The sequence below is a fragment of the Actinomyces sp. SKVG-SVH-4(1) genome (genome assembly GCF_048514265.1).
Classification (GTDB): domain Bacteria; phylum Actinomycetota; class Actinomycetes; order Actinomycetales; family Actinomycetaceae; genus Actinomyces; species Actinomyces oris.
This window is the reverse complement of the sequence record NZ_JBGEVE010000009.1, coordinates 1-57,671: the sequence shown is the minus strand read 5'-3', so window position 1 is coordinate 57,671 and position 57,671 is coordinate 1. Positions and strand designations below refer to the sequence as shown.

43 protein-coding genes, 1 tRNA gene and 1 pseudogene (1 of these 45 running past the window's edge) are annotated in these 57,671 nt (G+C 70.3%); 33 read left to right on the top strand and 12 right to left on the bottom strand.

Annotation, left to right across the window (positions count from 1 at the left end):
- The 3 genes from AB7V09_RS08740 to AB7V09_RS08730 all read right to left on the bottom strand — a co-directional run.
- Positions 1-643: the 5' portion of an AzlC family ABC transporter permease gene (locus AB7V09_RS08740; protein WP_075379061.1), read on the bottom strand. The gene continues 80 nt to the left of window position 1, outside the view; 643 of the gene's 723 nt are visible here — the first part of the coding sequence; the start codon lies at positions 641-643; its stop codon lies beyond the left edge, outside the window.
- Between the two features lie 61 nt (positions 644-704).
- Positions 705-3,506 (bottom strand): hypothetical protein, encoded by a 2,802-nt coding sequence (locus AB7V09_RS08735; protein ID WP_419143523.1) that lies wholly within the window; start codon positions 3,504-3,506, stop codon positions 705-707.
- 89 nt (positions 3,507-3,595) lie between these two features.
- Positions 3,596-4,534 carry a hypothetical protein gene (locus AB7V09_RS08730; RefSeq protein WP_419143522.1) on the bottom strand — a complete coding sequence of 313 codons (939 nt, stop codon included), beginning with the start codon at positions 4,532-4,534 and terminating at the stop codon, positions 3,596-3,598.
- Positions 4,535-4,730: 196 nt separating this feature from the next.
- Here AB7V09_RS08730 and AB7V09_RS08725 point away from each other — a divergent pair, with 196 nt between their 5' ends.
- Positions 4,731-5,708 carry a Fic family protein gene (locus AB7V09_RS08725; protein ID WP_419143521.1) on the top strand — a complete coding sequence of 326 codons (978 nt, stop codon included), beginning with the start codon at positions 4,731-4,733 and terminating at the stop codon, positions 5,706-5,708.
- Between the two features lie 45 nt (positions 5,709-5,753).
- On the opposite strand, the gene AB7V09_RS08720 is transcribed toward AB7V09_RS08725, so the two are convergent.
- Positions 5,754-6,683, bottom strand: a complete 930-nt coding sequence (locus AB7V09_RS08720; protein ID WP_419143520.1) for an HAD family hydrolase — start codon at positions 6,681-6,683, stop codon at positions 5,754-5,756.
- Between the two features lie 367 nt (positions 6,684-7,050).
- Between AB7V09_RS08720 and AB7V09_RS08715 the strand changes: the two genes are divergently transcribed.
- The 4 genes from AB7V09_RS08715 to AB7V09_RS08700 all read left to right on the top strand — a co-directional run bounded on the left by AB7V09_RS08715 (position 7,051) and on the right by AB7V09_RS08700 (position 11,424).
- Positions 7,051-8,265, top strand: coding sequence for a cellulose synthase operon protein YhjQ/BcsQ (locus tag AB7V09_RS08715; RefSeq protein ID WP_419143560.1), 1,215 nt, complete (start codon positions 7,051-7,053; stop codon positions 8,263-8,265).
- Entirely contained in the window at positions 8,253-9,509 is a 1,257-nt protein-coding gene (locus tag AB7V09_RS08710; protein ID WP_419143519.1) for a TadA family conjugal transfer-associated ATPase, read from the top strand. Before AB7V09_RS08715 ends, AB7V09_RS08710 begins: the two co-directional genes overlap by 13 nt.
- A complete protein-coding gene (locus tag AB7V09_RS08705; protein WP_419143518.1) occupies positions 9,506-10,828 on the top strand; it encodes a type II secretion system F family protein in 1,323 nt (440 codons plus the stop codon). Before AB7V09_RS08710 ends, AB7V09_RS08705 begins: the two co-directional genes overlap by 4 nt.
- Before the next feature lie 83 nt (positions 10,829-10,911).
- Positions 10,912-11,424 carry a PH domain-containing protein gene (locus AB7V09_RS08700; protein ID WP_009747236.1) on the top strand — a complete coding sequence of 171 codons (513 nt, stop codon included), beginning with the start codon at positions 10,912-10,914 and terminating at the stop codon, positions 11,422-11,424.
- A 107-nt stretch (positions 11,425-11,531) separates the two neighbouring features.
- Here the strand turns inward: AB7V09_RS08700 and AB7V09_RS08695 are convergent, their stop codons facing one another.
- Together AB7V09_RS08695 and AB7V09_RS08690 are read right to left on the bottom strand one after the other, a co-directional pair.
- The gene (locus tag AB7V09_RS08695; RefSeq protein WP_003787906.1) at positions 11,532-12,062 is read right to left on the bottom strand and encodes a carboxymuconolactone decarboxylase family protein; all 531 of its coding nucleotides are present in this window, start codon (positions 12,060-12,062) and stop codon (positions 11,532-11,534) included.
- A 54-nt stretch (positions 12,063-12,116) separates the two neighbouring features.
- A complete protein-coding gene (locus AB7V09_RS08690; protein ID WP_003787904.1) occupies positions 12,117-12,695 on the bottom strand; it encodes a peroxiredoxin in 579 nt (192 codons plus the stop codon).
- Positions 12,696-13,000: 305 nt separating this feature from the next.
- Between AB7V09_RS08690 and AB7V09_RS08685 the strand changes: the two genes are divergently transcribed.
- The 6 genes from AB7V09_RS08685 to AB7V09_RS08660 all read left to right on the top strand — a co-directional run bounded on the left by AB7V09_RS08685 (position 13,001) and on the right by AB7V09_RS08660 (position 24,669).
- On the top strand, positions 13,001-14,011 hold the full coding sequence (locus tag AB7V09_RS08685) for an MsnO8 family LLM class oxidoreductase (protein WP_314157364.1): 1,011 nt from the start codon (positions 13,001-13,003) through the stop codon (positions 14,009-14,011).
- An 86-nt stretch (positions 14,012-14,097) separates the two neighbouring features.
- The gene (locus tag AB7V09_RS08680) at positions 14,098-15,789 is read left to right on the top strand and encodes a DUF7059 domain-containing protein (protein ID WP_419143517.1); all 1,692 of its coding nucleotides are present in this window, start codon (positions 14,098-14,100) and stop codon (positions 15,787-15,789) included.
- A 385-nt stretch (positions 15,790-16,174) separates the two neighbouring features.
- Entirely contained in the window at positions 16,175-20,356 is a 4,182-nt protein-coding gene (locus tag AB7V09_RS08675) for a SpaA isopeptide-forming pilin-related protein (protein WP_419143516.1), read from the top strand.
- 89 nt (positions 20,357-20,445) lie between these two features.
- Entirely contained in the window at positions 20,446-22,047 is a 1,602-nt protein-coding gene (locus AB7V09_RS08670) for a SpaH/EbpB family LPXTG-anchored major pilin (RefSeq protein ID WP_009747618.1), read from the top strand.
- 205 nt (positions 22,048-22,252) lie between these two features.
- On the top strand, positions 22,253-23,617 hold the full coding sequence (locus AB7V09_RS08665) for a class C sortase (protein ID WP_419143515.1): 1,365 nt from the start codon (positions 22,253-22,255) through the stop codon (positions 23,615-23,617).
- Between the two features lie 68 nt (positions 23,618-23,685).
- Positions 23,686-24,669, top strand: a complete 984-nt coding sequence (locus tag AB7V09_RS08660) for a phosphatase PAP2 family protein (protein WP_075375309.1) — start codon at positions 23,686-23,688, stop codon at positions 24,667-24,669.
- A gap of 9 nt (positions 24,670-24,678) precedes the next feature.
- Here the strand turns inward: AB7V09_RS08660 and AB7V09_RS08655 are convergent, their stop codons facing one another.
- Entirely contained in the window at positions 24,679-26,370 is a 1,692-nt protein-coding gene (locus tag AB7V09_RS08655; protein ID WP_419143514.1) for a sensor histidine kinase, read from the bottom strand.
- 10 nt (positions 26,371-26,380) lie between these two features.
- Positions 26,381-27,127, bottom strand: coding sequence for a response regulator transcription factor (locus tag AB7V09_RS08650; protein WP_419143513.1), 747 nt, complete (start codon positions 27,125-27,127; stop codon positions 26,381-26,383).
- Positions 27,128-27,429: 302 nt separating this feature from the next.
- Here AB7V09_RS08650 and AB7V09_RS08645 point away from each other — a divergent pair, with 302 nt between their 5' ends.
- The 6 genes from AB7V09_RS08645 (at position 27,430) to AB7V09_RS08620 (ending at position 36,482) form a co-directional block, all read left to right on the top strand.
- Complete coding sequence (locus tag AB7V09_RS08645) at positions 27,430-28,782, top strand: PAS domain S-box protein (protein ID WP_009405879.1); 1,353 nt, start codon at positions 27,430-27,432, stop codon at positions 28,780-28,782.
- Positions 28,783-28,951: 169 nt separating this feature from the next.
- Complete coding sequence (locus AB7V09_RS08640; protein WP_070511332.1) at positions 28,952-30,286, top strand: diguanylate cyclase; 1,335 nt, start codon at positions 28,952-28,954, stop codon at positions 30,284-30,286.
- Between the two features lie 223 nt (positions 30,287-30,509).
- On the top strand, positions 30,510-33,434 hold the full coding sequence (topA, locus tag AB7V09_RS08635) for a type I DNA topoisomerase (RefSeq protein WP_419143512.1): 2,925 nt from the start codon (positions 30,510-30,512) through the stop codon (positions 33,432-33,434).
- A 441-nt stretch (positions 33,435-33,875) separates the two neighbouring features.
- Complete coding sequence (locus AB7V09_RS08630; protein ID WP_419143511.1) at positions 33,876-34,493, top strand: DUF3060 domain-containing protein; 618 nt, start codon at positions 33,876-33,878, stop codon at positions 34,491-34,493.
- A gap of 7 nt (positions 34,494-34,500) precedes the next feature.
- A complete protein-coding gene (locus AB7V09_RS08625; RefSeq protein WP_070511338.1) occupies positions 34,501-35,229 on the top strand; it encodes a response regulator transcription factor in 729 nt (242 codons plus the stop codon).
- Positions 35,226-36,482: a sensor histidine kinase gene (locus AB7V09_RS08620; protein ID WP_419143510.1), complete on the top strand. Its 1,257-nt coding sequence runs from the start codon at positions 35,226-35,228 to the stop codon at positions 36,480-36,482. The genes AB7V09_RS08625 and AB7V09_RS08620 overlap by 4 nt, the downstream gene beginning before the upstream one ends.
- A gap of 56 nt (positions 36,483-36,538) precedes the next feature.
- Here the strand turns inward: AB7V09_RS08620 and AB7V09_RS08615 are convergent, their stop codons facing one another.
- Both AB7V09_RS08615 and AB7V09_RS08610 read right to left on the bottom strand, forming a co-directional pair.
- A complete protein-coding gene (locus AB7V09_RS08615) occupies positions 36,539-37,585 on the bottom strand; it encodes a hypothetical protein (protein WP_419143509.1) in 1,047 nt (348 codons plus the stop codon).
- Positions 37,586-37,596: 11 nt separating this feature from the next.
- The gene (locus AB7V09_RS08610) at positions 37,597-38,262 is read right to left on the bottom strand and encodes a hypothetical protein (RefSeq protein WP_256699642.1); all 666 of its coding nucleotides are present in this window, start codon (positions 38,260-38,262) and stop codon (positions 37,597-37,599) included.
- 226 nt (positions 38,263-38,488) lie between these two features.
- Here AB7V09_RS08610 and AB7V09_RS08605 point away from each other — a divergent pair, with 226 nt between their 5' ends.
- The 13 genes from AB7V09_RS08605 (at position 38,489) to AB7V09_RS08545 (ending at position 52,486) form a co-directional block, all read left to right on the top strand.
- Positions 38,489-39,742, top strand: coding sequence for an OmpA family protein (locus AB7V09_RS08605; protein ID WP_419143508.1), 1,254 nt, complete (start codon positions 38,489-38,491; stop codon positions 39,740-39,742).
- An 80-nt stretch (positions 39,743-39,822) separates the two neighbouring features.
- Positions 39,823-40,488 carry a DUF3060 domain-containing protein gene (locus AB7V09_RS08600; RefSeq protein WP_419143507.1) on the top strand — a complete coding sequence of 222 codons (666 nt, stop codon included), beginning with the start codon at positions 39,823-39,825 and terminating at the stop codon, positions 40,486-40,488.
- A 257-nt stretch (positions 40,489-40,745) separates the two neighbouring features.
- Positions 40,746-41,156 carry a GntR family transcriptional regulator gene (locus AB7V09_RS08595; protein ID WP_003787881.1) on the top strand — a complete coding sequence of 137 codons (411 nt, stop codon included), beginning with the start codon at positions 40,746-40,748 and terminating at the stop codon, positions 41,154-41,156.
- Complete coding sequence (locus AB7V09_RS08590; RefSeq protein ID WP_419143506.1) at positions 41,153-41,980, top strand: ABC transporter ATP-binding protein; 828 nt, start codon at positions 41,153-41,155, stop codon at positions 41,978-41,980. The genes AB7V09_RS08595 and AB7V09_RS08590 overlap by 4 nt, the downstream gene beginning before the upstream one ends.
- Entirely contained in the window at positions 41,973-42,686 is a 714-nt protein-coding gene (locus AB7V09_RS08585) for an ABC-2 transporter permease (protein WP_419143505.1), read from the top strand. Before AB7V09_RS08590 ends, AB7V09_RS08585 begins: the two co-directional genes overlap by 8 nt.
- 104 nt (positions 42,687-42,790) lie before the next feature.
- Positions 42,791-43,408 carry an ABC-2 transporter permease gene (locus tag AB7V09_RS08580; RefSeq protein WP_419143504.1) on the top strand — a complete coding sequence of 206 codons (618 nt, stop codon included), beginning with the start codon at positions 42,791-42,793 and terminating at the stop codon, positions 43,406-43,408.
- A gap of 43 nt (positions 43,409-43,451) precedes the next feature.
- Complete coding sequence (locus AB7V09_RS08575) at positions 43,452-44,261, top strand: ABC-2 transporter permease (RefSeq protein ID WP_419143503.1); 810 nt, start codon at positions 43,452-43,454, stop codon at positions 44,259-44,261.
- Between the two features lie 138 nt (positions 44,262-44,399).
- Positions 44,400-45,188: a dTMP kinase gene (gene tmk / locus AB7V09_RS08570; RefSeq protein WP_419143502.1), complete on the top strand. Its 789-nt coding sequence runs from the start codon at positions 44,400-44,402 to the stop codon at positions 45,186-45,188.
- Positions 45,185-46,438 (top strand): DNA polymerase III subunit delta', encoded by a 1,254-nt coding sequence (locus tag AB7V09_RS08565; RefSeq protein WP_419143501.1) that lies wholly within the window; start codon positions 45,185-45,187, stop codon positions 46,436-46,438. Before tmk ends, AB7V09_RS08565 begins: the two co-directional genes overlap by 4 nt.
- A 118-nt stretch (positions 46,439-46,556) precedes the next feature.
- A complete protein-coding gene (locus tag AB7V09_RS08560) occupies positions 46,557-47,141 on the top strand; it encodes a hypothetical protein (protein ID WP_419143500.1) in 585 nt (194 codons plus the stop codon).
- A gap of 81 nt (positions 47,142-47,222) precedes the next feature.
- On the top strand, positions 47,223-48,860 hold the full coding sequence (locus AB7V09_RS08555) for an alpha/beta hydrolase (protein WP_419143499.1): 1,638 nt from the start codon (positions 47,223-47,225) through the stop codon (positions 48,858-48,860).
- A 188-nt stretch (positions 48,861-49,048) separates the two neighbouring features.
- Positions 49,049-50,791, top strand: a complete 1,743-nt coding sequence (locus AB7V09_RS08550; RefSeq protein WP_419143498.1) for an alpha/beta hydrolase — start codon at positions 49,049-49,051, stop codon at positions 50,789-50,791.
- Positions 50,792-50,878: 87 nt separating this feature from the next.
- Complete coding sequence (locus tag AB7V09_RS08545; protein ID WP_419143497.1) at positions 50,879-52,486, top strand: alpha/beta hydrolase; 1,608 nt, start codon at positions 50,879-50,881, stop codon at positions 52,484-52,486.
- 145 nt (positions 52,487-52,631) lie between these two features.
- Here the strand turns inward: AB7V09_RS08545 and AB7V09_RS08540 are convergent, their stop codons facing one another.
- Both AB7V09_RS08540 and AB7V09_RS08535 read right to left on the bottom strand, forming a co-directional pair.
- On the bottom strand, positions 52,632-53,630 hold the full coding sequence (locus tag AB7V09_RS08540) for an asparaginase (RefSeq protein ID WP_419143496.1): 999 nt from the start codon (positions 53,628-53,630) through the stop codon (positions 52,632-52,634).
- Positions 53,631-53,649: 19 nt separating this feature from the next.
- Positions 53,650-55,202 (bottom strand): annotated as a pseudogene (locus tag AB7V09_RS08535) (amino acid permease).
- A 316-nt stretch (positions 55,203-55,518) separates the two neighbouring features.
- Here AB7V09_RS08535 and AB7V09_RS08530 point away from each other — a divergent pair.
- The 3 genes from AB7V09_RS08530 to AB7V09_RS08520 all read left to right on the top strand — a co-directional run bounded on the left by AB7V09_RS08530 (position 55,519) and on the right by AB7V09_RS08520 (position 57,538).
- Positions 55,519-55,591: transfer RNA gene (locus AB7V09_RS08530), tRNA-Thr, on the top strand.
- 614 nt (positions 55,592-56,205) lie between these two features.
- Complete coding sequence (locus AB7V09_RS08525) at positions 56,206-56,535, top strand: histone-like nucleoid-structuring protein Lsr2 (protein WP_009406140.1); 330 nt, start codon at positions 56,206-56,208, stop codon at positions 56,533-56,535.
- Between the two features lie 265 nt (positions 56,536-56,800).
- Complete coding sequence (locus tag AB7V09_RS08520) at positions 56,801-57,538, top strand: phosphoglyceromutase (protein WP_009406077.1); 738 nt, start codon at positions 56,801-56,803, stop codon at positions 57,536-57,538.
- The last annotated feature ends 133 nt before the right edge of the window (positions 57,539-57,671 follow it).

Sequence of the window (57,671 nt, the reverse complement as noted above, 5' to 3'; positions counted from 1 at the left end):
CGGCGAGGATCACCAGCGCGGTCAGCAGTGCCGCCGATCCACCGATGGCCAGGCCGACCCCGCCGGCCACCAGCCCCACGCACAGCACCCCGATATCGGGGTGATTGCGCCAGTTCTCAATGGCCAGGACCACGAACAGGGACGTGAGCACGAAACCGAGCAGCTCGATGCGCTCACCCACCACGGAGGCCAGCGCCGTGCCGGCCAGTGCCCCGACGGTCGTGCCCGAGACCCAGGAGGCGTGGCTGATCGCCTCCACGCCCACCAGGTAGCGCCCACTCATGGCCCGCCGGTCGCGCGCCGCCAGCAGCGCGTAGACCTCGTCGGTGATCGCGTGGACGGCGTAGAGGCGCGTGAGCGCCCTGCCACGCACCCGCTCCAGGGGGAAGCCCAGCCCGTAGAAGACGTGCCTGCCTGAGACGAAACCGGTGGACAGGGCAATGGCCGCCAGCGGCTCGCCGCCACCGGCCAGCGGCACCAGCAGCATCTGCATGGTCCCGGAGTAGATGACCAGGCTCCACACCGGCGCCCACCACCAGGCCAGGCCCTCGGCGACCAGCAGCATCCCGGCCGCCAGCCCCAGCGTCACGTATCCGACGACGATGGGCACTGCGTCCCGGGCCGCATCGGCGAGGGTCTGCATCCGCCGAGCCGACGGCGCTCCTGCCTCTTCGGCCCCGGAAGGCGTCGGGGTGGTGTCGGGATCAGTCACGCGGGCCGCGGCCCTCGTCCTGCGTGCGCTGCCCGGACCGGCGAGCCACGTGGCCGACGACGGCGACCATGATCGTGAGCACGCCCATCAGGATGAAGCGGCCCGAGAGGCCGTCGTCCATGACGTAGGTGGACAGGGCCTTGCCCAGGTCGGAGTGGGCCTGAAGCCGATTGACCGTGGGCCCCAGGATCGACTTGGTGACCCCCGGCATGAGGATGAAGGGCAGGCCGATGACTGTGCTGAGGGCGCCGACGACGAAGGCCCCCAGCGAGGAGCGAGAGATCATGAACAGGGCGGCGGCGCAGGCCGCGGTCCCGCCCAGGATCTCCAGCGCGCCCATCGGGGAGGCGGCCGAGGGCCAGGCCGAGGGGTTGCCGCCGGTCAGGGTGGCGGCGCCGTCGTGCACGAGGAACCAGGCCAGAGGGAACAGGACGATGGCGATGAGCACCCCGGCCCAGTGGGTCTCGACTCGCGAGCTCGGGGCGCTCAGTGCGCTGGCGCCCTTGAGGAGGATCGCGTCGTCCTCCTCCTCGGCGCCGGTCATGGCCATGGCGGCCTGCCGGGCCCGCGAACGGCCGCGCTCCTCCGGGTCGTCGCTCTGACCGGCGTCGGCGCTCGCGGACAGGCCCCGGGCGGTGGGGGCGGCTGCGAACCAGTCGGGCGTCTGCTGCGGGGAGGGGGCCGACGGCGAGGCTGCCGGGGTCGGGCGGTAGTCCCGGGCGCTCGTGGCGGCGGGGGCCGGTGTGCTGGCAGGCACCTCGGGGCGGTCACTGGAGTGCTCGATGTACGGGGAGGCGGCGGCCCGGGGGGCTGCTCCCAGCCCTGCGCCCATCCCTTCCGTTGAGGCGGTGGGGGACGGGGTACCGGAGGAGAAGGCGGGGTGGGCGGAGGGCGCCGCCCCGGTGGAACGCGCCGAGGGGGCGCTGGCGGCGGAGCCCGTCCGGGCCAGCTGAGCCGCGGGGGTCGCCGGCCAGGACGGGGCCGAGGGGCGGTTGTCCGCCGCGGCGTTCACCGGCGCTGCCGCCTCCGGCTCGGCCGGTGACGTCGATGCGGGCACCGATGGCGCCGAGGTCGCTGACGGCGCTGACGCCGGCTCCTGCGGCTCGGCCCCGGGCCGGCTCGATGAGGCGGGCTCCGGCGAGTCCGCTGACGGGGCGGCCGGTGTCGTCACGGTCGCCGACGGCGCGGCGGGAGCCGCGAAGGCCGCCGAGACGGCGGGGGCCTCGATGGGCGCGAAGCCGTCATCGGTGTTGTCGACGTCCTCAACGTCCTCGATGGCGGCTGCGTCGGCTGCTGCGGTCGTGTCGGTGGGCGTCTGGGAGGCGGAGGCCGGCGGGACCGGCCTCCAGGGCTGTGCGGTGGGGGCTGTCGGGAAGGGAGCCGAGGCGGGCTCCGAGGTGGCGGCCGGCTGCGCAGCCTCCTTGGCAACGTTCTCAGTAGGCTTCTCGGCACTGTCCTTGGAGTCCTCGTCGGCATCGGATGCCTGCTCGGTCTCGCCGGCCTCGCCGGTTTCCGCGTTGTGCTCGCCGTCGAAGCCATCGATGTCGTCGACGTCGGTGTTGTCAGTGTCGTCCAGGCTGACGGCGGCATCCGCGGTGCTGGTTGCGGCGGAGGGGGTCGGCGGGGTGGCGTCCGTGATCCCATTCGAGGCTCGGGCCGCACCGGTGGCCACCGAGACGGGTACGGCCCTCACGGCCGGGGAGCCGGTCACGGGGGTGGGGATCGCCGGGGTCTCGGGGGTGCGGTCGTCGTCCACGTCCGGGCCTTCGAGGTCATCGCCCTCGGCTGAGTCCTCGATGTCGTCGACGTCCTCAAGGTCCTCGACGTCGTCGAACGCCTCGAAGTCCTCAACCTCGATGCGGCCCTCCGACACTGAGGCGGTCTCGGCGATCTCGGCGGTGTCGGTCACGGAGGCGGGTCCCTGCGCGACCGCGGCCTCTGTGGTTGCAGGCGCGGTGGCGGCTGCCGTGGTCGGTCGGTCGGCCGGCCGGCTGAGGGGCTCGGCGCTGACCGTCGGGGCCGGCGCCTCGGTCTCGTCATCCACATCGTCCATCGGGGCGGGCGACGACGTCTCCGGGGCGGTGACGGCCGAGCCGGCGGAGACCGTGGAACCGGTGAGGACTGCGGCGGGTTCAGGAGCCGTGGTCGTTGTGGCCTCGACGGCGACCGGTGTCTGTTCATCGTCCACCTCGTCGCCCACCTCGCCGGGCTCCGACGGCGGCGGAATCGACGGCGGCATCCCGGCGGCCTCAGCGGTCCTGACCGTCGGCGCGACGGCCTCGTCGCTGCGCGTCACGGTCTCGGACGGCGTTGGAGCTGCCTGAGCGCCCGCGGCAGTGGTCTTGGTGGTCTCAACGGACTCAGCGCCCGCAGCGGCCTGGTCCCCGGCCGCGGGGAAGGATGCTTGCTCGCGGAGGTTGAGGGTGTCGCCCCCGTCGTCAGTGGCCTCGGCCTCCTTCTCTCCGGCCCCGTCGTGGGCTGCGTCATCGACCGTATCGACCGCCTCGACGGTATCGGCCTCGTCGGTGCCGGCACCGGCCGCAGCGGCCTTGCCGGCCGGTGCCTGAGGCGCGGGGGAGGAGGACTGGGAGACCCGGTTGGCCTTGCCGATGAAGCTCGCGAGGGAGGGCGAGGCGGCGGGCTGATCGGTCGGGTTGGCCGTCACCTCTTCTGAACGCTGGTCCGTGGCCTGTGTCCGCGCGGTGGGCGTCGACGTCGTTGGGGAGGACGGGGCGGCGTCGTCGGAGGCGAGGGGCGCCTGCGGCGCGGTGCGGTCTGTGTTGTCGGTGCTCACGAGGTCTCCTTACGCATGCACACGGTAGTAGGAGGGGGATGCCGGATGGGGCCGGTCATCTCCAGGACACGAATTCGGGCGTGGGCCCCTCAGACGCCGGAACGCAGCCTGGCCAGCGCGTTGGCGCGGCCCTGCCGGCGAGCCACATGTGCTCCCCAGCCGATCGCCATGAGCTCGATGCCGATGGCGGCGAGCACGACGGCGTTCGGGCCGTGCGGCAGGAGCCTGGAGACCAGGTGGCCGCCAGGGATCATACCGTTACTGAGCGTGGGCACCGCCGCAAGCACGAGAACCGGGCCGATGACGCGCGCACCGAGGGTTGAGCGGGCCGTCGAGGCGCCGGCCGCGGCCAGGGCCAGGAGGGAGACGAGGACGGCTGCGATCAGCAGCGGCCCAGTCTGGACACCGGGGGCGACTGCCCGCAGGTAGGCACGGGGCAGCAGAAAGGCCGCCAGCGCCAGCCCGGCGATGACCCAGGGCAGGGACAGGAGGTGGTCGCGGCGGCGCGAGGGCGGCGGCGTCGGAGTGGAGCCCACGGTCCGGTCGGCCTCGGTGAGGCGGAAGGCGGCGTGCCCCTGGGCCTGGCCGGCGCGGCGGGCCTGGCGCATCCCCCAGGAGCCACCCAGCCACAGGCCCGCCAGGGTGAGCATGAAACCGGTGCTGACGAGCTGCTGCAGCCAGGGCTCAGTCAAGGAGGCCGCGTGAATGGGGGCCAGGAAGACCATCGACTGGGCGGTCAGTGCGGTCAGTCCGGTGACGAGTGCGCCCAGCGAGGAGCGGCTGGCGAACAGCACGGCGGCGGCGGCGGACAGCAGGAGGAGGGCGCCGAGCAGCAGGCCGGTGCGCAGGATCGAGGTCTGGTCGGCGGCCAGGCCCAGCAGGGCGGAGGCGCCCAGGGAGAAGAGGACTCCGACGACGGCGGTGAGCACGTAGTCGGGGCGGCGACTGCGCGGTGGCCGACCCGATGCGCCAGGGGTCGCGGGCGGCGGGCCGGAGCCCGGTGCGTCATGGGAGGGGGAGTCACTCACCTGATCGAGTCTAGGGGGTGCGCTCGCCTCGTGCTGGTTTCCTCGGGATACGGGGCCAGGGGGGGGCGCCTGAGGGCGTCTGTGGCCGGCGATGACCGTGGTGTGCCACAGTGGGGGCGTGGTGCGAATGTCTGTGGGGATCGGTTCGTCGGAGCCCAGGGGACCCAGGGGGCCCGGGAGGCCCGTGGCGCGGGGCGTGACGGGCCGCCCCGGAACGCCGACCGACGGGTTGATTATCGGTGGGGTCGGCGGAGGTGCGCGGGCCGGGTCCTCCGCCGACGGCGCCCCCTCGCCCGAGGATCCGGCGCTGGAGGCGCTCAGGGTCGTGGCCGCCGATGAGCGAGTGCGCGCCGCCGAGGCTGCGGTGCGTGAGGCCTGCTCCGAGCTGCGCTGGAACGAGGCCCTGCGACGCCGGTGGCGCGAGGCCCGCGCCGAGGCCGCGATCCGGGGTGCCATCGCCTCGGGCGGCGTCGAGGGCGCGGTGGTCTCCGCTGAGGTCCTGCGCGAGCAGGTGGTCGCCGGCTCCCTCACCCAGGCCGCCACCGGAGACCCGGGCCTGGACGCCGTGGCCGGGCTGTGGCGCGCCGGGACCCGCCTGGTCGGCTGGATGCCGGACCTGGTGGGCCGGGGACGGCCGGTGGTGCCCCCGGCGCGCTCGCTGCTGGCGGCGCTGCACCGCGACGTCGTCGGCCCCCTGGCGGCCGGCGGCCGGGTGGGCCTGGGGGAGGTCGGTGTGCCGCGCGCCCGGCAGGTGCGTGCCCGGGAGGGCGGTCCTGGGGTCGCGCCGCAGGGCGAGGAGCTGGCGGTGAGGCTGGCGGGACTGGTCGATCTCATCGAGGCGCCGCAGGCGCCGGCGCTGGTGCGGGCGGCCATCGTGCACGCCGAGATGCTGGCCGCCCGCCCCTTCACCGCCGGGAACGCCGCCGTGGGGCGCCTGCTCGTGCGTCACCTCCTGGTGCGTGACGGGCTCGAGCCGACCGGTACGGCCGTCACCGACCTCTACCCCGGTCGGGTGCCGGCGGCCTACACCGAGGCCGCCGGGGCCTACGCCTCGGGCACCATGGACGGGGTGGTGGCCTGGGTGGTGTGGCAGGCCGAGGCGGTGCTCGCGGGGGTTCAGGAGGCCCAGCGCCTGTGCCGGGCGGTGCAGGCCGGCACCTGGCGGGCCGGGTGAGTCGGGCCGCCCAGGTGAGCCCGGACCGAAGCCCGGCCGGAGGACTCAGAGGCCGCGGGCGCCGCGCGGGCGGCGTCGAGCCATGAGCCAGGCAGCGGTGCCCCCGACGGCCAGCACGCCGGCCACGTGGGCGATGACCGAGGCCTGGGTCGACAGGCTCGGCGGCTCCCAGCGCGGCCGCAGCCGCACCGGGCGGGCGAAGTCGCGCACCGGCCAGTCCCGCTCCTGCGCCAGGCGCCGCAGGTCCCTATCGGGGTTGACGGCGACCGGATGGCCGACGGCGCTGAGCATCGGCTCATCGGAGATCGAGTCGGAGTAGGCCCAGCACCGGGCCGGGTCGATGCCGTGGGCGGCGGCGTCCTCGTGCAGCGCCACCACCTTCTCCGAGTGCAGCATGGAGCGGGAGATGCGCCCGGTGAACAGACCGTCCTCGCCGACCTCCATGTGGGTGGCCACCGCCCGGTCGGCCCCGACGAGGCGGGCGATGGGGGCGACCATCTCAGAGATGGAGGCCGAGACCACGACGACGTCGTGCCCGGCCCGGCGGTGGCCCTCAATGAGGTCGAGGGCCTCGGCGTAGACGGCCGGCTCGATCGCCGTGGTCAGGGCGCCCTCGACGACCTCCACCAGGTCCCGGCGGCTGATGCCGGCCGACATGAGGGCCAGGTGCTCCATGAGGCTGCTGGAGCGCTGGGTGCCGGCTCCCACCAGGAGGTAGGGGATCTGGGCGATGAGCCCGTAGGCCAGGGCGCGGGAGGAGATGAGGCCGCTGCGCCGCATCGGGGTCCCCAGCGCCCAGGTCGACGACGTCGCCAGGATCGTCTTGTCCAGGTCGAAGTAGGCCGCCGCACGGTGCCCGGTGGGGGCCGGCCCGGCAGGCGGGAGCTCCGGCGCAGCCGGTGGGGCGGTCGGTGCCGTCACTGGTGACGTCGCCGGCAGTCGGGAGGGGGCGCTTGCGCGGTCCTGCGCGCTCATGGACCCATCTCATCACGAGGGGAGCTCCGGTGTCAGGCGTGTGAGCCCCTCGGTTGCCTGCGTCGTCGCCGAGGCTGCCGCGCTGGGCGGCCCCGGGCCACGGTGAGGCGCGGTGGGACGCGGTGGGCGCGGGGCCACAGGCGTGCCTTTGCGCCCCTCCTCCACAGGGCCGACGACGTCGCTGGGCGCAGCCGCGGACGGGCCCGCACCCTGGTGGAGAGCCGCCGGCGGCGGCGCCGCAGTATCGCCGTACCACTCGTGCGGGGTACCGGCCGGGGAGCCGGGAGGCGGCTGTGGCAACGGCCGGCCGTGGGCACGACCGGGGAGACAGTGAGGGAACCGAAAGGAGAGGGCGATGCCGGTGGAGATGCCTGTGAGGCAGACGCCCGTTCCCGCGGGGGACGGCGCATGGCAGCCGGGGCAGCTGCAGCTGCCTGGGACATCGGCGCAGTCGGAGGAGACGCTGACCATCCCGGCAGTGGCGGCGTCCGGGGGCGCGGCGGCTCCAGAGCCGAAGGAGAAGGACCCGACGTCGGAGGCCACGGAAGGAGCCAGGGCGAGGCAGGCGGCCCGGGTCAGACCGGCGACGGGGCGCAGGCCGGTGTGGGACGGCCGAGACGTCTCCTTCCCTCCCCTGAGGCCCTCCTCCGGTGAGCCTGCGCAGTCCGGTGCTGAGACGCAGCCGAGGGAGAGGAGAAGGAGCCCGGGGGCGCCGCGCTCGGGGCGCCCCGCCCAGGTCCTGGCCGTCACCGGCGCCCGCGGGGGCCTGGGGGCCAGCGTCCTGCTGCTGCACCTGGCGTGGGCGCTGGGCCGCGCGGGCAGACGGGTGGCGATGATGGACCTCGACCCCACCGGCGGCCTGGACCTCCTGTGCGGGCAGAGCGTCCTGACCGGACTGCGCTGGGCGGACCTGCCGGCCGAAGAGTCGGCCTTCCGGCCCGGCCACCTCGTCGGAGCCCTGCCCGTGTGGCACGCCATGCCGGTCCTCACCGGGGACGTGCGCGGAGGCCCCCTGCCCTGCGCTGAGGCGGTCCTGGAGGCCATGCGGGCCGAGCACGACGTCGTGCTGGTGGACCTGCCCCGCGGGGCGTCCCCGCCGCCGGGCGCCGGGGTCCTCATCGTCACCGGACTCGACCTGCGCTCGGCCGTCGCCGCCGAGAGCATCGCCTCGCGACTGCGGGGCCCGGCGCCCGCCGCTGTCGTGGCCGCCGATGCTGAAGCCGCCACGGCCGACGCCGCCGCTGCTGGGGTGCCGGTCTGGCTCGTGGCGCGCCAGGTGGGTGAGGACGTCCTCGCCGAGGACCTCGAGCTCATCACCGGCTGCCCGGTCCTGGGGCAGGTGCCCACCGACCGGGTCCTGGCCAAGCGGCTGGCCCTCGGGGAGGACCCGGTGCGGTCCCGCTCGGCCCTCCGGCGCGCCGCGAGCGCCCTGGCCCGCGAGCTGCTGCCCCGGCTCGCCGACGCCGCAGCGTCGGAGACCCGCACAACGAACCAGTTGGCGAATCAGTCGGCGAGCCGGCCAACGAGCCAGTCAGTGAATCAGTCAGGCGATCAGTCCAGGAGGCAGTCATGGTCCCGGTGAGTCCCGGTCAGCCGGGTGCCCCCGGCGGGGGTGGGGCAGACGGCCCCGAGCTCGCCCGTGTCCGCAGCGCCTTGGCCCGCGGCGTGGGTCTGGAGGAGGCCCTCAACGATGCCGCCGCCCCCGCCACCGGACAGGTGGGGATGGCGCGCCTGGGCCAGAGGGTGCGCGCCGATGTCGACGGCGCCGGGCCGATCCTCCAGCCCCTCATCGAGACCGAGGGCGTCACCGACGTCCTCGTCAGCGACGGGCGCACCTGGATCGACCGGGGGCGCGGCCTCGAACCGGTCCCCGCAGCCGCCATGGATGAGCCCGAGGTGCGGGCACTGGCCGTGCGCATGGCCGCCTCCGCGCACAAGCGCCTCGACGACGCCTGCCCCGTCGTCGACGCCACCCTGCCCGACGGCACCCGACTCAACGCGGTGCTGCCGCCCCTGAGCGCCGATGGCACTCTCATCAGTCTGCGCACCAAGCGGCGCCGCGGCTTCACCCTGGACGAGCTGACCGCCGCCGGCACGATCGCCCCCGGCCTGGACGAGGTCCTGGCCGCCCTGGTGACCGGCCGCGCCAGCTGTCTGGTCACCGGCGCCACCGGTACCGGCAAGACCACCCTCCTTGCCGCCCTGCTCTCACTCGTCCCGGCCACCGAGCGCATCGTGTGCATCGAGGAGGCCAGCGAGCTGCGCCCCCGCCACCCCCACGTCGTCCACCTCCAGGAGCGCGGCGCCAACGTCCAGGGCGTCGGGGCGGTCGCCATGACCTCCCTGGTGCGTACCGCCCTGCGCATGCGGCCCGACCGGATCGTGCTGGGAGAGTGCCGCGGCCCCGAGGTGCGTGATGTCCTCACCGCCCTCAACACCGGCCACGAGGGCGGCTGGGCCACCCTCCACGCCAACTCTCCCGCCGACGTCCCCGCCCGCCTGACCGCCCTGGGGGCCCTCGCGGGACTCGACGAGGCGGCTGTCGCCGCCCAGGCGGCCAGCGCCCTCGACGCCGTCGTCCACCTGCGCCGGCAGGCCGGCACCACCGGGGCACGCCGGTACGTCGCCTCCATCGGAGTGCTGCGGCGCGGGACGAGCCCGGCCGGAGCAGTTCTCATCTGCGAGGAGGCCCTGCACGTGACGGGCGACGGCCGACTCAGACCCGGCCCGGCCGTATCAGCACTGCGGGAGCGGATCGGCCCACAGGCCCTGGCCCGCACCGGCCTTGACGGACTGCCCGGGGCGGGGGAGAGGAGACCGGTATGACGGGCGTGACCAGCTGGGTGGGCATGGCCTGCGTGACGGGCACGGCCGCGATCCCACCCCCGGCGGCCCACCTGACTGGGCTGGTGGGTGGGACGGTGGGAGGCCCGGTGCCGGGCGCCTGGATCGCGGCGGTCCTGGTCGCCCTGGCCGCCGCCGTGCTCCTGCTGCCGGCCCGCCGCGACCTGCCCCGCGGCTGGACCACGGGCACCCCCGAGGCCCAGGCACGCCCGACGATGCGGCAGGCGGCGCTCGACGCGCTGCACTCCCGACGTACCGGGGCACCAGAACCGAACCTCGGCCTGCTGCTCACCGAGGTCGCCAGCCTCCTGCGCGCCGGCGCGACCCCGCAGCGGGCCTGGACGCGAGCCTGCCGGCGCGCCGGCCTCACCGAGGGCGCCGAGCCCGACGAGGACGGCGTCCCACCCGTGCTGCGCGCGCTCGCGGACCTTCAGCACGACTCGTGGCTGCCCCGATGGAGCCAGGGGCGCCTGCGCTGGCACCCGCCCCCGCTAGGCCGGCGGGCCCGGCAGAGGCGGGCCACCGCCGCCGGGGTGCCGGGCGCCGTCGCCTCCTGCCGCCTGTCGACCGCCCTGGGGGCGCCCCTGGCCGACATCCTCCAGACCGTGGCCGGCGGGGTGGCCGAGTCCGGTCGCGCCGAGGCCTCCCGCCGGGCCGCCCTGGCCGGCCCCCGCAGCACCGCCCGGCTCCTGGCCTGCCTGCCCGTGGTCGGCCTGGGGCTGGGGATGCTCGTGGGCGCCGACCCCGCCTCCCTCCTGCTCGACGGCGGACTCGGCAGCGCTGCAGGGGCGCTGGGTATCGGGCTCATGGTCGTGGGGCACCTGGTGACCAGGCGCCTCATCCGCGCCGCGACGGCCGAGGGCGAGGTCGTTGACGAGGCCCTGGTCCTGGACCTGGCCGCCGCCGCCCTGAGTGCCGGTGCCTCAGTGCCCGGGGTGCTCACCGCCTTAGGCGCGGCCCTGGAAGAGGAGGGGGCCGGCGTCGTGGGGCGGGCCCTGCTGCTGGGCGCCCCGTGGGAGGAGGCCTGGCAGGCGCCCGAGGACGAGCAGTGGAGGGCGCGGCGATCCCGCCTGGAGTCCTGCCTGCGTCCCGGCTGGGAGGACGGGGCCTCACCGGCCGCCCTCCTGGCGGCGACGGCGGCGAGCCTGCGCGCGGGGAGGCATGCCCGCGACGAGGAGGCAGCCGAGCGCCTCGCGGTGCGCCTGGTCCTACCGCTGGGCGCCTGCCACCTGCCGGCCTTCGTCATCCTGGGGATCGCGCCGGTCGTCGCCTCGGTCGGCATGAGCATGCTCAGTGGGTGAAGGCGCCCCGCCCGAGGCACGCTCAAGCGGGTACTCCTGCCCTCTTGGGTGCGCGAGCCCCGGCGGCCTGGCACGATGGGGGCATGGCACTGTCGAAGAAGCTGCTGAGCCGCGACGAGGTCGTGGTGCGGCACATGCACACCCACATCAAGGTCCTCCTGTGGCGGTTCGTCGTCGAGATCCTCCTGCTCGTGGTCGGCGTCGTCGCCTCGGTCATGGCCCCCACCAGCTGGCAGCCCTGGGGCATCGTGGCGATCTGGGTGGTGATCCTCGTCGCGAGCGTCCCCCTGCTGCTCCTGCCCTGGCTGCAGTGGTACATGCACACCTACACCATCACCACCAAGCGCATCATCACCCGCTCCGGCATCATCAGCCGCATCGGCCACGACCTGCCCCTGACCCGGATCTCCGACATCCAGCTGGACAAGGACGTCGCCGACCGTTTCTTCGGCTGCGGCACGCTGGCCCTGCAGACCTCCGCCGACGACCCGCTCCTCCTGCACGACGTCCCCCACGTGGAGACGGTCCAGGTCGAGATCTCCAACCTGATCTTCAACGACACCCAGGGCGCCATCGACGCCGACCCCCGCAGCTGAGCGGCACCGAGGCGTCGATACAGGGCGCAGATACGCAGACAAAGACGGCGGCCGCCGGTCCCCCAGTGAGGGAGCCGGCGGCCGCCGTCTGAATCGTGGTGATCGGGTCAGTCGAGGGTCTCGACGACGCCGACCGCCTGGGCCACACCGGTCAGGGTGGCGGCGATGCGCACGGCCTCCCAGACCTGCTCGGTGCTCAGGCCCTCGCCGCGCACCGTGGCCTCGTGGGCGGTCACGCACTTCTCGCAGCCGTTGATGGTGGACACGGCCAGGCTCCACAGCTCGAAGTCGACCTTCTCCACGCCACCGGAGGTGCCGATGATGTTCATGCGCAGGCCCATGCGCTCGTTCTCGTAGGCCGAGCCCAGGAAGTGGCGCGTGCGGTAGGCGACGTTGTTCATCGCCATGATGGAGGCGGCGCCCAGGGCGGCGCTGATGGCCTCCTCGGACAGGTGGGTGCGGGCGTCCTCCATGACCTGGACCAGCACGGACTCGTTGCGGGTCGCGGCGGCCGCGGCCACGAAGGTGCCCCACTGCTGCTGCTCGGTCAGCGAGGAGGAGCGGGACAGGGTGGACAGGTTCAGGGAGAGGTCCTTGGCCCACTCGGGCAGGGCGGAGCGCAGGTTGTCAATGCTCATGGGTTCTCGTTTCGTCGTCGTTCAGGTGATGAGGTCGGGGGACGGGGTGGCCCGTCAGCCCATCTGGCCCAGGGCGTCGATGGTGGCGGCGCCGGCCTGCCAGTTGCAGGCACACAGCTCGTCGGACTGGAGGGCGTCGAGCTGGCGCAGGACCTCCTCGGTGTTGCGGCCCACGGAGTCGGCGGTCACGGAGACCGACTGGATGACGTTGTGGGGGTCGATGATGAAGGTGGCGCGGTCGGCCTCACCGGTGGCGCGCTTGATGCCCAGGGCCTCGGTGAGCTCGCGGTTCAGGTCGCTGGCCATGGGGAAGGGCAGGTCCTGGAGCTTGTCGTGGCTGCGGCGCCACGCGTAGTGGGTGTACTCGTTGTCCACCGAGACGCCCACGACCTCGCAGTCGCGGTCCTTGAAGTCCTGGTAGAGGTCGCCGAAGGCGGCGATCTCGGTGGGGCACACGAAGGTGAAGTCCTTGGGCCAGAAGAAGACGACGCGCCAGGTGCCGGCGGGGACCTGGGAGGAGACGGTGGTGAAGTAGTCCTCGGGCTTGCTGGCCTCAACCTCCTTGAGGTTGCCGGGGACGACGGCGGTGAGCTCGTAGGCGGGGAACTGGTCTCCGATGGTGAGAACGGCCATGGGTGCCTCCTGAATGATGCGAATCGCGGTGCGAGTTGGTGCGGGCCTGGGCTGGACTGCACCGGCCCGGGTGGGGCCGGTGCGGGGCGGCTCCGTCGATCCAACCGTAAGGCGCCAGCGCCATAGGCGCAACTAAACCATCTCCTATTTTTAAGAAGGTGCGCCTTATCTGGTGACGCCGCGGTGACCCGGCCGGAGCCCGGCTGCTCCAGCCCGCCCCGGCGGAATGAGATACCGCCCCGCGGTGTTGCCCCACTGTTGCCCCACTGTTGCCGCACCCCCGCGCAACCAGGTCAGGAGAAGCCATGAGTCCTCGTCTCAGCCGGATCAGCGTCCTCGAGCAGGTTCCTCTCTTCGAGGGGGGAGACGTCCGCCGCACCCTGGGGGACCTCGTCCGCCTGGGGCGCGGCCTGGAGGAGTCCGGGTACCACCGCCTCTGGCTGGCCGAGCACCACAGCACCGGCTCCTTCCTGTCCTCGGCGCCCGACCTGCTCATGATGCACATCCTGGACGCCACCGACCGTATCCGGGTGGGTTCGGGCGGCGTCATGGCCATGCACTACGGCTCGCTCCAGATGGCCGAGCGCTTCGCCACCCTGGCCACCCTCCACCCCGGCCGCGTCGATATGGGCCTGGGTCGCGCCCCCGGCGGGGACATGCGTGCGGCTGCCGCCCTCAACCAGGGCCGCGTCATCGACCCTGACGCCATCAACGCCCTCATCGAGGAGACGGTCGCCCTCCTGCGCGACGAGCTTCCCGCCACCCACCCCTACGCCTCTGTCGAGGTCCGCCCCCTCCCGGCCCAGATGCCGGAGGTCTGGCTCCTGGGCTCCTCGGGCCAGTCGGCCGCCTGGGCGGGTGTCCACGACCTCAACTACGCCTACGCCCAGTTCTTCACCGGCCGCCAGCAGGTCGAGATCATGAACCACTACCGCGCCCACCTCCCCGAGGGCCCCGGCCGCGGCTCCATCCACGGGGGCCAGACCCTCTCCGCCCTGTGCGTCAGCGCCGCCGCCACCCGCGAGGAGGCCCGCGAGCAGGCCCTCGTGGCCGCCGACGCCCGATTCAGCCTGCGTACCGGCCGCCCCATGCGCTTCCGCGACCCGGCCACCCTCGACGCCGCCTACCGCGCCGAGGTCGAGCGCTACCTCGAGCGCGACACCGCCATCATTGTGGGCACCTACGACGAGGTCGCCCAGGCCCTGTCCTCCTTCGCCGAGAACCACGGCACCGAGGAGGTCATGCTCATCAGCTACATCGACGACGTCGAGGTCAGGACCCGCCAGTACGCCGAGCTCGCCGCCCGTCTCCTGTGAGCCGGCGGGGAGCCCTGGGCGCTCTGGCGCCCTCCCGTGCGGCGGGGCTCCGGAGATGAGCGGCGCCCCGCGTTACGGTCGGTTCCATGAGCCCCGCGAGCGCCCGGTCCGCCTCTGAGTCCTCCTCCTTCCCGCCTCCGGCGGCCACGCCCGAGCAGGCGACGAGCCTGCGGGCCGACCTGGCCGACTCCGGCTGGGGTGTGGAGGCGGTGGCCGTCCTCCTGGGGGAGGCCGCCGACGCCGCCCTGCGCCGCGAGATCCGCCTGCCCGCCCTGCGAGCCGTGCGCGCCGCCCTGGCCGCCGGGGCCGCCCCCTCGCCCGTGGCCGTCCTGACCGCCCTGTTCATGCTCGGCGATCCGGTCCCCGCCACCGCTCTCGACGCCGCCCTGCCTCGCACGACAGCGGCGGGCGCCACTGCCATCGGCCTGGTCGGCGAGCCCGACGAGTCCGGGTGCGTCCGTGCCCTGGTCGACCTGCGCCCCCACGAGGCCGTCGACGACGCCGGTGAGGTCCGCTGGTGGGTGGCCTCCGACCTGGGCGAGCTCGTCACCGGCCGGGCCCTGGCCCCCGATCACGTCCTGGGCGTCGGCGGCGCTGGCCTCACCCTGGCGGGCCTGACCCCGCGCACGCCCGTGCGCACCGCCCTGGACCTGGGCTGTGGCTGCGGCATCCAGACCCTCTACCTGCTGCGTCACGCCGAGCACGTGGTGGCCACCGACATCTCCGCGCGCGCCCTGGCCTTCACCGCCTTCAACACGGCCCTGGCCGGCGTGAGCGTCACCGGTGCTCCAGGCGCCGGCTCCGACATCGCCCCCAGTTCCGGCCTCGACTCAGAGGCCGACGCCGCCTCCGAGTCCGGTTCCGACGCCGGCCGCCTGGAGCTCCTGCGCGGTTCCCTCCTGGAGCCGGTGGCCGGTCGCCGCTTCGACCTCATCGCCTCCAACCCGCCCTTCGTCCTCACCCCGCCGGCGGTACGCGAGGCCGGCCTGCCCCTCATGGAGTACCGCGACGCCGGCGGCCCCATCCTGCCGGGGCTCGTCGCCGGACTCGCCAAGCACCTCGAGCCCGGCGCCACCGCCGTCATGCTCGGCAACTGGGAGCACCGTGGCGTCGGCTCGTGGCGCGAGGTCGTGGCCGCCTGGCTCCCCGAGGGGCTCGACGCCTGGATCCTTGAGCGCGAGCTTCAGGACCCGGTGGAGTACGCCACCATGTGGCTGCGCGACGGCGGCCTGACCCCCGAGCGCGACCCGGGGGCCTTCGATGCCGCCCTGGAGGCGTGGATCGACGACTTCGAGGCCCGTGACGTGCGGGGCGTCGGCTTCGGCTACCTGATCGTCCACCGTCCCGGGCGCCCCCGCGAGCCCTGGCGCCTCCTGGAGGAGGTGACCACCTCCGGTCAGGGGGTCCTGGGACCCCACGTCGCCGAGGTGCTGGAGGTGCGCGAGCGGCTCGCCGGCCTCGACGACGAGGCCGTCGGCGACCTGCGCCCGCTCCTGGCCCCCGATGTCACCGAGGAGCGTCACCTCATCCCGGGGGCGGCCGAGCCCACGGTCATCCTGCTGCGTCAGGGCGGAGGGCTGGGACGCACTCTGCAGGCATCCACGGCGGTGGCCGCCCTGGCCGGGGTGGCCGACGGCGAGCTGAGCGTCGGGCAGGTCGCCTCCGCGGTCGCCGCCCTCAGTGAGCTGAACGCAGCCGACGCGGCCGCGCTGCGCGCGGAGATGGTTGAGGCGGCCCGTCATCTCCTGACCACAGGATTCCTGCACCCAGGAAAGTGACGACGGACTGAATGGGGCTTTGAGGGAAATGGATGATGGTGAACTCCCGGTGGGTATGATTCCGTTCTGAGACATTTGCGGGTTTGTTGTTGTCTTTCCTCTATTGTCGTGACGCCTCCGTCATCAATGAGATACAACTGAAACCCACGCCGTTCCGCGTCATTTCAAGGGAAAGTGTCTGCGGCGTGCAATGATGCGTGATTGTTGCCCCGTGAGCCGATTCTGAGGTGTTGGGGAAGAGGTCGGATGACCTACATTCCTCGGCAGTCACAGTTGTCGTGCGCTCCCCGCGCACCCATCCCTCATGATCGGAATCATCGGCATGTCCCAGTCATCACGTCGCCCACAGCGCGGGCGCCAAGGACTACTGCACAGATTCTGTGCGGTGGTCGGTTCTCTTGCGATCGTCCTGGTGACCATGGTGTCGCTCCCGTGGACGGCGCCTCCCGCGGATGCCTCCACCAATGACCTCACCATTCCCTTGGGGGACACCGCGGTGCAGATCGCCTATGTACGCACCGTTGACACGGTTGATCGTGTGAACGACACAGCGGCGAACGGGTACAGCTACAACTCCTACCCGTGGGAGTGGGCATACGCGCGTGCTTGCACTCGCTACACGCCGGGCTCCAACAACTACTGGACTGACTCGGTTCACGGCAGCAGCGGCCAGTACGCGGCGGTCGGTTACGGGCGCAAAACGATTGACGGTCCCTGCCCCACCTACTACAAGGGCGAGCCGGGCGATGAGCAGACCTCGCTGGGTTTCCAGCCCTCCAACACCACGAGCGTCAAGGCCGGAAACGTCTTCCTTGTGGGGAAGATGCGCCACGTCAACAGCCCGATCTACTCCGACGACAGCCCCGTGACCAACCCCTCCCGGGGCAAGGGCACCACCTACTACGGCAGCTTCAACGTCAACACCGCCCAGACGATTCAGGCCGACTTCCCGTGGACCGAGTTCGACACCACCAACACGTGCACCGGGAAGCTCGACTCGAACGGCAAGCTCATCATCGGCGACTACGGCACTGACCAGCAGTCGGTGAGGACGCAATACGCCTATGACCGGAACGGGAGGGTTGGCCGTTACGACGGGTCCACCTACACCTACATGTACCAGAACGGCTCCCTGGTCTGGTTCAACGGCTCCATGACGCAGGACTTCACTGACAAGAACGGACGCAGCTGCGCCGACGACATCCTCGACATCAAGTCCGACCGCTCCGACACCGCCTGGACGGACCCCAACACCGGCATTAAGTACAAGCTCAAGCTGTGGGGATTCGTCAACAACGGAGACAACCAGCAGTGCCGCGCCGACCTGGAGAAGGAGGAGGCGTCCCAGCTGGAGGACCGCTTCATTACCCGTGAGCGGGCCGTCTCCTTCGGCTGCCTCTACGGCTCCATCGAGCAGGAGCGTCCGGTGACCTTCGCCAAGGACGTCAAGGCGGACTCATCGGTTCAAGGGTCGTTGACGATCCCCACCTTCGACTACGTCAACGTCTCACCGGAAGGAACCTTCGGCGCCAAGAACTGGGGGACCCCCAAGTCCCTGACCCCCACCTGGGGCGGTGAGGACGTCGACCCCAAGGACTACACCCTGCTGGCCCCCAACGACGCCGCCACGGTGCAGGAGGCTGGCACGACCCCGCAGGCCGCCGTCGACCGGACGACTGGTGACGTCTGGTCCACCGGCTGGTTCCTGCGCGACGTCAGCTGCACGGTGAGTAACGGCGCCGCCCCGCTGCTGCGCCGCGACGGAACCACCCGCCTGGACAAGTCCGACTCCGTAAACCTCGACCAGCGCACCATCCGCCTCGATGAGACCCAGCTGGCCGAGCGCCAGGACGAGGTCGCCGTCAAGTGCGTCTGGCACAACGAGTACGTCGTCGGCCGTGGGCGCGTCACCCTCGTCAACATCGTCGACGGCGGAAGCGCCAGGCCCGAGCAGTGGACCTTGACCGCCAAGCCCGCCACCGATGGGCTCTTCGGGCAGAAGACCATCACCGGTGCCAGCGGCACGCCCGCCGTCAGCAAGGTCTACACCGCCGGCGGCACCTACGGCCTGTCCTCGGGCAACGGCCCCGATGGGTACTCGCAGAACGGCCCCTGGGTCTGCACCAACGACGACGGCAGCAACGTGCCCGTCAGCGCGGACAACAAGTTCGTGCTGGGCGAGGGCAAGAACGTCACCTGCGTCGTGCACCAGAAGCCCCAGCAGACCCCCGTCAGTGCGGTCAAGAGCGTTGAGGGCGCCTCCGACGCCGCCACGGCCGGCTCCTACTCCCTGAGCTACACCTGCACCCCGGGTCCCGATGGCAAGGGTGCCTCCACCGGCAAGATCACGGTGGATGCCAAGGGCAACGTCGCGGACCTGCCCGCCCAGCGCGTGGGCGCCACCTGCACCGTCACCGAGGATGCTCGTGACGCCAGGGGACTCAAGCAGCCCGGGACCTCGGCCGGCGGAAGCGTCAGCTGGAAGGACCCGGCCGCCTTCAAGGTGGTCACCAACCCGGGCAACCAGGAGCGGGAGCTCGCCTCCACCGCCGTGGCCCCGACCAACGGCAACGCCGGCGGTGTCACCTTCACCGTGCCCGACTCCTCGCAGGGAGCCGTGCGGATCAAGGTCGTCAACTCCGTCGTCCCGCACGCCGGTATCGACAAGACCTTCGCCAAGGTCGCCAAGAGCACCGAGAAGGTCAACGGTCGCACCACCTTCGACCAGACCTACACCATCACGGTGACCAACCCCTCCGCCAAGGCGGGCCTCACCTACGACCTCAATGACGCCTGGCAGGTCCCCACCGGGGTCACCGTCCACAAGGTCAGCATCTCCGGTGGCGCCATCACCGGCACGGAGACGCCTCAGGCCGGCGTGCCCTACGTCAAGACCGGCATCTCCCTGCCCGCGGGCCAGAAGCACATCTACACGGTGGTGCTCAACGTCTCCGGTCCCGACGCCGGCCTGCCCGGCATCCAGGGAGCCTGCACCCCCGGCGCCGTCGGTCAGGGCAAGGCCGTCTACAACAAGGCCTCGGTGACCACCAAGGGCGACGGGCAGCCCAAGGAGGCCGCAGCCTGCGGCACCCTGCCCGCCAACCCCCAGTTCAAGGCCTCCAAGACCCCGCTTGACGTGGTCCGTAACGGTGACGGCACCTTCACCTCCAGCTACACGGTGACGGTCACCAACACCTCGCTGGTCGCCAGCCCGGTGGTCGCCGACCTCACCGACACCCCGCAGATGCCCGCAGGCACCTACCTGCACAAGGTGCGGATTCTGGAGAAGGGCGTTGACGCCCAGGGCGTGACCCTCCCCGGGAGGAACGACGCCACCGGTACCTTCAACGGACCGATCACCCTCATCAAGGGGGGCACCGGCGAGAGCCTCGCCGCCGCTCCTCGGGCCGGGGCCGATGGTGGTAGCCGTACCTTCACGATGCAGATGACCTTCACTGTTCGCGAGAACACCCCGGGCTACAACGAGTCCGACTTCCAGTGCGGTCACCAGCGCGCCGACGGCAAGCCCTCCGGCCTGGTCAACACCATCGCCATGGAAGGCGACACTGACGGCGAGGGGAACAACCACGGCTGCCTGTCCACCGACGGCAAGCTGAAGTTCTCCAAGGAGGTCACCACCCAGCCGGGCAACGGCTCGACCTTCGACGTCGTCTACACCGTGAGCGTGGTCAACGAGGGATCGCTGACCGTGTCCACCGGACCGATCAACGACAAGCCCTCCTTCGCCCCCGGGCTCAACCCGACCCTGGTCAAGGTGCAGCGCGAGATGGGACCGACCCGGACGGTCGAGGCCCAGCCCGACGGCTCCTACCGCCTGTCCGACAACGAGAAGCTCTACTCGGGCCTGACGATTCGCTACACCGTCACCTTCACGGTGAAGATCGACCCGTCGGCCGCCGGATACAGCGATGAGCTGCTGGCCTGCACCACGGAGAAGGATCGCCTCGTTCCCGGCCACGGCCTGTACAACAAGGTCGTTCCTCAGGCTGGCAAGGACTCCGACACCCGGCCCGACCACGACGTGGCCTGCGCCAACGTCTCGCCCAATGCCGGCAAGCGCATCCTGTCGATCGTCAAGACCGGCAGCCAGGGCCCCCTGGATGACGCGGCCTTCGACATCTACCCGATGGATCCCTCCACCCCGGGTGCCAAGCCCCTGACCGACGGCGTGACCTTCACCGGCGGCAAGGGAACCGGATCCTTCACCACCACGGGACTGGCCATCAACCGCGAGTACTGGCTGGTGGAGACCAAGGCTCCCGCCGGGCACCAGCTCATGGCCAAGCCGGCCCGCTTCAAGGTGACCGACACGGGCATCGAGCTCATCACCGCCACTCCCGGCGGCTCGGCCCTGACGGTCTCGCGCAGCGGGGCCAGCAAGTCCGACGACACGATCACCGTCCGAGACCTCCAGATCGGCACCCTGCCACTGTCCGGTGGACGCGGAATCGGCATGAACATCGCCGTCGGAATCGCGGCCATCACCGGCGCCGGCCTGCTGGCACTGCGTCAACGAAAGACTTCCTCGTTCGGGCGCTCAGCCTGATCGCGAGAAGAACCCACGACTCCGCTCCGTCGCGCGCGGGTCACCCCTTCTATCCCTCATTCATCCCAACAACACAGGAGAGAACAGAAATGCACTCCCTCAACACGCGCCGGGGCCTCGGCCTCGCCGCTGCGATGACGCTCGCCGCCGGCGCGCTCGTCGCCCCGACCGGCGCGGCGGCACCCGCTGACCCGAACGGCTCCACCATCGACCCCGACGCGGCCACCACGCTGACCGTCCACAAGTGCGAGCAGACCGACACCAACGGCGTCAAGGAGGGGACCGGTAACGAGGACCCCCAGGCCGAGTGCAAGCCCGTCTCCGACGTCGAGTTCACCATCACCAAGCTGAACGTCGACCTGACCACCTACGACGGCTGGAAGACCCTCGCCGACCTCAAGGGTGACGTGGTCAAGGCCGGTGCCCTCAAGAGTGCCACCACCCAGAAGATCACCACCGGTGCTGACGGTCTGGCCTCCTTCACCGACGCCCAGACCGAGGTCGGTGCCTACCTCGTCAGCGAGACGCGCACCCCGGACAAGGTCATCCCGGCCGAGGACTTCGTCGTCACCCTGCCGATGACCAACCCGCAGGACACCGCCAAGTGGAACTACAACGTCCACGTCTACCCCAAGAACACCCTCTCCGGTGTGGACAAGCAGGTGACCGACAAGCCGGCCCCCGGCTCCGGGCGCGACATCACCTACACCATCACCACCTCCATCCCGAAGGTGGACTACCCCGGCGGTGCACGTATCAAGCGCTACGAGGTCGTTGACCGCCTCGACAAGCGCATCAACAAGGACGCCCTCACCCCGGTCGTCAAGATCGTCGGTCAGAACGAGGTGACCCTGGCGAACGGCACCGACTACACCCTCATCACCGCCGAGGGCAAGGACCACAACTGGGCCACCATCCAGCTCACCGAGGAGGGCCGTCGCAAGGCCTCCGAGGCGCGCTACAACGGCAACGGTGACACCAAGATCGAGGTGACCCTGACCGCCAAGTTCGACGCCGCCGTCAACCTCGAGGGCGACCTGTCCAACACCGCGGGCCTCATCCCCAACGACAGCCCCAACTTCACCTGGGACCCGAACAACCCCGGTACCACCACGGACATCCCCGGCATCCCCACCACCCCCGTGCTCTCCAAGTACGGCAAGGTGGTCGTCACCAAGACCGGTACGGACGACCTGGCCGACAAGACCAAGTACAACGGCGCCCAGTTCCAGGTCTACGAGTGCACCAAGACCGCCAGCGGTGCCACGCTGCGTGACTCCGACCCCAGCACCCCGACCGTCGACCCGCTGACCGTCGGTGGGGAGAAGACCTTCACCACCGCCGGCCAGGGCACCGTGGAGATCAACTACCTGCGCGCCAACGACTACGTCAACGGTGCCAAGAAGGACCAGCTGACCGACGAGGACCACTACTGCCTCGTGGAGACCAAGGCGCCTGAGGGCTACACCCTCCAGGCCGACCCGATCCCCTTCCGGGTCCTGGCCGCTGACGCCGAGGCGAAGGCCCCGACCAACCTGACCGTGACCGACATCCCGAAGAACGCCGGCTTCCGCCTGCCGCTGACCGGTGCCAACGGCGTCATCTTCCTGACCGTCGCCGGCGCCCTGCTGGTGGCCGGTGGCGCGGTGGTCGCCTACGCCAACAAGCGCCGTCACGTTGCCAAGCACTGACAGCCTCTGGCAGCCACTGAGGTGACCGGCCCCAGCCGGCCGTCATCACGCTGACTGCTTCCGTGTGGGGGAGGCGGGAGAACCCGTCTCCCCCACACGGGCGTCGCAGGGATCCTCCCTGCCAATCGTTAAACCCACAACCGATCCCCACCGTCTCTCGCAGCGAGCTCCGCAGACAACCCGACGCAGGAAGGCACGGTTCTCCGTGACAGCGCTACTCCCATCACTTCGCGACCGCATCTCCCAGTCCCGCACGAACCAGGCCCAGGGGGAGCCCGACGGCGCGGCCGTGCAGTCCGGCCCGGACGGCCCCGGCTCCTCGGAGGTTGACCCGAAGAAGGCGGCCCGACGCAAGGTCCTGCGCGAGCGCTTCCTGACCTGGTTGCCGCTGGTCCTGGTCCTGGTCGGCGTCGCCGTCCTCCTGTACCCGGTCATGGCGACCCAGCACAACAACGACGAGCAGCAGCGCCTGGCCAAGATGTACACCGCCACGGTGAACTCGGCCGGGCCGGACACCGTCGCCAAGGAGCGCGCCTCCGCCGAGACCTACAACAACAACCTGGAGAGCGCGCCGATCCTCGACCCCTGGCTCGAGTCGCAGCGCCCCGACACCCCCCAGTACCAGGCCTACCTCCACGAGATGGACATCGACCCGGTCATGGCCCGGATCGTCATCCCCTCCATCCACGTGAGCCTGCCCATCTACCACGGCACCGACAGCCGCACCCTGACGGAGGGAGTCGGGCACCTGTTCGGCACGAGCCTGCCGATCGGAGGCCCCTCCACCCACTCGGTCCTCACCGGTCACACCGGGCTTTCCACCGCGACCATGTTCGACAACCTCAACCAGCTCAAGAAGGGCGACGTCTTCTACGTCTCCTCCTTGGGGCAGACCCTCAAGTACGAGGTCAACGACATCACCGTCGTCAAGCCCGAGGAGACCGACTCCCTGCGCAAGGTCCCCGGACGCGACCTGGTCACCCTCATCACCTGCACGCCCTACGGCGTCAACTCCCACCGCCTCCTGGTCACCGGCGAGCGCGTCCCCATGGACCCCACGGCCGCCGCGGCCGAGGAGGCCAAGGCCCTGCCCGCCCCCATGCAGACCTGGATGAAGGCCATCATCGTGGCCGTTGTCATCATCCTGGCCGTCGTCGTCGGAATCCTCGTGCGCCTGTGGTGGACGCGTCGTCGTCGCACCCGTGGTGCCGCCGGGCGAGCCGTCAAGGGCTCAGCCGCCCGCGAGGCAGGCCGCGGTGATGACTCACTCGACGACGGTGCGCGCGAGCGCTGGCCCGGACGCCCCCTGCAGGACGTCGTCGGCCCCGCCGGGGCCGCCGGGGCAGCCGGGGCCGATGCGCAGTTCACCGATGACACCAGCGAGCTCGAGGTCATCAGCCCATCGGCCGCCGCGAGGCAGAGCGCCGGAAGCGACGCCTCCCAGGACCCGCAGGTCGCTCCCGTCGAGCAGCCGGCCCCCAGGACGGCCTCCCCCTACGGGCCGATCACCCCGGCCGCAGGCGGCCAGGGGGAGGACCCCTTCAGCGACCTGAAGGCACGTGAGTCGTGAGCAGTCCCGCACAGGAATCGCTGCTGACTTCCTATTGGTTGGTGCGTTCGAGAACCTACGATCGGCCGGTGGCCTCCTTTCAGTCGCAGTCCTCCCGCTCCCTGGGGCAGCTGCGCCTGCGCGGGGGCCTGCTGGCCCTGTCCTGCCTGGCGGCGACGCTCGGCCTGTGGGGGCTGTTCGTGTTCACCCACACCGGCCAGGCCCTCGACGCCATGGCCCTGGAGGGCTCGGAGATCGGCTCGCACTACGTGAGCGCCCACGCCCGCAGGCTCCTGTCGGTGGTGTCCATGCCGGCCGCGGTCGTCCTGGTGGTGACGATCCTCGTCATCGGTCTGCTGCGACGCAGCCACCGGCGCGCGGTGTGGGCCGTCGTCGCCGTGGTCGGGGCCAACCTGACTACCCAGATCCTCAAGTACCAGTTCCTGTGGCGGCCCGACTTCAACATCACCGAGCGCTGGGACAACGCCAACACCCTGCCCTCGGGGCACACCACCATGGCGGCCTCGGCCGCGGTCGCCCTCATCCTGCTGTCCGGGCGGCGCTGGCGGCCGCTGTCGGCCTGGGCCGGGGGACTGTTCACCATCGCCATGGGCTACTCCACCCTCGTGTGCCAGTGGCACCGCCCCTCCGACGTCCTGGCCGGGATCTTCGTGCCCGTGGCCTGGGGCGCCCTCGCCGTGGCCGGCGGGGCCTGGCGCGCCCCCTGGTCCCTGCGCGAGGGGACCGGGGAGGAGAGCTCCGGTGAGGTGCCCGGGCTGACCACCGTGGGGACGATCCCGGTGACGGCCGCCGGGCCGCGCCTGTGGCACCAGCTCCTCGGCAACATTCTCATGGCGGCCGCCGGCATCGTGTGCACCCTGGGGGCGCTCGGCCTGGGGGCCTGGGTGTGGTGGCACCTGGACGGCCCGGAGACGCGCTGGCAGCTCTTCGGCGCCTACGCCACCGGGTCGGTGGCCGTCGTCGGCGTCACCTGCCTGGCCCTGTCCGCGCTCGTCTCGCTGACCGACTGGGGCCGCACCCGCCGCAAGCACGAGGCCCGCCACCGCGACTGACGCGCGGCCTTACTCCTCGACGGCGGCGGCCGGGAGCCTGACGCTGAAGGTGGTCCCGTGGTCCTCGGGCGCGGTGGAGGAGTCGACGTCGATGCTCCCGCCATGGGACTGGACGATGGCCAGAGCGATCGACATGCCCAGGCCCGTGGAGCCGGTGCGCCGCTCACGTGAGGAGTCCCCCCGGGCGAAGCGCTCGAAGAGGCGGTCGCGCACGTCGGGGGCGATCCCCGGGCCATCGTCGTGGATGCGCACGATGAGCGTGTCCCCCTCGCGGGCCAGCGTCGTGGTCACGTGGCTACCGGCCGGCGTGTGCACCCGGGCGTTGGCCAGGAGGTTGACGACGACCTGACGCAGACGGGCCTCGTCACCGATGACCAGCGGAGGCTCGGGCAGGAAGTCCTCGGCCTCCTCCGGCGTGGCGTCGGCCGGAGGCTCCAGGACGGCCAGGTCCAGCTGCCAGTCGTGGTCGGGGCCGGCCGCGCGGGCGTCGGCCACCGTGTCCACCAGGAGGCCGACCAGGTCCACCTCCTCGCGGCGCAGCTCGCGCCCGGCGTCCAGGCGGGCCAGCAGTAGCAGGTCCTCGACGAGCGCCGTCATCCGCACCGACTCGGAGTGCACGCGCTCCAGGGCGTAGGTGGCCTCCTCCGGCAGGTCGGCGTCGGCCCCCTCGCGGCGGATGAGCTCGGTGTAGCCGCGGATCGAGGCCAGCGGCGTGCGCAGCTCGTGGGAGGCGTCGGCCACGAACTGGCGCACCTGCGTCTCTGAGCGCTGGCGCGCGGCCAGAGCGGACTCCACGTGCCCCAGCAGCGTGTTGAGGGCGCCGCCGACCTGCCCGACCTCGGCCGAGGAGTCCAGGTCCGCCTTCTCCACGCGGTCCTCGATGCTCACCTCGCCGCGCTCCAGCGGCTGGGAGGCCACGCGGTGCGCGGTGCGGGCCACCCGCTCCAGGGGTGCCAGCGAGGAGCGCACCATGGTCCGCCCGGCCAGGGCCACCACGAGGGCGCCCACCAGGGCCACCGCCAGCTCGATGAGCAGCTGGGTGCGGATGAGCCCCTTGTCCCCCTCCAGGGAGAGCCCGGTGATGACCGTGCTGCCCGAGGCCTCATCGCGGGTGGCCACCACCCGGTAGCTGCCCAGGTGGTGCAGGTCCACGGTGACGGGGTGGTCCTCCGTGGCCTGGGACAGCAGCAGCCGGCAGTCCTCCTTGGAGATGGACGCGTAGTGGCCGTTCTTGTCGATGTAGGCGGCTGTCTCACTGGTCTCACCGTCGGAGGATGACGTCTGCGGAGTAATGAGCGTCAGCGTGCCGGTCGACTGTCCGGCGGCATCCAGGCCGGGAGGGACCCCGGGCTTATCGGGGCCTCCGCCGGCCCCGCCCGTCCCGTCGGGCTGGTCTCCCTGGTTCTTCGTGTCCTCCTGGGCCGCCTCATCGGAGGCCTTCCTGGCCTCCTGGGTCAGGTCGTGGCGCTTGTCGGCGGCGCGCTGGGCGGCCGCCATCAGCTGGCTGTCCGTGCGTGCCATGAGCGTGTGGCGCAGGCTGACGGTGGAGAAGGCGCTCATGACCGCCGCCATGACCAGGACCAGCCCGAGCACCCCGACCACCAGCCGGGTGCGCAGACTGCGGGGAGGCGTGAGCAGTGAGCCGGGCCGCCATGAGCGCAGGCTCATCCGCCGCCCGGTCGGTGCCGGCTGCTGGGACATCTGCGGGCGCTCAGCCGCGTTCATCGGGGCCGGCGGCCGGCTTGAGGACGTATCCGACGCCGCGCATCGTGTGGATCATGGGCTCGCGGCCCTTGTCGATCTTGCGGCGCAGGTAGGAGATGTAGAGCTCGACGATATTGGCCTGCCCGCCGAAGTCGTAGTTCCACACCCGGTCCAGGATCTGCGGCTTGGACAGGACCCGGCGGGGGTTGCGCATGAGGTAGCGCAGCAGCTCGAACTCGGTGGCGGTCAGCTGGATCTCGTCCTCGCCGCGCCAGACCTCGTGGGAGTCCTCGTCCATGCGCAGGTCCCCGACCTCCAGGATGGAGGCCGGTTTCTCCTCGCTGGCCCCGGAGCGGCGCAGCAGGGCGCGCAGTCGGGCCACGACCTCCTCCAGGGAGAAGGGCTTGGTGACGTAGTCGTCGCCGCCTGCGGTCAGCCCGGCCACGCGGTCCTCGACGGCGTCCTTGGCCGTCAGGAACAGGACCGGCACGTTCGGGCGGTGGCCGCGCACCCGGCGCATGACCTCCAGGCCGTCGAAGTCGGGCAGCATGATGTCCAGGACGATGACGTCGGGGTCGATCTCCTGGGCGGAGCGCACAGCTGCGATCCCGGTCCCGGCGGTGGTGACCTCCCATCCCTCGTAACGCAGGGCGGAGGCGAGCAGGTCGGCGAGCATCTGCTCGTCGTCGACGACCAGGACGCGCAAGGGGGAGCCGTCGGCACGGGTGAGGTTCTCGGTGGGGGCGTTAGTCACGTCATCTATTCAACAGGAAGGCGCTGTGCTCGACCACAGCGCAACCTGTGTCTCGACTGTGTTACCGATCTGAGACCGAACGGAGACGCGGCGGCTCGAACGCTGTGACATGCTTAAGCGGGTATGCGTCTTGGTTGTTGATCTCCACATTCGCGTGCACCGGAACGTTACTTCGTAGCGAATCCCCCGAGAGAGCGGCCAAGTGTATCTCCGCCGTCCCTCATCACGTGTGTCGCCGTCGGTGAACCGGCGTCGACCTCATTTCCCTCATACATCCCTCAGACAGCAACAGCAGGAGAGACATGGAATACGTCGATGGCAACGAGCGCCGCTTCGGTGCCGAGGACCTGTTCTTCTCAACGACGGATACCAAGGGTGTCATTCGCAGGACCAACCGGGTCTTTGATTCGCTGTCCCGTTACAGCCCCGAGGAGCTCGTCGGCTCTCCGCACAACATCATCCGGCACGACGACATGCCCGCCGGTGCCTTCAAGCTCATGTGGGACGAGCTCGAGCAGGGACGCTCCTCCTGCGTCTACGTGCTCAACCGGGCCCAGGATGGACGGGACTACTGGGTCTTCGCCACGATCGCTCCGCTGGCCGACGGCTACCTGTCCGTGCGCGTGCGCCCGACCAACCACGCCATGTTCACGCCCGTCAAGGAGATCTACGCCCGCGTGCGCGCCGCCGAGCGCGCCTACGCCGAGGAGGGCCACGGGCGCCGGGAGGTCGCCGAGCACGGGGCGGCGCTGCTGACCGAGGAGCTGGCGAAGCTTCAGTACCACGACCTGCACAACTTCGCCCGGGCCGCCCTGCCGCGCGAGCTGGCCCTGCTGGTCGTCGAGGGCGTGCGGGTGCCGCCGCGCGCCGAGTCGGACAACCCCATGTCCGCCGTCCTGCAGGCCGTCGCCGCCATCGAGCGGGACACCGACGAGCTCATCTATCAGCTCGGCGAGTACCAGGAGCTCATCAACGGCCTGGGCTCCTGGGCCGGAGGGGTGCGCTCGGTCATTGACCGGGCCGACCGCGTGGGCTCCCTCATGGGGGAGGTGACCAGTCCCGACGCCGAGTCCTCCGTGCCCACCGTCTCCGAGCGAGTCAAGGAGCGTGGGGCTCAGGCCGTTGAGGTACTGCGCCAGCTCAACTCCTCCCTCGTGGCGCTCTACGAGGCGGCCTCCGAGGTGCGCTTCCGCAGCTCGATGATGCGTCTGCACACCCTCATGGCGGGCATCTTCGCCGCCGCCGTCCTGGACGGCCAGGAGGGGGAGTCCGGCGACGCCATCGGCGACCTCGCCGAGGCGATGCTCTCCGACCTGGAGGAGCTCGTGCCCTCCTGCCAGGAGGCGGCGAATCTGGCCGAGCGCCTGGAGGGCGATCTTCGCTCCGTGGTCAGTAACCTCGACCGCGTCAAGCGGCCCTTCCAGCGCTGGATCCGCGCTCTTCAGGACGAGGGGGCCCAGGCGCTCGTCGAGGGCGTCGACGCCGAGGCGGCCCTGAGTGAGGCCGTCGCCGTGGGTGAGCAGGGCTTCCCGGAGACGGCCTCGTTGGCCGAGCTGGCCGCCAAGGCCCGCGGTGTTGTTGTGACCTTGGACGAACCCGTCATCCGTCAGCGGGTGGCGACGGTTCGTGAGACTCTGAGCCACCTGGGGGAGTAATTGTCGATAATCTACAATATAGGTCCCACCTTATTGGTGACAATGTCATAAATTGTCTTCCGCGGGCACACACGTTTCGTTACCTTCTTCCCGGCACTGTGTGAGGAGCTGAAGGAATAGTCCTCTGGCGAGGTGCTCCCGCGAATTATTCACCCTGAAGGAAAGCACCATGGAGTCGCAGGTCGGTTACGAGCGTTTGTTCGATCCGCAGGACATCTTCTTTTCCACCACGGATCTCAAAGGCGTCATCCAGAACACGAACCGGACGTTCGATACGCTGTCGCGTTACTCGCGTGAGCGTCTCATCGGGGCTCCGCACAACATCATTCGTCACCTGGACATGCCGGCGGGTCTGTTCCGCCTCATCTGGGACGATCTGCAGACCCGGCGCCCGGCCTGCGGCTACATCACCAACCGTGCCGTGGACGGCCTGGACTATCGGGTCTTCGCCACCATCGTGCCGCTGCGCCAGGGCTACCTGTCGGTGCGGATCAAGCCGATGGACGGGGCCACCAGGGACCGGGTCGAGGAGGCCTACCGCCGGGTGCGCGCCAAGGAGCGCGACCTTCAGGCCCGGGGCGCCTCACGCCACCAGCTCGGTGAGTTCGGTGGCCGTGAGCTGGCCGCGGAGCTGGCGGCCCTGGGCTTCCCCTCCCTGCACGACATGACCTTGGCGACCCTGCCGCGTGAGGTGGCCGCCCTGGTCACCGCCGGGGTGCGCGTCCCGTCGGCCGCCCCCGAGGGCCTGGGTGCCGTGGCCCGGATCCTCAACGCGGTGGCCGCCATGGAGAAGGACACCGATGCCCTGGTCTTCGAGCTCGATGAGTACCTGCGGCTCATCACCACCATGGAGGCCACCCACGACTCGGCCCGGGCGGTGGAGGCGCGGGTGGGGCGCATCGGCCAGCTGGTCTCCCACGACGTCGGCGACAGCGCCCAGACCAAGGTGCTCATGCTCAGCGAGCGCATCGCCGAGCTCACCGGCGTCGCGGGTGCCGAGCTCAACGCTCTGCCCTCGCGGCTCAAGGTCCTGCACCAGTCGGTCACCGAGCTGCGCTTCTCCGTGGCCCTCATGCGCCTGCTCACCCTCATGGTGGGGCGCTTCGCCCAGTCCATCCTCGATGGCACTGAGGTGGACGCCGTGCACTCCCTGACGGACCTGTGCGAGGCGCTGGAGTCCGGCTTCCGCGGCCTGGGGCCCGTGCTGCAGGCCGTGAGCACCCAGGTCGCCCAGCTCAACGATGCCCTGCGCACCGTGACCTCCAGCCTGGACCGCGCGGCCCGGCGCCTGGGGCAGTGGGTGGACCTGCGTGGCGGCGGGGCCGGCTCCTCGGGCTCGCCGATCATCGACGAGGTCGCCCAGCTCACCTCCCGCGGCTTCCCCGAGGTCCGCTCCCTGGCCGAGCTGGCCGCCGAGTGCCGCGGACTGCACCTGCCCTACGACGAGCGCATCGCCGCTCAGCGCCTGGCGGCCGTGCGCAGCGCCCTGGCCGAGCTCATCTGAGACGAAAGTCGTTCTTCCGGACACTGCCTGGTTGGAAAAGGTGGGTGGTGCGTTACAGTCGGCTGGGAGCCGGCACGCGCCGACTCCCCACCGTCCCCCTTCGCCGGGGCCCCGGATCGCCCGGATCCTCACGATCCCGCGGTGATCTCCGGGGCCCGGCGACAACCGCCCGCAGACCCACTAGCCGCGGCCAGCCGCGCACCACCCGTGAGGAAGGCTTTACGTGTCCACCAAGCTCGTCATCGTGGAGTCCCCCAACAAGGTGCGCTCCATCGCCGGCTACCTGGGTCCGGAGTTCGACGTCGAGGCCTCCGTGGGGCACATCCGCGACCTGCCGCAGCCCTCCGAGCTGCCCGCCACCATGAAGAAGGGCCCCTACGGGAAGTTCGCGGTCGACGTCGAGGACGACTTCACCCCCTACTACGTCGTCAACCCCGACAAGAAGAAGACGGTCGCCCAGCTCAAGAAGGCCCTCAAGGAGGCCGACGAGCTCTACCTGGCCACCGACGACGACCGCGAGGGCGAGGCCATCGCCTGGCACCTCCAGCAGGTCCTCAAGCCCAAGGTGCCGGTGCGCCGCATGGTCTTCACCGAGATCACCCCCGAGGCCGTCACCCGGGCCCTGGACAACACCCGTGAGCTCGACATCCACCTCGTCGACGCCCAGGAGACCCGCCGCATCCTGGACCGCCTCGTGGGCTACGAGGTCAGCCCGGTCCTGTGGCGCAAGGTCCGCGCCGGCCTGTCCGCCGGGCGCGTGCAGTCAGTGGCCACCCGCCTCGTCGTCGAGCGCGAGCGCGAGCGCATGGCCTTCCGCTCCGCCTCCTACTGGGGGGTGGAGGCCACCTTCTCCACCGTCCTGTCCGCCGTGGACGTCACCGCCCGCCAGGAGGCCTCCTTCACCGCCCGGCTCGTCACCCTCGACGGGCGGCGCGTGGCCACCGGCCGCGACTTCAACGACGACGGCCAGCTGCGCCCCGCCGCGCTCAAGGCCTCCGCCGTCCACCTCCACCAGGTGGGGGCCACCGCCGTGGCCGAGGCGATCGGCCGGGGAGAGCCGCGGGTGGTCGGAGTGGAGGACAAGCCCTACAAGCGCCGTCCGGCCGCCCCCTTCACCACCTCCACCCTCCAGCAGGAGGCCTCCCGCAAGCTGCGCATGAACCCGCGCGAGACCATGCGCGTGGCGCAGGGCCTCTACGAGAACGGCTTCATCACCTACATGCGCACGGACTCCACGGTCCTGTCCGGCCAGGCCGTGGCCGCGGCCCGCTCGCAGGTGGCCGAGCTCTACGGGGCCGAGTACGTGCCCGAGCGCCCCCGCGTCTACGCCTCCAAGTCCAAGGGCGCCCAGGAGGCCCACGAGGCGATCCGCCCCGCCGGCGACCACTTCCGCACCCCGGCCCAGGTCTCCGGTGAGCTCACCGGAGCACAGTTCCGCCTCTACGAGCTCATCTGGAAGCGGACCGTGGCCTCCCAGATGGCCGATGCCGTCGGCTCGACCGCCACGGTGACCGTCGAGGTGCCGCTGACGCCGGTGGCCGGCGAGTCGCGCGACTCCGGCCCCACCTTCTCCACGGCCGGCCTGACGGCGTCGGGCACCGTCATCACCTTCCGCGGCTTCCTGGCCGCCTACGAGGAGGGGCGCGACGCCGAGCGCTACCAGGACGACGCCGGCGCCGCCGCCAAGGACTCCAAGGACGTGCGCCTGCCCGCGATGATCTCCGGCCAGGAGCTGGCCGCCCTGGACGCCGAGGCCTCCGGCCACGAGACCACGCCGCCGCCGCGCTACACCGAGGCCTCCCTGGTCAAGGCCCTTGAGGAGCGCGAGATCGGCCGCCCCTCGACGTACGCGGCCACGATGTCCACCATCTCCGACCGCGGCTACGTCGACCACCGCGGCCAGGCCCTGGTGCCCACCTGGCTCGCCTTCGCCGTCACCCGGCTGCTGGAGGAGAACTTCGCCGAGCTCGTCGACTACGACTTCACCGCCTCCATGGAGCGCGACCTGGACCGGATCGCCGCCGGCGAGGAGGACCGGGTCGCCTGGCTGCGGCGCTTCTACAACGGGCAGGGAGGCGCCGGTGCCGAGCAGGCCGCCCAGGCGGCCTCAGGCGAGCTCGAGGCCGTGGCCGCCGCGCTGCGCGCCCAGGGGCTCAAGGGCCTGGTGGACAACCTCGGCGAGATCGACGCCCGCGCCGTCAACTCCATTGAGATTGGTGAGGGCATCACCCTGCGGGTGGGGCGCTACGGCCCCTACCTGGAGGATGCCGAGGGCAAGCGCGCCAACGTCCCGGCCGACCTCGCCCCCGACGAGCTGACTGTGGACAAGGCCCGCGAGCTCTTCACCCGCGCCGCCGACGACGGCCGCGAGCTCGGCGTCGACCCGGTCAGTGGGCACGTCATCATCGCCAAGGATGGCCGCTACGGTCCCTACGTCACCGAAGTCCTGCCCGAGCCGGAGGAGACGGCCGAGGTGGAGGCGACCAAGACTGCGAAGACGGCAAAATCGACGAAGACGAAGAAGACCACCAAGGCGGCCAAGCCCAAGCCCCGCACCGCCAGCCTCCTGCGTTCCATGGACCTGTCCACCGTGACCCTGGAGCAGGCCCTGGACCTGCTGAGCCTGCCGCGCGTCGTCGGCCAGGACCCGGAGTCGGGGGAGGACATCACCGCCCAGAACGGCCGCTACGGCCCCTACCTCAAGAAGGGTACGGACTCGCGCTCCCTGGAGACCGAGGAGCAGATCTTCACCGTCACCCTGGAGCAGGCCCTGGAGATCTTCGCCCAGCCCAAGCGGCGTCGAGGACAGGCGGCCGCCCGCGGACCGCTGCGCGAGCTGGGGCAGGACCCGGCCACTGAGAAGCCGGTGGTCATCAAGGACGGTCGCTTCGGCCCCTACATCACTGACGGGCAGACCAACGTCACCGTGCCCCGCAGCGAGGACCCGGCCACCATCAGCGCCGAGAGGGCCTTCGAACTGCTGGCGGACAAGCGCGCCAAGGGCCCGGCCAAGAAGCGCACCACCCGCAAGACCACCGCCAAGAAGGCCACGACGACGAAGAAGACCACCACGAAGAAGACCGCCACTGCCAAGACGGCCACTGCCAAGACGGCCACGAGCAAGGCGGCGGCCTCGAAGGAGGGCTGAGGGGGCTCGGCGGTGCGGGCCTGCGGCCTTGGCGCGGACGTGCAGCGTTGGTGCGGGCCTGCGGCGTAGGTGCGGCCTCTGGCACTGCTGCTGCCGTCGCCGGCCACTGCCGCCGGTTGCCGCCGCAGGTCACTGCTGCTGGCCGTCGTCGTGAGCCCTGGCCGGGGACATTCCACGCGGACGGGTGCGTTCCCCTCCGGTCGGGGACAGTCCGCGCGTCCGGGGACCGGCTTCCTGTCCCCGACGGCGTCGAATGCCCCCGTGCGCGAGAAAGAGTCCCCGACGGCGTCGGTTGTCCCCGTCCGCGCAAGCCCAGTGACCCGTGAGCATCATCGCGGCCGGTGTCGCAGTTCTGCGACAGCACTGCGACGAGGAGGGGACAATCGGCCGGTATTGTATTCCTTGTACAACTCCCCACATGATTCCTGAGAGGACCTCATCATGCGTCTGCCCAAGATCGTTCTCGCCGGTACCGCCGCCCTGGCCCTGTCCCTGAGCCTGGGCGCCTGCTCCTTGTCCGTCAACGGCTCCGGCTCCGGGGACTCCGGCTCGCCCGCCGCCCAGTCCGAGCAGAAGGACACTCAGGGCGCCGACTCCAAGGGCTCGTCCAAGACCGATGCCAAGGGGGCCGCCACTGCCGACTCCCAGTCCTCCTCCGGTGGCTCGGCCCAGGCCACGGCCGCCCCCGGCAACAAGGACGGCGACAAGGATGACGACAAGGACGGCGACGACGCCCCCATCACGGACCCCACCTGGAAGGACATCCAGAGCACCGGTCAGCGCACCGAGGTCTCCGGTGACTATGTCGTTCAGGGTGCCGGCAGCACTCTCAACCTGGTGGGTGACCTCAACACGCTGACGGTCCAGGGCTCCGACGTCAAGATCGCCGCGGAGGACGTCGACACCCTCACTGTTCAGGGCTCCAACGTCACCGTCTACGCCCGCGACATCGACCACCTCAACATTCAGGGCTCGAACGTCACCGTCCACTGGCTGGGCGACGACCCGGCGGTCCAGGACGGCGGCGCCAACAACACCACCGGGAAGCTCTCCCAGTGAGCCTGTCGTGACCCAGTCCGCCGCACCGGCTCCGTCCGCCACTGTCCTGCTCGTCGACGACGAGGCCCCCATCCGCCGCTCCCTGGGCCCTTACCTGGAGCGCGGCGGGTACCGGGTCCTGCTCGCCTCGGACGGGGCGGAAGCCATGGATATCCTGGCCTCCTACCAGGTGGACATCATCGTCTCCGACGTCCTCATGCCCAGGATGGACGGCCGCGAGCTGGTGCGGCGGGTCAGGGCCGGTGGGGCCTGGACCCCCATCATCCTGCTGACCCAGGTGGATGCCTCCTACGAGCGGGTCTCAGCCCTCGACGACGGTGCCGACGACTACCTGTCCAAGCCCTTCGACCCCGCCGAGCTCGCCTCCCGGATCCGCGCGGTGCTGCGCCGCACCCGCGGCGTGGCCCAGCCGCTGACCTCCGCCTCCCGGCTCGTGGCCGGTGAGCTGCTCCTGGAGCGGACCTCGCGGCGGGTGACCCTGTCGGGGCGCGAGGTGACGCTCACTCCCAAGGCCACGATGCTCCTGGACTACCTCATGAGCCATCCCGGTGAGCTCCACACCCGGGACGCCCTGCTGGCCTCCCTGTGGGGCATCGACTTCGCCACCTCCACGCGCGCCGTCGACCACCGCATCCGCGAGATCCGCCAGGCCCTGGGCGACGATGCCGCCAACCCCACCTACATCGAGACAGTCCCCTCCGTCGGCTACCGCTTCCGGGCCGAGGTCCGGGCATGAGCGGTTCATCGATCCCGCCGCAGCTTCCGCCCTCGGTCCCGCCGCGTCCGGCGCCCGCGCAGGACGGCCGTACCCGCTACATGGAGCCGGCAGTGGACATGGGTGGGCCGCGCACCGTTCCGGTCACCCGGCCCGGGGCGCCGGCCGCGCCGCCGGCCAGCCCCCCGCTGGCGGGTGACCTGGGGAACCGTCCGCAGTCGGCCGACCTCCATCCGCTGCAGGCCGACCCGCGGCGGCCGACGGCTGAGCCCCAGAGTGTCGAGGCCTTGGCCGGGGCCGCCGCCGAAGCCGCCCCTGCACCTCTGGACCCCCCTACGGAGAAGCCCCGGCGGGCCGGCTGGATCGGATGGGTGCTGGCGGTGGCGGTCGTGGCCGTCGCGGCGGCGGCCTCCTATGCGACCTTCGGGCTGGCTCCGGTGGTCATCTCGACGGCAGTGCCGCTGGTGGTGGCGGAGATCGGGATCGTGCTGCTGCTGCTCGCCCTGGCTGTGACCGTGATCCGCCGCAGGCTGCGCCTGGCGGTGCAGCGGGGGCGAAGCCAGGCCCAGGAGGAGGCGTGGTCCCGTCACCAGCAGTTCCTGCGCCGGCTGGACCACGAGCTGAAGAACCCGCTGACGGCGGTGCGGGCCGCCGTCGCCGACCTGCCGCAGGCCCCGCCTCACGAGCTGCAGGCCCGGGTCGACGTCGTCGACGCTCAGGCCCGCCGCATGGGGCGCTTGGTGACGGATCTGCGCAAGCTGGCCGACTTGGAAACGGCCGCGCTCTCACTGGAGGACGTCGATATCGCTGAGACCGTCCACGACGCCGCCCAGGCGGTCGGCGAGGAGGGGGCGGCGCGTGGTGGCGGGCCCAGAATCCGCCTGGACCTGCCGCAGGTTCCGTGGCCGCTGTCGCATGTGCGCGGCGACGGCGACCTGCTGTACTCGGCCGTCTACAACGTCATCTCCAACGCCTCGAAGTACACCTCGCCCGGCGGGACCGTGGAGGTGCGCGGTCGGGAGGAGTCCGGAACCGTCACCATCGAAGTGGCCGACACCGGGATCGGGGTGCCGCAGGCCGACCTGCCGGCCGTCTGGAGCGAGCTGGCCCGGGCCGGCAACGCCCGGGGCCTACCGGGCTCGGGGCTGGGGCTGGCGCTGGTGTCCACGATCGTGCGCCGCCACGGCGGCAGCGTGCGCATGGCCTCCCGCGAGGGCGTGGGGACCCGGGTGTGGCTGAGCCTGCCCGTGGCGGGGCCGCCGGTCGCTTCCTGAGCCCAACCGGCCGAGGGGCAGACGCCATGACAACGAAGCGTCCGTCCCTCGGCGGCTCAGTTCTGGCGGGGGTTCTTGCTGTTGGTAGTGAGGGTCTGGACTTCGGCGACAGGTAGGTTGATGGTGTTGGTGGCGGTGACCGCGGGCAGGTCGCCGCTGGAGCCGTCGGTGGCGGTGTAGGTGGCTGAGTAGGCCACGGACACCGTCAGCGGGGTCGTGCCGCCCAGGTGCGCCGAGCTGCGGTTGAAGGAGATGGTGCAGGGGCTCGAGCCCTCGGGCATTCCTGAGTGCCAGGCGATCCCGAAGCCCTGACATGAGGGCTTCCCATCGGGGGCGGAGAGCTGGAGGCCGGCCGAGGCTGCCGTGACCGTCGCCGACGTGGTCCCTGCGGAGGCGGTGACGGTCACCGAGCGCGGGGTGTTGCCCGTGGCCCACACCCAGGTGTCCATCCCCACCAGGGTCGCGCCCTGGGAGCCGACCTTCGGGTTGGTCTCAATGGTCGGTTGCGGAATCTTCACCGCTTTCCACGCCGCGGTCGAGAGTGCGCGCCCGGAGATATAGGGGGCCGGTGGCTTCCCGCCATTCTCGCTGTCCGGGACCCACAGGTAGGGTGCCCCATTGGGGGTCATGCGGCTGCGGGCGGCTTGCATGGCGCTCAGGTCCTCGAAGGCGTCCCTGTTGCATTCTACGTGCCACCAGGTTCCCGGTTGCCTATCTTTCATCCATTGCTTGTAACCGGAATACATCCTTTCGACCTCATCTGGCTGATTGAGTTTGCCGCTGTCCTGGATGTCGAAGGCGTCTCTGCCTACCTGCGATTGATCTTCTTGCTTCTCGTAGTAGCAGGAGGGCTTGACGCTTATGGATGTCGACGACGAGACCGTTTCGCCTCCGCCGCCTCCGGATGAGGCTGTCGTGTACTGCTCGGTGATGCTCACCGAGATCTCCCCGCCGCCCGCACTTTGCGTCGACGAGGCGTCCACCTGGGGGTTTGCGTCCCCAGAGTTTGCTGCCTGCGCGAGAGGTCCGGTCGACATGGCGACAGTGAGGAACGCGGCGACAAGGAAGGCGGGGTGGTTTTTTCTGGTGCGCGATTTTTTCATGATTCAACCTCTTAGTTGCTGACCGAGCAACTATTCGCTTCCCCGTGTTCCTCCTGGCTTGCTTTCCATGTGCCGTCGGAGGTCTTCTGCATTATTTCGATGATGGGGACATATACCTGCTGCTGCGGTTTTGTGGTGTCGTTCCCCTGGCCATCCACAAAGGTGGTGCGGGTCTGGTCCAGGCAGGCGGAAACCGCGTAGCCGTTACCGTTTGCTGAGGCGGTCACCTCGCCCACCGAGATCCGCACCGGTGGTCGCGTTAATGCTCCGTTGCGGTTCGATGCATTGCGGCGAACCTGAGTAAGCACTTCGCCGGTGGCGACGGTGCTGATGGTGTCGAGGCCCTCGTTCTTCGTCCATAGTCGCCAGGTCGCCCTTTCGTAGGCGAAGTAGGCGCGCAGGACCTCGGTCTGGGTGGGGTCGAGGTTCTCGGGGATGGAGACGACCGTGTAGCCCAGGTCCGGGTCGGACATCGACTCCGGGGTCACGGGGCCGGTGCCGGCGGCGCTGCTCGCTCCTGGCGATGCCGAGGCCCCGGCCGACGCCGTCGCACCGGCGGATGCACTGGCCCCACTGGCTGCGGTCTTCAGTGGAGGCACGGTGCCGCCGCCCTTCGGGCTGCTCGACGAGCATCCGGCCAGCACCAGGCATCCCGCGAGCACCGCGGTGCCAGCCACCCCCGTGAATCGACGACGAGAACCACGGTGTCCCATGAGTGCGCTCCAATCGGTGATAGCCGGAATCAACCGGCAGGCCACAATGAGTCGACTATAGCCCGACAGTCACGGCCGCATCACGGTTGTGCTCCCCATGCCGGAGTCCCCAGGCCTGATTCCCGCCCTGTCGCAGTCCTGCGACAGGGCAGGAACCAAGCGGCGACAACGATTCAGTAACGTTCAGGGCATGACGAAAGCACTCATCTCCCTGCCCTCCCTCGCCCTCATCACCGCCCTCGCGCTGAGCGGCTGCTCCCTGTCCGTCGGAGGCGGCTCATCCTCGCAGGCTCAGGGTCAGCAGACCCAGGCCAGTCAGGCCGGCTCGGACTCCGCCGGCTCCGCGGGAAGCGCCCAGGGCTCCGCCTCCGCCCCGGCGTCGGCAACGGCCGCCTCTGCGGGCCAGGCCGTCGCCGGCTACGAGCCCGGACAGATCCCCCCGATCCCCATGATCTCCCTGCCCGATCTCAGCCTGCTCACCCAGTCCACGGGCGCCTTCACCCCGGATCTCACACGCTCCATCACCTCCCAGCCCGGCATCACGGTCAGGCCCGCCCGCTGCGACGCGAGCGGATCGCTCGTCTCCGGCTCCACGGTCCTGGGCGGTGATGGCTCGATGACCACGAGCTCGGGGACCACCTCGATCACCAACAACGGTGACGGCTCGGGCACCTACAGCGACGGCAAGGTCTCCATCACCAACAACGGTGACGGCTCGGGCACCTACTCCGACGGGAAGGTCTCCATCACCGTCAACGGTGACGGCTCGGGCACCTACAGCGACGACTACCTCTCGGTCACCGTGAACGGCGACGGCTCAGGCACCTACAGCAACTCCACCACCGGGGAGTCCATCACCCTCGACGGCAAGGGCTCGGGCACCTACAGCGACGGCAAGGTCTCCATCACCAACAACGGTGACGGCTCGGGCACCTACAGCGACGGCACGATCTCCATCACCAACCTTGGCGATGGCACCGCCATCGTCAACGGCTCCACGATCTCGGCCAAGCCCGTCCCCAAGGCCGGCAAGGTCGGCACCTTCCCCTCCATCGACGCCGCCAAGCCCGTGCAGTCCTGCGGCACCGTCATCACCCTGGAGGACAGCGTCCTGTTCGACTTCGGCTCATCGGAGCTGCGCGGCGAGGCCTCGACCACGCTCACCAACCTGGCCACCGTCATCAAGGACTCCAAGGCCCCCAAGGTTCAGATCCAGGGCCACACCGACTCCGTCTCCGACGACGCCTTCAACCAGAAGCTCTCCGAGCAGCGGGCACAGGCCGTCTCAAGCGCTCTGAAGTCCGACGGCGTGGCCGCCGACCTGGAGGCCGTCGGCTACGGCGAGACCAAGCCGGTGGCCCCCAACGAGAACCCCGACGGCTCCGACAACCCCGCCGGTCGCCGCCTCAACCGCCGTGTCGAGGTCTTCGTCCCGGCCTTCTGAACCGCCGCCCGGCCATCAGACCGCACGTGCATGATGCCCACCCGACCGCCCTCACCACATCTGAATACCGGAGAAGAACCATGTCCCCGACCACTCGTCCCCTCCGTCCTCGCCGCGCAGCCGCCGTCATCCTCGTGGCCCTGTCCCTGACCGGCATCAGCGCCTGCTCCATCTCAGTGGGTGGAGGCTCGACCGACCAGGGAACCGCCGCAGCAGCGGGCCAGGAGGGCTCGCCGTCGGAGCAGCCGGTAGCGTCGTTGCCGTCAACGACTGCGACGACCGCCTCCCAGGCGCCCCGATCGCAGGCCGCTGCGCCCAGTACCCAGGAACAGACCTCGCCTGCCGCCGTCGGCTCCAGCGCACCCGAGGCCGGCGCCCAGCCCGCGAGTGGTGAGCGCCCCGGCGCTCGGGCGACCATCACCGACAGTGACTGGCTGAGCGACCTGGAGTTCGTGGAGCAGACCGTCTCGGCGAGCCCGACCATGCTCCTGAACAAGTCCGGCGACGACGTCCGTGTCGAGGGGGAGGTGAACAGTCTCAGTGTCACCGCCAACAACACGAAGGTCTTCGCCGACTACGTCGGCCTGCTGTCCATCTCCGGCAACAACGTCACCGTCTACGTCAAGGACGTCGACCGCGTCGTCATCAAGGGAACTAACGCGGAGGTGGTCTGGGCCGGCAACAGTCCGAAGGTGGAGGACTTCGGCCACAACGCTGAGACCCGCCAGCAGGGAAGCGAGGGCTGAGCCCCGCCTCGCCGCGCCTTCCCCGTCCAGCTGCCATCGCGATAGTCGACGGCGTGCAGTAGCGGCGTCTGAAGGGCACGGTGGCCGGACCCGTTCCTGAATCCCGGCGACTGGGCCTGCACCTGGGCCCGGTCGCCGGGGTCGTCTCTGCTCCGAGGCGCCTCGGCCACCGGTGTCCCACACCGTATGCGGTGGACCAGCACTTGACTCCCCCGTGCACATACTGTCTATAGTGTGTATGTACAGAAGGAGTTGCCATGCCGCTCTCGGTCGTCCTGTCCAACACGGCAGGAGTTCCCATCTACGAGCAGATCGCCCAGCAGGTCAGGGACGCGATCCTGACCGGCCAGGTGGAGGCCGACGAGATGCTGCCCTCGATCCGGGCTCTGGCCCGGGACCTGCGCGTCAGCGTCATCACCACTACCCGCGCCTACTCCGACCTTGTCGCCGAGGGCTTCCTGGCCAACGTTCCTGGCAAGGGCTACTTCGTCCTGCCCCGGGACTCCGAGCTGGTGCGCGAGCAGGTGCTGCGGGAGGTCGAGGAGCACCTCGACCGTGCCGTGGAGCGTGCGCGCCTGGCCCAGCTCAGCGATGAGGAGCTCCACACCATGCTGCAGACCATCATCGCCACCTCCGCCACCCCCGCCACTTCCAAGGAGAAGCAGTGAACCCCGTCGAGATCTCCCACCTGACCAAGCACTACCCGGACTTCAGCCTCAACGATGTCACCTTCTCCGTCCCCGCCGGCTACGTGACGGGCTTCGTCGGGGCCAACGGCTCGGGGAAGACCACCACCATCAAGGCCGCCCTGGGCATGATCCACCCGGATTCCGGCTCGGCCACCACTGTGGGACACGAGCGCATCGGCGTCGTCTTCGACGCCCCGCCCTACAACCCCGAGTGGCGCCTGAAGGACCTGGGCCGCGGCATCGGGCGCTTCTTCCCCACCTGGTCCCAGGAGCGCTACGACGCCGAGCTCCGGGCTGCGGGCCTCAATCCCACCAAGAAGGTCAAGGAGCTCAGTCGAGGCATGGGCATGCGCCTGCAGATGGCGGTGGCCCTGGCCCACGATCCCGAGCTGCTCATCCTCGATGAGCCCACCGGTGGGCTGGACCCCTTGGCCCGCAGCGAGATGGTGGACATGCTCGCCCAGTTCATGGTGGAGGAGGGCCGCACCATCCTGTTCTCCACCCACATTACCTCCGACCTCGATCGGTTGGCCGACTACCTGGTCATCCTCAGTCGGGGCAGGGTCGTGGCCAACGGCACCGCTGAGGAGATCATCGACTCCTTCCGTCTCGTGCGCGGCATCCCCGAGCACCTGACCGACGCCGTGCGCCAGGCCAGCCTCGGGCTGCGCAGCACGTCGCTGGGCTGGGAGGCCATGATGCCGGCCGACGCCGCCGAGGCGCTGACGGACCGCATCGTCGTCGAGGTCCCCACCATTGAGGACCTCGCCGTGCACATCGCCAAGGAGGCGGGCCGTGAATGACCTCATGACCGCGGATCGACGCGAGCGCCCCGCCGAGGCGGCCGCGGTGGCCGTGGTGCCGGCCGGCGCGACGATGAGGGGCGCCGCGGCCGGGCCCGGACGGGGCGCTCGGGTGATCTCGCTGGTGCGGTTGCATCTCCTGGGCTTGCGGGGTCCTCTGCCCTCCCTCCTCGGCCTTCTCCTCATTATGGGCGCCGTCAGCTTCGTCTCCGGAAGTATCGTCCCGGTCAGCGGATTCCTCACGGGGGCCGCCCTGGCCGGGGGCCTCTCGGGAGTGATCGCCGAGCGCTCCGGCATCAACCGTCTGCTGGCCTCTCTGCCCGTCTCCCGGGCCGAGGTCATCGATTCCTACTGGGCGGTCGCGATGCTGTTCGTCCTGGCCGCCTCGGCCCTCTACGCGGCCATAGGCCTCCCCCTGGGTGTGCTCCCGGGTGATCTGCTCGACGTTCCCCTTGTCCTCATCATGGGGCAGGCCCTGGGAATTCCCGTGTTCCTGCACTTCGGGCGTGGGCGTGGCCTGCACGTCTGGGGGATCGCGATCGTGGTCCTGGGGGCGTTGGGTGCGCTGGTGCTCAGCTTCAGGCCGATCCGGGACCTTGCACTGTGGACGACGACGGGCCACTGCCTGCTCCTGGCCCTGGGCGCCTGCGCCCTCGTCGGCCTGTGGGCGCTGAGCCGCCGCCTCTACCTCAAGCAGGACCAGTGAGCGTCATGATGATGGGGACGACGAGGGCGGTGTCGGTGAGAGGGTGGCGTATCGGAGGGGCTGCGCCGACTGGGCCGTCCGACCCCGGAAGCGGCGGCGGCGAGATGGCGCGTGCCAGGGTGGGGGCGGTGCTGCGACTCGACCTCATCGTGCTGCGCCGTCGTGGTCCGCTGCTCCTTCTGCCCCTGTCGCTCGCGCTGTTCATCACTATGGACGTCCTGGTCGGCCGTCTGCAGACGACGGTGATCATGGGGGTCGCCCTGGGACTGTGCGCCCAGTACGCCCAGGGCGCCGTCGAGGCGGCTCACCGCATGGAGCGCCTCTACGGAGCACTGCCGCTGCGGCGCAGCGAGCTGGTCGCTGCCCGCTGGGTCGAAGGGCTCGCCCTGGCGCTCCTCTCCTGCCTGGTCTGCGTACCGGTGGCCGCTCTCACCGGTGACTGGGGTGGCCTCATGGCCGGCCTGGTCGTTATCTGCCTGTCCGCGGCCCTCGGGCTGCCCCTGTTCCTGTGCCTGGCCCCCGAGCGGGCCCTGTGGGTGTGGGGGCTGTGCCTCGGGGCGGGAGCCGGGGCCCTCTACGGCAGCACCCCACTGCTGGCAGGACCTGTGACTGAGGTACTGCGCGAGCCGGTGCTAGCCGTCCTGGCTGCCTTGGCCTGCCCCGCCCTCCTGGGCGCCTCCCTGGTGGTGGCCCTCCGCTGGTACGGGCGCCAGGACCACTGAGGCCCGGCCGAGGAAGAAGCGAGAAGAAGTGAGGAGATCGACCATGCCCGAGTCCGTGCCCATGTCCGAGTCCGTCGTGTCTGCTGTGCGGGCCGCAGCCACTCTGCCCGCTGCCGCCGAGTCCTGTGGCACTCAGGTTCCCAGTGCGCCTGCGGCGGTGCGGGGGCCGGGTGCCCTGACCCGGTGGGAGACGGTGCGCGCCGTCATGCGCCTGGAGCTGCTCGTCGTGCGGAGGTGGGATACCGGGCTGCTGGTGCTGGCGGTGGTGGCGCTCAGCGCCCTGGGGGTGGCCGTGCCCAGGGTGAGGGAGTGGCTGGGAGTGTTCTACCCGTACCCGGACAGACTGGTGTACTACCTGCTGGGCGCTGTGCTGGTGGTGGGCGTGGATCTGTGGCGGCCCTCCCGTGAGACCCAGATGCGCCAGCTCTACGGGGCACTGCCCGTCAGCCGTCTCGATGTCCTGGCTGCCCGCTACCTCCTGCTCGTGGTCGGCTGGGCGATCATGCTCCTCGGGACCTCCGCAGCGGTGCTGCTCGGAGGTGTGGCATCGGATGATGCCGTGGGCCTGCATCTGACGTTTCTGATCGGCTTGGGGGTGATTGTCGTGGTGATGCCTCCCCTGCTCGTGGCTCGCGCCGGAACCTCCTCCCAGCCGGTGCTCGACCTGTGGGGCCTTGCCGTCTGCGTCATCGTGACTCTGCCCGCGGTCATCGGGGTGGTGATCGCGCAGGAGGCCATGCCCCGGCAGGTGGTGCTGGCCTGGGGGCTTGGGCTCATCGCCGCGCTCTCCGCAGCGGGACTGGGCGCCTCCTGGCAGATCTGTTGCCGTGTCTACCTCACACAGGACCACTGAGAGGATCGCCTGAGAATACGAGTGGTGGTGGTCGGTAGGACTCCGTTTCACGGATAAGGGCCTGGCTTCGCTCAGTGCGCCCAACGGTGACCGGGATGCGCTCCCGGGGCCTTCCCCACGGGCCGTTACCCTGGGCCTGTGACCACCGCTGCCCCGCCCGCTGCTCCCGGCGCCCCCGTCCCGCCCCCGTCCGGCCCCGGTCTGTTCATCTCCTTCGAGGGAGGCGACGGCGTCGGCAAGACGACGCAGATCCGCATCCTCGCCGACCTGCTGACCGCGGCGGACGTGGACCACATCCTCACCCGTGAGCCGGGTGGCACGGAGCTCGGCGTCGAGATCCGCCGCCTCCTCCTGCACGGCGGGCACGTCGCCCCGCGCGCCGAGGCCCTCCTGTACGCCGCCGACCGCGCCCACCACATCGCCACCCGCGTACGGCCCGCCCTCGAACGCGGCGCCGTCGTCCTGGCCGACCGCTACCTCGACTCCTCCGTCGCCTACCAGGGGGCGGCCCGATCACTCGGCCCCCGGGAGGTGCGCGACCTGTCCCTGTGGGCCACCGAGGGCCTCCTGCCGAACCTGACCGTCCTGCTCGACGGCGACCCCGACCTCGCCGAGCGACGCACCACCAGCCGCGGCGCCAAGGACCGCCTCGAGCAGGAGGGGGACGCCTTCCGCGTGGCCCTGCGCGAGCAGTTCCTCGCCCTGGCCCAGGCCGAGCCCGAGCGCTTCGTCGTCGTCGACGCCGACCGGCCCGTTGACCAGGTGGCCGACGACGTCATCGAGGCCGTTGTCGCCGCCGTGCGCCGCCACGGCGTGCACCTCGCCCACGGCGGGGCCCACCAGGGCGTGCTCCTGGGACTGGAGGCCTTCGTGGAAGCCGCCGCCCGCCGCAGCGCCGCCGGGTCGGGCGAGGAGGCGGGCTCATGAGCGTGTGGGAGGACGTCGTCGGCCAGGAGAGCGCCGTGGCCGCCTTCACCGCCGCAGCCCAGGCCGCCCGCCAGGCCGCTGAGCAGCGCGAGGCGCAGACCGCCGCCGGTCTTGCCCCCGAGGGGGCGCGAGACGGGGGAGCGGGCTCAGCGGCGGCTACAGCAGCAGGGCTCGCCATGACCCACGCCTGGCTGGTGACCGGCCCACCCGGATCGGGCCGCTCGAACGCCGCCCGCGCCTTCGCCGCCGCCCTGCAGTGCACCGGCCCCGTGCCGGGCTGCGGGCAGTGCAAGCCCTGCCGTGACGTCATGGCAGGCTCCCACCCCGACGTCGTGCGCCTGGCCACCGAGAAGCTCATCATCACCATGGAGGAGGTCAAGACCCTCATCGGTGAGGCCCAGCGCCGCCCCTGGACCGGGCGCTGGCGCGTCATCCTCGTCGAGGACGCCGACCGCATGGCCGAGCGCACCACCAACGTCCTGCTCAAGTCCATCGAGGAGCCCCCGCCCCAGACCGTCTGGCTGCTGTGCACCCCCAGTGCCGACGACGTCCTGCCCACCATCCGCTCCCGCTGCCGCCTGGTGACGCTGCGGATCCCGCCGGCCGACGCCGTCGCCGAGCTCCTCGTGCGCCGCGACGGCGCCGACCCCGAGCTGGCCGCCCGGGCCGCCCGGGCCAGCCAGTCGCATATCGGGCTCGCCCGCCACCTGGCCACCGACGCCGACGCCTGGGACCGGCGCCGCCGCCTCCTGCTCGCCCCCGTCTCCCTGCGCAGCGTCGGTGACGCCGTCCTGGCCGCGGCCTCCCTGGTGGAGGCCGCCGAGTCCGAGGCCAAGGAGGCCACCGCCGAGCGCGACGCCCGCGAGAAGGCCGAGCTCACCCGCGCCCTCGGCCTGGAGAGCGACGGGAAGATCCCGGCGGCCCTGCGCGCCCAGATCCGCCAGCTCGAGGAGGACCAGAAGCGCCGCGCCAAGCGCGCCCGCACCGACGTGCTGGACCGGGCCATGATTGACCTGCTGTCCTTCTACCGCGACGTCCTCACCACTCAGATGGGCAGCGATGTCGAGCGCGTCAACCTCGACCTGTCCGACGCCGTCGACCAGGCCGCCCGCACGACGAGCCCTGAGCAGTCCCTGGCCCGCATCGCCGCCATCGAGGAGTGCCGCAGCCGCCTGCGCTCCAACGCCGCCCCCCTGCTGGCCGTCGAGGCTCTCATGGTGCAGCTGCGACCCCAGGCCGAAGGACGGTGACCGCCATGCCCCATCCGGCCTGGGGTGGGGCATGAGGCCGTCGTCGTAGCCCCCGAGCGACTGTCGACGCGCCCGTCAAAACCAGGACGGCCACGGCCCGGTGTGGAAGAGTCGTGACATGACCGTTATACAGCCAGGGGGCGAGGACGGCGGCCACGCCGCTCGGTTCGAGCCGATCATTCGCAGATCGAGCCCGCAGGAGCGAGTCATCGCCTGGGGGTTGACCGCCGTCGGCCTCCTGGGTCTGGCCATCGGGCTGGCGATCATGGCCTCCGGGCAGTACCGGGGAATGCTCGCCTGCTTCGCGGCGGCGGCACTGTGCCTCCTCATGGGCTACCTGACCCTGCGGCCGCGAACCGTCTTCGACCGGAGCGGCATCCACAGCAGGACGCTGCTGCGCTCCTACGACCTCGCCTGGCCCGGCTCCCGGGAGGCCTTCGACATCACCCGGCAACCCCGATCCGCTCTGCGCGTCCGCGAGGCAGGTCCGAGCGTGCAGGCGACGGTGCGCGGTGAGACGGGCACGGTGGTCCTGGGAGGAATGAGTACTCGGGCACTCACCGAGCCCAGGGCCCGTTACCTCATGGAGGGCGAGCTCGATCGGCTCTGGGCCTGGGCCGCCTCCTGGGGGCTGGTGCCCGCTGAGGACCCGGAGGGCACCGGGACTCGCGGCCGAGAGGGCAACGGCCCATCTCATCCCTGAGAGGGATCACACACCGACCGAACGGTTCATACCATGCTGGGTATGGAAACGAGAACGAAGCATCATCCAAGGAATCGGATCGTGCCTGCGCTCGCGGAGGCGAGGCGACGCCCCGGAGGGCTTCGACGCCGTCGGGTGTCTGCTGGGGTGCTGGCGGCTGTGGCGGGTGTGTGCCTGGGGGTGGGGGCCGGTGCGGTCCCCGCTGCTGCGCTGCCCGCCGCAGGGCCGGCTCCGGCTGCGTCGTCTAAGGCGGCGGTTCCCCAGGGGCTGGAGTCCTTCTACAGTCAGAAGGTCGAGTGGTATGACTGTGTGGCCACTGCCGGGGTGGAGAAGTCGGCTGACAGGACCGGTTTTCAGTGCGCCAAGGTCACCGTGCCGCTGGACTACTCCCAGCCCGATGGCCAGACCATTGAGATCGCGATGAAGAAGCACTTGGCCACCGGCTCGGTGCGCCAGGGCACCCTCTTCATGAACCCCGGCGGCCCTGGCGGATCCGGGGTGGACAACGTCGGCGCGATGGCGACGACGACCTTCGCCGGAGTGCAGAAGGCTTACGACATCATCGGCTTCGACCCCCGCGGCGTCGGCTCCTCCACCGCCATCACCTGCAGCACCGACGCGGAGGCGAAGGCGATGGAGGGGGTCTCTCCAGTCGATGGCGCAGGCACCCCCGTAGCATTCGAGAAGCGGGCCACCGTCATGTCCGAACGCTTCAAGCAGCTGGAGGCCGACTGTGCCTCCCGCACCAAGCCGACCGAGCTGCTCGACCATGTGGACACCGTCTCGGTGGCCCGGGATCTCGACGTGCTGCGGGCGCTGTCCGGGGACCAGAAGCTCAACTACACGGGTTTCTCCTACGGCACCTACCTGGGGGCGACCTACGCCGAGCTGTTCCCGGCCAACACCGGGCGGCTGGTCCTCGACGGCGCCCTGGACCCCAGCCTGAGCTACAGCGAGCGCAGGCAGGGGCAGGCCCTGGGCTTCGAGCGGGCGCTGCGCAACTATGTCGCCTGGTGCCAGTCGGGACAGAGCTGCCCCCTGACCGGTGACACTGACGCGGGCGTCAAGCAGGTCGGGGACGTCTTCACCTCGGCCAACCAGTCGCCCGTGCCCTCATCGGATCCGAATCGTCCGGTGACGGGCGAGGAGATGAAGCGGATCGTGGGGTTCGTGCTCTATTTCCCGGAGAGCTCATGGAGCGCCGTCAGTGAGGCCCTGGGGCAGGTCATCAACCAGCACGACGCCTCAACTTTCAGGGCCATGGCGGACCAGATCGCCGCGCAGCCCCAGGTCAACACCGGAGCGAACATCGGCATCAACTGCCTGGACTACCGGGTCGAGGGCAACATGGCCACCTGGACGGCGCAGAGCAAGGAGCTGGAGAGGATCGCCCCCCGCTTCGCAACCGTCACGGAGGCCGGCGACCTCGGCTGCCAGGCCTGGGGGCACACCGGCACTCAGCCGTCCAAGGCGCTCCACGCCAAGGGGGCCGCGCCGATCCTCGTGATCGGGACGACCGGCGACCCGGCCACTCCGTACGAGTGGGCGGAGGCGCTGGCAGACCAGCTGGACTCCGGCCAGCTCCTCACCTGGGAGGGCAACGGCCACACGGCATACGCCAGCTCCGGGCGCGGCCCCTGCGTCATCAAGGCGGTCGACACCTACCTGCTCACCGGCACCATGCCCAAGAAGGGGCTGACGTGCCACGGCACGGAGTGAGCATCCGAGGAGCTGCCGGAGCCGCTGTCCTCCTGCCGGCTTCCCGCTGAGGGGCGTCAGGGGGCTGCGGGCACTCATCACCGTGGTTGGGGCGCTGGAATCAAGCGCCCCAACCACGGTGCTTTTCTTCTCTTAGATGCCTGCTCATGACGCGGACACGTCCGTTTCCTGTTTGTAATATAACGGTTATGAAAAATAGCGTGAATGAATTGTCAGGTCCGCGACGAGCCGTTCCGGGGCGCCGTCGGGTGTCTGCCGGGGTGCTGGCGGCTGTGGCGGGCGTGTGCCTGGGGGTGGGGGCCGGTGTGGTTCCCGCTGCTGCGGTGCCCGCTGTGGGTTCGGCTGCGGCTGCGTCGTCTCAGGCGGCGGTTCCCCGGGGGCTGGAGTCCTTCTACAGTCAGGAGGTCGAGTGGTACGACTGCGTGGCCACCGGTGGGATGGAGAAGTCGGCCGAGAAGACCGGTTTTCAGTGCGCCAAGGTCACCGCGCCGCTGGACTACTCCCAGCCGGACGGGCAGACCATTGAGATCGCGATGAAGAAGCACCAGGCCACCGGCTCGGTGCGCCAGGGCACCCTCTTCGTCAACCCCGGCGGCCCCGGCTACTCCGGGGTGGAGATGGTGGAGAACAACGAGACCCAGTTCTCGCCCGCCCTCAACCAGGCCTACGACATCATCGGCTTCGACCCCCGCGGCGTCGGCGCCTCCACCCCCATCACCTGCGATGACGGCGCGGGCCAGCAACCCGCCAAGGCCGCCCAGGGGGGCATGGGCGTCAACGAGCCCCAACCCGGATCCCTCGTCGCCGACGTCGCCGGGGACGACCCCACCCCCTTCCGGGACGCTGAGAATCCTGCCGCCGACGGCGGAGCAGAGGCCAACGTCGCCTTCCCGTCCCTGATCGAGGAGATCACCAAGGACTTCAAGCAGGAGGAGGCCAACTGCGCCGCCCACACCAAGCCGGCGGGGCTGCTCGACCATGTGGATACCGTCTCGGTGGCTCGGGATCTTGATGTCCTGCGGGCGCTGTCCGGGGACCAGAAGCTCAACTTCCTGGGCTTCTCCTACGGCACCTACCTGGGTGCTCACTACGCCGAGCTCTTCCCCGCCAACACCGGCCGTATGGTCCTCGACGGCGCCGTCGACCCCTCCCTGTCGCTGGGGGACCGGGCCGCCGGGCAGGCCCAGGGCTTCGAGACCGCACTGCGCACCTACGTCCAGCAGTGCCAGTCCGGCCAGGCCGTCCAGGAGGGCCAGAGCTGCCCCCTGACCGGTGATGCCGACGCCGGAGTCCAACAGGTTCGCACCCTCATCTCCTCGGCCGATCAGGCACCGCTGAAGACCTCAGACCCGAACGTCACCGTGGACGGCAGCACGATCCGCAGCGTCGTTCGCCGATTCCTGTACACCTCCGAGTACTGGCCCCTCCTCACCTACGCCCTCGACCAGGCCATCACCCAGAAGGACGGCTCCTACATCCAGGTGCTCTACGGCAAGGTGGCGGCCGGGGGCAGCGCTCCGACCTTCTATGCCGTCAACTGCCTGGACATCCCCGTCCAGGGCGATATGACCAGCTGGGAGAAGGAGTACCAGCAGATCCTCCAGAGCTCGCCCACCTTCGGTGCCTCCCTGGGCAACCAGGATGCGCGCTGCCAGGCCTGGGGGCACAACGGGACCCGCAAGCCCGCACCCATCCACGCCAAGGGGGCGGCCCCCATCCTGGTGGTGGGCACCACCGGCGACCCGGCAACGCCCTACGCCTGGTCCCAGGCCCTGGCCGATCAGCTCGAGTCCGGCCGGCTCCTGACCTGGGAGGGCAACGGGCACACCGCGTACGGGCGCTCAGGGGCTTGCATCCACAAGGCCGTCGACACCTACCTCATCAGCGGGACCATGCCCGAGGAGGGGCTGACCTGCAAGAACGGACAGTGAAGCCGGACCGTCCCCGCCCCGGGGGCCTCGATGGGAACTTCTTCCCACTCCGTCTCCAGGAGGAGGCCCCCGGCGGCACGGCAGCATATGGTTCACATCGTGACTACTGCGACCTCGCCTCGGCCTCGTATCAAGCCTCTGCTCGTGGCTCTCTCCGCGCTTCTGGTGTGCGGGGGCCTGACCGCCTGCCAGGATGACACCGATATCAAGGCAACGCCGGCAACGGCGTCGGCCACGGCAACGATTCCGGCCGGGCTGGAGAGCTTCTACAACCAGAAGGTCTCCTGGTACGCCTGTGACAAGAAGGGGATGGGCGAGGCGACGTCGGGGAAGGACACCGGCTTCACCTGCGCCAAGGTCAAGGTGCCGCTGGACTACGACAACCCCGGCGGCGAGACGATTGAGATCGCGGTGAAGAAGCGGGCCGCTAGCGAGGACTCCGTCGGCTCGCTGTTCGTCAACCCGGGTGGGCCGGGAGGATCGGGCATCGAGCTGGTTGAGAGCGCCGGTTCCTACTTCTCCAAGAACCTCACCAGCTCCTACGACGTCGTCGGCTTCGACCCGCGTGGCGTGGGCGCCTCCACGGCGGTCGACTGCCTGACCGACGCCGAGCTCGACGCCGAACGGGCCGGGGCGAACGACCCGGCGACCCCCTCGGCCTCCGCGACTCAGGAGCGGGCGCAGAAGATGGGGGAGGCCTGCGCGTCGAAGACCAGCCCCGCGGGGCTCCTGGACCACATCGACACCATCAGCGCCGCCAAGGACCTCGACATCCTGCGGGCGGTTGACGGCCAGCAGGCGCTGACCTACCTGGGCTTCTCCTACGGCACCTACCTGGGGGCCACCTACGCCGAGCTGTTCCCCGCCAACACCGGGCGGCTGGTCCTCGACGGCGCCGTCGACCCCTCCCTGAGCGCCGCGGACCTGTCCCTGGGGCAGGCCAAGGGCTTCGAGGCCTCGCTGCGGGCCTACGTGCAGAACTGCCAGAGCTCCAAGCTCGGCTGCCCCCTGAGCGGGGACGTCGACTCCGGAGTCTCCCAGGTCCGCGAGTTCCTCGAGTCCACGAAGGCGGCGCCCCTGCCGACCTCCGACGACAAGCGGCCGCTGACCTACGACCTGGCCGTCTACGGGGTGCTGGGCTCGATGTACCAGACCCAGCTGTGGCCCTCCCTCACCCTGGCGCTGTCCCAGGCGATGGGCAAGGTGGGCAGTCCGGACGGAAGCGCGCTGCTGGCCATCGCCGACGCCGTCTCCTCCCGCCAGAGCGACGGCAGCTACTCCGGTAACGGCGCTGAGGCCCTCATGGCGGTCAACTGCCTGGACTACCCGGTCCAGGGGGACAACTCCTCCTGGGAGGAGGAGGCCAAGGCCGTCAACGAGGCCTCGCCCACCTTCGGCTCCCAGCTGCTCTACCCCGATGCCTACTGCCAGGGCTGGGGCCATAAGTCGAGCCGCAAGCGCGAGAAGATCACGGCCTCCGGTGCCGCGCCGATCCTCGTGGTGGGCACCACCGGCGACCCGGCCACGCCCTACGCCTGGTCCGAGGCACTGGCCGATCAGCTCGAGACCGGTCAGCTCATGACCTGGAAGGGCAACGGGCACACCGCCTACGGGCGCTCCAACGACTGCGTCAAGAAGGCCGTGGACACCTACCTGCTCAACGGGACGATGCCGGCCAAGGGACTCACCTGCTGACCATCGCCAGGCCAGCCGGCCCTCCCGGTTCCCGCAGGCCATGAGATCGGCCCCGGACGACAGTCGCGTCGTCCGGGGCCGATTCGTCAGCGGGCAGTGGAGGGCCTGGAGGACCCGGCACCGCGAGGCTTACGGGCCGCTCGCCTCACGGGCTGAGCTCACCGGCGATGGACCGTCCCATCCAGCCGGCCAGGTCGTCTCCCGTCAGTCCCTGCGAGAGCAGGAACTGGACCTTGGCGTAGGCGGCCTCCAGGGTCATGTCGCGGCTGCCGACGGCGCCACTGCGGGCCAGTGCGTCTCCGGCCTCGTAGTGCCCCAGGAGGACCTCGGACTCGTGGCACTGGGAGGTGACGATGACGGCCGTCCCGGCATCGATCACTCGCTCGACGACGTCGGTCAGGCCCGGCTCCTGGGACGGCACGTTGCCGACTCCGAAGGCCCGCAGGACCACGGCCTCGGGCAGCGGTGTCAGCAGCGCCTCCAGGCGGGCCGCGGTGATGCCCGGGACCAGGTCGACCACGACGACGTCGTGACGGGCGTAGGGGGCGACGTTCTTCCAACCGGCCCCGCCCCGGGTGCTTGGGGCCCACTGCCACGGGGCGCCAGTGGTGGCCAGAGGAGCCGCATTGGGGGACTCGAAACCGGTGAAGGCCCACGAGGAGGACTTCGTGACCCGGTTCCCGGCCAGGAGCCGATGCCCGAAGAACAGTGCCACCCCCTCCAGGCGCCCGGAGGTGGCGGCCTTGAGCGCCCCGGTGACATTCGCTGCGGCGTCGGTTCCCAGTTCTCCGAGGGGGAGCTGGGAGCCGGTGACGACGACCGGAGCGCTCAGATCCGTCAGCGCATAGGACAGGGCGGCACTGGTGTAGGCCATGGTGTCGGTCCCGTGCAGGATGACGAAGGCGGCCTGCGGGTCGGCCGCGGCGTGGGCGCGCAGGCCGTCCACGATCGCCTGCCAGGACAGCGGGGTGGCGTTCGAGGAGTCGATGAGCGGGGCCAGCGAGGTCACCGACACTGAGCGCGCCAGGGGCGTGCCCTCCAGCAGCGAGTGGAGCCACCCCTCCAGATCCGCACCGGGAACGAGACCGTGAGGGGAGTCCACCATCCCGATGGTGCCCCCGGTGTAGATGATGTGAACGTGCATGGGCTCAGCCTCCTGTCGCTCAGGCCTCGTGCGACGGGGCGGATGCGGCTTCGTCCACCTCGTCGGCGAGGACGTCATCGAGCAGGTCGCCCCGAATGCGTCCCCGCACCGCGTACCAGCCTGCCACCATCATGACGGCGACGATGGCGAACAGGGCCAGAGTCCAGCGTCCGGCCGGGTCGGCCACGTTCGAGACCACGACGATGGTGAAGAAGGCCAGGGCCGCGTAGTTGGACCAGGGGGCCCAGGGCATCCGGTAGGCCGGGCGCACCTCCTTGCCCTCCTGCACCCGCCGCAGGAAGGCGAGGTGGGTGACGAGGATGGCTCCCCAGGTGCCGGCGATGCCGATGCCGGCCAGGTTCATGACGATCTCGAAGGCGTCCTTTTCCACGAGGGCGTTGAGGACGACGCCGAGCAGTCCCAGGGCGGAGGTGATGATGATGCCCCAGGTGGGAACCTGATGCTTGTTGAGCCCGGCCGCCACCCGAGGGGCCTCACCGGCCACCGCCATGGAGCGCAGGGTGCGTCCGGTGGCGTACAAGCCGGCGTTGAGGGAGGACAGCGCTGCGGTGAGGATGACGACCTGAATGATGTCGCCGGCGTAGGGCACACCGATCCCGGAGAAGAAGGTGACGAAGGGCGACTGGTCCTTCAAGTAGGAGGTGTAGGGCAGGACCAGTGCCAGCAGCATGACCGAGCCGACGTAGAAGACGAAGATGCGCAGAATCATCGAGTTGATCGCCTTGGGTAGGATCTTCTCGGCCTCCGTGGCCTCACCTGCTGCCACACCCACCATCTCCGTGCCACCGAAGGCGAAGACCACACCGAGGGTCAGGGCGAAGACGATCGGGAATCCCTTGGGGAAGAACCCACCGTTTCCGAGGATGTTGTGAGCCCCCGCGGTGATCGCGCCTCCCTGGGGGTCCGTTCCGGTGTGAAGCCCGAGAACAATGGCGACGATGGCCACCACCATGAAGGACACGATGGCGGCGACCTTGATGAGCGCGAACCAGAACTCGGCCTCACCGAACATCTTGACGTTGAGCATGTTGAGAATGAAGACCAGGACGAGCGCGATGAGCGCGAAGACCCACTGCGGGACAACCTCCAGAGCCTTCCAGTAGTGGAGATAGTTGGCCACGGCCGTGATGTCCGCCATGACGGTGACCGACCAGTCCAGGAAGAAGAACCAGCCGGTGATGTAGGCGCCCTTCTCGCCGAGGAACTCGCGGGCGTAGGAGACGAATGCTCCGGAGGAGGGTCTGCGGATGGCGAGCTCGCCCAGAGCGCGCACCATGAGGAAGGCGAAGATTCCGCAGACGGCATAGGCGAACATCAGCCCCGCCCCGCCCCGCCCTCCTTGAGTCGGCCGCCGGCACCCATGAAAAGACCCGTGCCGATGGAGCCGCCAATGGCGATCATCTGCAGGTGGCGGTTCTTCAGCGACTTGTTGTATCCGGCGTCGCCGCGGTCCCGGATCTGGTCGGGCTGGGAAGCTCGGGAGGGTGACGGCGACGCACCCGAATGTGGCGCTGGAGAGGTGGGGGAGTGGCTGGACGGAGACTCGCTCATGGGGATCCTTACGGAGAGGGAGACCTGTTGAATGACGTGCGGAGAATACCGGGCCTGGATGGTGCGGGTGATTCGGGGCGACTGTTGGGCTCAGGCGCACTCCTGTCCAGGATGTGCCACGACGTCGTCATGATCCAGAGCTGAGTCGGGGAATCCGGGGAGGCCTGGGGGTTTGGAGGGCTCTTTGTCCTCGACGGTGGTGCCGATGCGGCGAGGCGGGCGGTTAACTGTGTCGAGGAACACGGTTCTCCCCGCGGCGCTGGATTGCGGTGGCGGCCGCGAGGCCGGTATGTTCGGCTCTGCTGCTTGTGCCAGCGCCGCCTTAGCTCAGTCGGCAGAGCGATTCACTCGTAATGAATAGGTCGTGGGTTCGATTCCCACAGGCGGCTCGATCAGCCCCGGGAGGTAATACCTCTCGGGGCTTTTGGGTTCCCGGCGCCCTGCCCGCAGCCGCTCGGTGTGCCGTCCGGCACATTCGGTGGCCGCAGTGGTCGTTCCTGGCCCGGGTTTTGGGGATGACCGCATGGCCGAAATCCTTCGCCGTCGAGTGGCAAGGGGGTGTCGCGGCTTGACCGGGGAGGATTCTCCTGGCTTGACGTGATGTTCCTCAGGGTGAGGGTGGTGGCGCTTCAGGCATTGTCTTCCGGCTGAGAGAATCCCCCACCGCTATCTGAGAGTCATCTGGGAGATTGGCCGCCTCTGATTGACTGGTCGTTGGATACCTCTATGCAGCGGGAGGAGGTGGGGTGCCATGCCTGGATTGTTCCGCCGAGTCTCGTGGGGATCTCCAAACATGACCTCAGTGCTTTCACAGTTTTCGTCTCAGTCGTCAAGACCTTCGGGGTGGTATGTCATCGCGCATCACTGGGTGATTGGGGGGAGCTGCCGGTAATGAGGGCGACGAATAGCCGTGTTGCATTGAGGGCAACTATTGTTTAATCTAACGTTGTCCGCAGCGGGATACATCCTTCGGGCCCGCTCCCTCCACTCAGATTGAGGAATCATGGCACAGAAGACTCAGGTCATCCTCGTCGACGATGTCGACGGGTCCGAGGCCAATCAGACCGTCACCTTCGCCCTTGATGGCGTCTCCTACGAGATCGACCTGAACGACGAGCACGCAGCCGCTCTTCGTGAGTCCCTTGAGGAATGGATTGGAAAGGCTCGTCGCACCGGCGGCCGCCGTAGTTCCGGTCGTCGTCGTTCCAGCGGCCCCTCTGACACTCAGAAGATTCGCGAGTGGGCCCGTGAGCAGGGCCTTGAGGTTTCTGACCGCGGCCGCGTCTCCGCTGAGGTGCGCAAGGCCTACTACGAGGTCAACCCCGGCAACTGAGGGAACGTGGGGCGCCTGGCTCAGATGCTGCCGGCACCCCGCATGTCATTCTCGAGCTGACTGCCACCTCGCACCACGACTCTGGTTGTGCGCTCAGGCGCATTACCGGGGTCGTTGTGTTTTCAGTACGTGAATTTGTTCCGTGAGCGGGCAGTATCGCTGCCAGTCGTGCCTTTGGGGCGATGCGCCGGTACCCCACCGTGGAGGCGCTCTTCTGGGCCCCTTGGGCCTCGCGCCATGCCCGCGATCCTGGCAGGATAGGGCCATGGCTTACACCCTCGTACTGCTCCGCCACGGCGAGAGCGAATGGAACGCGAAGAACCTCTTCACCGGCTGGGTCGATGTCCCGCTGTCAGACAAGGGCCGCGCCGAGGCCGTCCACGGTGGCGAGCTGCTCAAGGAGGCCGGCGTCCTCCCCGAGAAGCTCTTCACCTCGATGCTGCGCCGCGCCATCATGACCGCCAACCTGTCCCTGGACGCCGCGGACCGCCACTGGATCCCGGTCGAGCGCAACTGGCGCCTCAACGAGCGCCACTACGGCGCCCTGCAGGGCAAGAACAAGAAGGAGATCCGGGACGAGTACGGGGAGGAGCAGTTCATGCAGTGGCGCCGCTCCTACGACGTGCCGCCGCCGGCCATCGAGGCCGGCTCGGAGTTCTCCCAGGACGCCGACCCCCGCTACGCCGGTGAGCCCATCCCGGCCACCGAGTGCCTCAAGGACGTCCTCGAGCGCCTCCTGCCCTACTGGGAGGGCACTATCGTCCCCGAGATCAAGACCGGCAAGACCGTCATGATCGCCGCCCACGGCAACTCGCTGCGCGCCATCGTCAAGCACCTCGACGACATCTCCGACGACGACATCGCCGGCGTCAACATCCCCACCGGGATCCCGCTGGTCTACGAGCTCGACGAGGAGACCCTCAAGCCCCTCAAGAAGGGCGGCCGCTACCTCGACCCCGAGGCCGAGGCCAAGATCGCGGCGGTGGCCAACCAGGGCAAGTGAGCCCCGGCGGCCCACCGCACCCTCTATGACGCGGGCGGCGTCGGACCTCAAGGAAGACGGTTGCTTCTGGTGATCGGACGTACACCTCGATGAAAGTACTTCCCGGTGAAAGAAAGACGGAGGATCCGTTCTG

Excerpts from the sequence above, each read along its gene's own strand:
- AB7V09_RS08615 (WP_419143509.1), bottom strand. The coding sequence starts at position 37,585 with ATGAAAAAATCGCGCACCAGAAAAAACCACCCCGCCTTCCTTGTCGCC.
- AB7V09_RS08540 (WP_419143496.1), bottom strand. The coding sequence starts at position 53,630 with ATGCACGTTCACATCATCTACACCGGGGGCACCATCGGGATGGTGGAC.
- AB7V09_RS08655 (WP_419143514.1), bottom strand. The coding sequence starts at position 26,370 with ATGTCCCAGCAGCCGGCACCGACCGGGCGGCGGATGAGCCTGCGCTCA.
- AB7V09_RS08525 (WP_009406140.1), top strand. The coding sequence starts at position 56,206 with ATGGCACAGAAGACTCAGGTCATCCTCGTCGACGATGTCGACGGGTCC.
- AB7V09_RS08565 (WP_419143501.1), top strand. The coding sequence starts at position 45,185 with ATGAGCGTGTGGGAGGACGTCGTCGGCCAGGAGAGCGCCGTGGCCGCC.
- AB7V09_RS08560 (WP_419143500.1), top strand. The coding sequence starts at position 46,557 with ATGACCGTTATACAGCCAGGGGGCGAGGACGGCGGCCACGCCGCTCGG.
- AB7V09_RS08575 (WP_419143503.1), top strand. The coding sequence starts at position 43,452 with ATGCCCGAGTCCGTGCCCATGTCCGAGTCCGTCGTGTCTGCTGTGCGG.
- AB7V09_RS08685 (WP_314157364.1), top strand. The coding sequence starts at position 13,001 with ATGAGTCCTCGTCTCAGCCGGATCAGCGTCCTCGAGCAGGTTCCTCTC.
- AB7V09_RS08720 (WP_419143520.1), bottom strand. The coding sequence starts at position 6,683 with ATGAGCGCGCAGGACCGCGCAAGCGCCCCCTCCCGACTGCCGGCGACG.
- AB7V09_RS08680 (WP_419143517.1), top strand. The coding sequence starts at position 14,098 with ATGAGCCCCGCGAGCGCCCGGTCCGCCTCTGAGTCCTCCTCCTTCCCG.
- AB7V09_RS08595 (WP_003787881.1), top strand. The coding sequence starts at position 40,746 with ATGCCGCTCTCGGTCGTCCTGTCCAACACGGCAGGAGTTCCCATCTAC.
- AB7V09_RS08550 (WP_419143498.1), top strand. The coding sequence starts at position 49,049 with ATGAAAAATAGCGTGAATGAATTGTCAGGTCCGCGACGAGCCGTTCCG.
- AB7V09_RS08520 (WP_009406077.1), top strand. The coding sequence starts at position 56,801 with ATGGCTTACACCCTCGTACTGCTCCGCCACGGCGAGAGCGAATGGAAC.
- AB7V09_RS08690 (WP_003787904.1), bottom strand. The coding sequence starts at position 12,695 with ATGGCCGTTCTCACCATCGGAGACCAGTTCCCCGCCTACGAGCTCACC.
- AB7V09_RS08670 (WP_009747618.1), top strand. The coding sequence starts at position 20,446 with ATGCACTCCCTCAACACGCGCCGGGGCCTCGGCCTCGCCGCTGCGATG.
- AB7V09_RS08640 (WP_070511332.1), top strand. The coding sequence starts at position 28,952 with ATGGAGTCGCAGGTCGGTTACGAGCGTTTGTTCGATCCGCAGGACATC.
- AB7V09_RS08620 (WP_419143510.1), top strand. The coding sequence starts at position 35,226 with ATGAGCGGTTCATCGATCCCGCCGCAGCTTCCGCCCTCGGTCCCGCCG.
- AB7V09_RS08695 (WP_003787906.1), bottom strand. The coding sequence starts at position 12,062 with ATGAGCATTGACAACCTGCGCTCCGCCCTGCCCGAGTGGGCCAAGGAC.
- AB7V09_RS08630 (WP_419143511.1), top strand. The coding sequence starts at position 33,876 with ATGCGTCTGCCCAAGATCGTTCTCGCCGGTACCGCCGCCCTGGCCCTG.
- AB7V09_RS08580 (WP_419143504.1), top strand. The coding sequence starts at position 42,791 with ATGGCGCGTGCCAGGGTGGGGGCGGTGCTGCGACTCGACCTCATCGTG.
- AB7V09_RS08715 (WP_419143560.1), top strand. The coding sequence starts at position 7,051 with ATGCCTGTGAGGCAGACGCCCGTTCCCGCGGGGGACGGCGCATGGCAG.
- AB7V09_RS08700 (WP_009747236.1), top strand. The coding sequence starts at position 10,912 with ATGGCACTGTCGAAGAAGCTGCTGAGCCGCGACGAGGTCGTGGTGCGG.
- AB7V09_RS08605 (WP_419143508.1), top strand. The coding sequence starts at position 38,489 with ATGACGAAAGCACTCATCTCCCTGCCCTCCCTCGCCCTCATCACCGCC.
- AB7V09_RS08710 (WP_419143519.1), top strand. The coding sequence starts at position 8,253 with ATGGTCCCGGTGAGTCCCGGTCAGCCGGGTGCCCCCGGCGGGGGTGGG.
- AB7V09_RS08600 (WP_419143507.1), top strand. The coding sequence starts at position 39,823 with ATGTCCCCGACCACTCGTCCCCTCCGTCCTCGCCGCGCAGCCGCCGTC.
- AB7V09_RS08645 (WP_009405879.1), top strand. The coding sequence starts at position 27,430 with ATGGAATACGTCGATGGCAACGAGCGCCGCTTCGGTGCCGAGGACCTG.
- AB7V09_RS08545 (WP_419143497.1), top strand. The coding sequence starts at position 50,879 with ATGGTTCACATCGTGACTACTGCGACCTCGCCTCGGCCTCGTATCAAG.
- AB7V09_RS08705 (WP_419143518.1), top strand. The coding sequence starts at position 9,506 with ATGACGGGCGTGACCAGCTGGGTGGGCATGGCCTGCGTGACGGGCACG.